The sequence below is a fragment of the Flavobacterium aquidurense genome (assembly GCF_001404985.1).
GTDB classification, from domain to species: domain Bacteria; phylum Bacteroidota; class Bacteroidia; order Flavobacteriales; family Flavobacteriaceae; genus Flavobacterium; species Flavobacterium aquidurense_B.
In genome coordinates this window covers 1-57671 of record NZ_JRLF01000012.1, presented here as the reverse complement: position 1 = coordinate 57671, position 57671 = coordinate 1, and the positions used below count along the sequence as shown (strand labels likewise).

Genomic DNA, 57671 nt, shown 5'->3' with positions numbered 1-57671 from the left:
TCTTTTTTCTTTTCTTTATTGTATTCAGGAAAAATCAATTCTTCAATAACCTGAAATCCTTCTGGAGGAACGGTTACTTTATCATTTTCTTCAAACTCTGGTATAGCGGGTCCATTGATAGATTTAGAAACCTCAGGCAAATAATACTCACTTATCATTTCGACTTTTTTATAGCTTTGATGTGCTTCAAGAAATTGTCGCTGAATTTGTGCTTCGGTAGAATCAGCTTTTACAGAGTATTTAAGCTTGGCGACTTTTTCAATCAATAAAGTAATATCAGATTGAAACAACTCATTAATTTCCTGATGTTTGCTTTTTTTCTGACAAGCAACAAATGCTATCAAGAATAACAAACAATATATTTTTTTCATGATCTAATAACAATTAAAAGAGGAATATTTAGAAAAACAGAAACCACTACCTCAAAAGAAATAGTGGATAACTGTTTGTAATAACTTAAAAATTTATCGCGCTAGACCTTTAATAACTACAATTTGACTTGCTTGACTTTCAACAGGACGTTTTGTTCCTCCATCAGCAGCTTTATATTTTTCGCCTGTCCAGGAATGAGGTTGTATACTTAGCATAAAAGTATCCGGAATACCCAATTGATCAGAAACATCAATTAGAGCTCCATATTCCCAAACTCCTTTTTTGTTTGGATCAAGATCCTTTGTAGCTACATTATATTTTGCTGCATCAGCTTGAGTACGACGGTGATCTAATTCTACCACAACTTTCAAATCTTTTGTAGCAATATTATATTGATAGATGTAAGCATCATGAGTTTCATCTCCGTATCCGTTTGCATCTTCCTGAACATAAACATAGTTTTTAGTTACACAAATATTATCCGGATTCTGGAATTTACCAGCGATTCCTGAACGGTTATCACCATCAAGAATAACTTCAAGAGTTCCTTTTAATGGGTCAGTTGCATCAAGATTTAATCTGTAAACTCTACCATATTTAGTTCTTGAAGCATCTGCATTTGTTCCGGTTACATCTTGTCCGGTTACATTAAAATACAATTCACGATCAGCTTTATCCCCACCTTTACGGTAATCTAAATCTTCTACACGACCAAATTAATTGCTTTCAACGTATTTACAGCTGCATTAATCTGAGCTCCTGTAAGCGTTGTGTGATTTTCAATTTTTACAAAAGAAACAGGATATGTTTTACTCACTTCCATATCTTTTTCTCTTTGATTGTCATCGTTTCTTTTAAGCATGTATAAAGAACCTCCGGTTAAATCACCTACAGTATTTGATACATACATAAAAACCTGACCTCCGTAAGTTCCGGAATCATCATCACCAATTACAACAACTGTTTTTCCTTTGTATGCTGAGGTACGAAGAGGTAAAGCATTCTCTGCGCTTAAACGACCAAACCCTGCCAATTCTTTAGATACAGATGCAGAACCTGCGCTTGCATAAGGATCTAATGCATGTGTACGAGATTCTTCTCCAGATTCTCCACAAGTTAAATAAAGCGGGCCAAAACCATGTTCTTCTTGTGTAGCCATAGTTGCACCACACAATCTCCAGGTTCCTCCATTAGAATTTAATAGATATTCTCCTTTAGTTGGTTTAAATGTTTTGTCGAGCGTAATTCTCGAAACCGCAAAATTATCTTCGTTATTAACTAAAAAAGTAAAAGTTCCGTCAGTGTTTTTTAATAAACCTGAACCGTCAGCAGAGCCTCCAAAAATAAATTTAGGACTGTCTGCAAAAACGTCATCTGAACTAAAAAGAGAATAAATTTTTAAACTTTCAAAACCTGATTGTGCCTTCAATAAACTTGGCGTTACAGATTGATCTTTCAGCACAACACTTGTTGGTTGAGTTTCGTCTTTAGAATCGTTATTAAGATGTAAGTAACGAACCTAAAATAAGTAGAGGTAAAATAATTCGTTTCATTTAGCTAAAAATTGGTTTCTATTTTTTTTACAAAGTAAATCCCTACTCTTTAAATTAAAATGACTTTGATATTATTAAAAAAACAAGACTTTTACCACAATTGAATTTATTAGCTTATAAAAATTAACATTAAATTAGTAATACAAAATACTCGTAAACTTGTAGTAACATAAAAGCAAAAAAAAGAGCCTTATTTCTAAGACTCTTTACAAAACCGCCAGGGTTTAATTATTTAATTCTTTTCTAATGTTTTCTTATAATCTTCAAAATTGGCTTTTATTTTATCATCCAGTTCCGGTTCTTTAATATCTGTGTATTGTTTCATCTCTTCCCAAATAATTTTGGCGACAATATAACGCGCCATTTCTTTATCATCAGCAGGGACAATGTACCATGGCGCATGTTCTGTAGAGGTTTTATTGATTGCCTCTTCATAATATTCCTGATATTCATCCCAATATTCACGTTCTTTTAAATCTCCGGGCGAAAATTTCCAATTGTGTTTGCCCTCTTCTAAACGACGCAATAAACGCTGGCGTTGTTCTTCTTTACTTAAATGCAAATAAAACTTCATCACGATTGTTCCATTCTCTGCAATATGACTTTCAAAATTATTAATTTGCTCTATTCTCTTTTTCCAGAATTTTGGTTTAATATCTTCAACCGAATTAATTCCAGGTAAATTCTCTGCCAGAATAAATTCAGGATGAACGCGCGTCACCAAAACATTCTCGTAATGGGTACGGTTAAAAATCGCAAACTTTCCTTTTTCCGGTAATGCTATATAATGTCTCCATAAATAATCATGCTCCAGTTCAGCAGAATTTGGGGTTTTAAAACTATGCACCACTACTCCACGTGGATTAAATTCTTTAAAAACCTCCCTAATCAAACTATCTTTCCCAGATGTATCCATTCCCTGAAGGCAAATTAAAACCGAATATTTATTATGTGCATACATCACATCCTGCAAATCGCTGAGTTTTGCCTGTACTTTATCCAGTTTTTCTTCTTTCTCATCGTCATCAGCTTTTACTTTTAGCAAAGTTGGAATCTTTGATAACTTTATTTTATCTGTAACTTTAAAATCCTTCGGGTCTATCGATTTCATATCTGTTGATTTTATTTAAGGTCCTATCTGTTATCGCCTTTCGAATGCTTTTGTTTCCACAAACATTTTATCATTGGCGATTTCATATATTCTTCATTTTTATAATTATAAATATACTAATTTTACGAATTCCGATAACTATCGGAACTGCTATTCATTGCAATACTTTTTCGATAAATTGTATTTTTTCTCAAAATATTTTCATTGCTATCAGGGCTAAGTAATTGTTTTCAAAAGAACTTTTCCAATATTTCAAAATCAATAATGACCAAAACAATTCTATTTTTATTTGTTTTTTATTTATCCAGTATTGGAAATGCACAAACCAATAAAGAAATTGACATTGATAAATTAACTTCTGATTTTATTAAAAATCTCCAATCCAGAAAAATCGATACAATTTGTGTTTATGAGAATTATTGTGTTGGAAGCGTTAAAATTTATGATGCAAGTCAATTCGAAAACAATATTTTTTGCGCAGAAGATTTTCCAAATGATCCGGTTTATATTTTTTGGATTGAAAAAGGACGAAAGTATTTTACAAAAATAAGTATATGTGCTGAATACGTTGAGAGTTTAAATGATGACAACATTTTTTGGCATATGTATTTTCCAAACAATGACATAATTGAAAAAGAAGAAATTAAGCCTTTTCAGTACAAGACCTCTTCAAAAGAAATCTACACGATAATAATAGATCACTCATGTCATCAAAATTTAAAATTTTTAATAGGTAATCAAATCATTGAAAAACGTTTCGATTTTTTCAATTTAAAGAAAGAAGAAAATGTAAAAGTAAATATTAACTACAATCACAATATTCATTTAATAAGTAAAGAATTGATAGACATTCTTAAAAAAACAACTTCAGAAGCAGAAAAAAATAATATATTTAAAAAGATAAAGTCGAGATAAAAAAGCTTTCAAAATAAAACATTCATGGAAAAATTCACATTAGAAATATTATTTCAAATCATAGGCATCGGTTCTGCATCAGGATTATTCTTCAATAACGATTCATTATATATTATTGGCGATAACAGCGGATATTTATACGAATACAATATGCAAAATCAACAATTGAACCAACATCCTTTAATTGATAACCCGTCGCAAAACATTCCAAAAAATATAAAACCCGATTTCGAATCCATCACGCATCACAATGATACCTTATATGTCTTTGGTTCCGGTTCAACCGAAAACCGAAACAAAATGATTGAATTTGACCTTAAAAACAAAACCGTTTTACAAAAAAACAATTTGGTCGATTTATACGGCTTAATGCAGAGTTTTGGCGAAATAAAACCGGAGGATTTTAATCTCGAAGGCGCAATCTTCGATGGGGAAAACTGGTATTTATTCAATCGCGGAAACGGAATTTCTAACAAAAACACCATTTTCACCATTCATGCTAAAAGTCTTGGCGAAGAATTTGCTTTGGTTGCAACCAATTATAAATTGCCAAAAATAAAAGGCGTTCGTTCCAGTTTTACCGATGCTATTTTGGTTGAAGACAAAATCTATTTCCTGTCAACAGCCGAAGATACCAAATCAACCTACGACGATGGGGAAATCTTAGGAAGTTTCATTGGCCGAATCGATCTTAAAACCATGAAAATAGATTTTACGCAAAAAATCACTTCAAGTAATAAGTTTGAAGGTTTGACTTTCTATAAAAAAGAAAATAACAAAATTGAGTTTTTACTTTGCGAAGATAATGATACGGAATTGTTAGAGACTAAGATTTTTAAGTTGACTTTGCCGGTTAAATAAATTTCATGAGAAAAACAACTCTTTTGTTACTACTGCTTGTCATTCTTTTGGGAGGAGGTTATCTATTTTATACTTTTAAAATAAACAAAACGAAAAAAGAATATTATAAAACTTTATCTCCAAAAGATTTAGATCCAAAATCGTTCATTAAGCTTTTCAAAGAAAGATATAATAAAACACCAATAAATAGTATGTCGATGATGGGCGATTTTCCTGAAAATTGGGTAAAATCAAATAATGTGGAATATTTAATGTCGATTATGAATTCTCGTGAAAAATGTTGTGGGTATATGAATGTATTTTCCTCTTTTATTTCGAATGAAAATGCTGAGGTTGGAGGTTTTGCAATAATTTTTCTAAACTCTTATATATCAAAAACAAAAATTAATTTGGGTTTGAATTGTAATCCCAAAACAGATGAAGAATCTGTTAAAAAAATAGAAAATTGGTATAGAAACATGAAAGATAAAAATTAATCTCAGTTTTTCTCATTGCGAGGAACGAAGCAACCACACTAACAAAAGCAAATTTGCTAGTCAAAAAAGTACTGGATGAGATTGCTTCATCCCTCGCAATGATTCCCACAATAACGTAGAGACGCACAGCAGTGCGTCTCCCGTAAAGAATATCCGCCATAAATACACACTAGACGAAGACGCACTGCAGTGCGTCTCTACAGAGAAAATTGTATCTTTAAAACATCTATTAAAAGAATAAACGCCTTTTTTAAACTTTTTTTCATCATCGTCCCAACCTTTTTGATTTTTCATCTCTCTTTAGTATAAAGACAACAATTGTGATAAACGAAACGCTAATTTCTAACTGCAAAAAAATGAACCGAGATGCTCAGCGTCAGGTTTATGAGCATATGGCTCCAAAATTGTATCGCCTTTGCAAACGATACCTCAAAAAGGAAGAAGAAATAGAAGAAGCTATGGCTGACGCTTTCTATACCATATTTACAAAACTGGAACAACTAAAAGAAGTTCTGGCTTTTGAGGCGTGGGCACGAAGAATAACAGTTAACCATTGTTTGGCAACCATCAGGAAAAATACCAATTTCAATATGTATCTTGATGATGTCAAATTGCTTTCGCAACCTTTTACAGAAGAAATTAATTCGCTAGAAGAAGAAGATTTACTCAATTTACTAAACCATATTCCAGACGGCTGTAAAACTGTTTTTAACCTTTTTGTTATTGAAGGTTTTGCACACAAAGAAATAGCCGTGATGCTTAACATTTCTGAAGGCACATCAAAATCACAATTGAATGCCGCTAAAACAAAGCTAAAGGAATTAGTAAATAAATTGTATTACCAAAAAGCAAAATAGTGATGGACAATCAAGATAAAATATTCGATAAATTTAAAGATGCTGCACATAATGCGGAGTCTAAGAACTTTCCGGGAATGGAGAAAGTCTGGACCCGAGTTGAAGATAAACTGGACAAGAAAGAAGATAAAAAAACAATCTCGTTATGGAAGAAAATTGCCATTGCAGCTTCTCTTTTATTATTAATATCTATAGGTTCTCAGTTTATAAAATCAGATAAAACAGCTATTCAGGATACTAAAGTTGTAATTAAAGAAAATATAGAACAAAACATTTTAGAGAAAAATAAAACTGTTGTTTCTTCAGAATCACCACTACTTCCAAAACCCGAAGCGCTTAAAATTTTAGATAAGCAAATCACCAGAGAAAACAATGTAGCAGAAACAAATATCTATATTACTGAGCCTGTGGGAGCAGGAACTGCAGATGCAATAATTGTCGAAGAACCAGCCGCTGCACCCATACAGGCTGATTATGCCATAGAAGAGGATAATAATAATTTGAAAGATAAAGCAGCTCAAAATTTAGATTATTCCAGAACTGTAGAAAGAGAATCGGCTAAAGTTGCTTTTGCTGATAAGCAACCACAAATGGCTAAAAAAAGTGCTCCGCTAATTGTTCTTAACGGAAATGCAATATCGCACAGCGATGACAAAAAAAGAGATAAAATGATGCAGGCAGAACTTCCGAATTTACAACCTGAAAATGTAGATTCTCTGGTAGTTTTAGATGCTCCTTTATATATTATTGACGGAATATACTATTCTGAAAATGATTTATTTGGCACAAATCCCACAAGTCCGTATGCACCTTTGAATAAACAGGAAATTAAAACCATTACAGTTCTTCAGGACTTAGAAGCCACATCAAAATATGGTGAAAAAGGTAAAAAGGGAGTTGTAATAATTACCACTAAAACCGGGAAACCAGCAGCTAAAAACTAGCTAAAAAACAAAATTTTAATTTAAAAATTACTATCATGAAAAACGTAAAACTTATTTCATTAGCCCTTTCTATGCTTATATGTTTCGTATCAATGGCACAGGAAAAAACAATTACCGGAACTGTTACAGACAAGTCAAATCAGGCTTTGCCGGGTGTGAGTATTGTTATTAAGAAATCAAAAAAAGCAACACAAACAGATTTTGACGGAAAGTATTCTATTCAGGCTGAAACCGGAGATGTTTTGATTTTTAGCTACATTGGTATGAATACTCAAAATGTTACAGTCAAACAATCCAATATAATCAATGTAATATTACAGGAAAACAGCAATCAATTGCAAGAAGTTGTCGTGGTAGGCTACGGAACATCAGAACAGGAAGACAATAGCTATTATAGACCTGTAGAAAAAAGAAGAACATCTAAACCAGCCAGGGAACCTAAAGGTAAAATGGTAAGTTTACCAGTTTCTTCAAACTATGTGCAGGCTGCTCCAAGTCAAAATATGATAATTAGAGGCACTCAATCTATTTCTTCTAAAGATGAACCTTTATATATCGTTGACGGAGTTCCGGTAAAGGCAAAACAATTCGCTAAAATTAATCCAAATGATGTTCAGGATGTAAAAGTCCTAAAGGATATTGATGCAACTTCAATTTATGGAAGCAGAGCCTCAAACGGAGTGGTAATTATTGATACAAAAAACGGGATTTATAAAAACCTTACAGAGAAAGAACTTAATGAAAAACTGAAAATTGCCAATAATGTTCAGCCTGTAGAACCAAGTCAGGAAGATTATAATACTTTTGTAGAAAATGCTTTCGAAAGCCCTAAAACAGCACCTCTTTCTACATTTTCTATAGATGTCGATAATGCTTCTTATACAAATGTGAGACGTTTTATAAATAACGGACAAGCGGTTCCTAAAGATGCTGTTCGTGTAGAAGAAATGGTAAACTTTTTTAAATATAATTATCCGCAGCCTAAAAATTCAGATCCGTTTTCTATCAATACAGAACTAAGTGATTCACCGTGGAATTCTAAAAACAAAGTCCTTAAAATTGGTTTACAAGGAAAAAATATCCCAACAGAAAATTTGCCTGCATCCAATCTTGTATTCTTGATTGATGTTTCAGGTTCAATGAGTGACATTAATAAATTGCCATTACTGAAACAATCTTTGAAAATCCTGGTAAATGAATTACGACAAAAAGACAAAGTAGCGATTGTAGTGTATGCCGGTGCTGCTGGTTTGGTTCTTTCTCCAACGTCTGGAGATGAGAAAAAAACAATTACTGATGCTCTTGAAAAATTAAATGCCGGAGGAAGCACAGCCGGAGGAGCAGGAATTGAACTGGCTTATAAAATTGCTACTGAAAATTTTATCAAAAATGGAAACAACAGAGTAATTCTGGCTACTGACGGAGATTTTAATGTAGGAAGCACTTCAAACTCTGATATGGAAAAACTAATTGAAGAGAAAAGAAAAACAGGAGTTTTCCTGACTTGTTTAGGATATGGAATGGGAAATTACAAAGACAGTAAAATGGAAACATTGGCTGATAAAGGAAACGGAAATTATGCCTATATCGATAATATTCAGGAAGCAAACCGTTTTTTAGGAAAAGAATTTAAAGGTTCCATGTTTGCGATTGCCAAAGATGTAAAAATTCAGATCGAATTTAATCCTAAACAAATTCAGGCCTATCGATTAATTGGATATGAAAACAGAAAATTACGTCCGGAAGATTTTAAAAATGACGCTATAGACGCCGGCGAGCTGGGAAGCAATCATACCGTTACAGCTTTGTATGAAATTATTCCTGCAGGAGTTAAGAGCAATTATCTAAATGAACAACCGGATGATTTAAAATATACAAAAGTAAAAGAAAGCAGTAATAATTATAATGATGAACTTGCCACTATAAAATTCCGTTACAAAAAACCGGATGGAGACAAAAGTATCGAAATGGTACAAGTAATCGAAAACAAAACTGTTGCTATAGAAAAAGCTTCTGATGATTTTAAGTTCAGTACCGCTGTCGCTTGGTTTGGACTGAAATTAAGAGATTCAAAACTAATTTCGAACAAATCTTCTGAGGATATTTTAAAATTTGGCCAGACAAGGACTTTCAAATGATGTTGAAGGCTATAAAGCTGAATTTATTCGCCTGATTGAAGCCGCGAAATTCGATTATTAACGAAGATTTTTTTACATTTGATTTCCTTTTGAAAAATCCTTCAAAAAAATATCAGATAAAAATATTTACAAATTAATCGCAAACTAAATTTAATGAACCCAATACTAAATCAGAATCTGTTTCTTGTAAAAGAACATATCGGAATGTTTAAAGCAGCCAATAACTACGATATTTATAATCCGGAAAGCAATGAAATCATCATGAATTGCAGAGAAAACAATCTGGGCTTTTTTACTAAAATGTTCCGTTTTACAGATTATAAAAGAATGACTCCTTTTGATATTGAAATTACAACTGCTTCCGGCGAAAAAATTATCTCTGTAAAACGAGGAATTGCCTGGTTTCGTTCGACTGTTGAAGTTTTTGATGAGAAAGATCGTTTAGTGGGAACATTTAAACAAAAAATATTCTCTATTGGAGGAAAGTTCGAAATCCTGGATAAAAATGAAAAAACTGCAGCAACACTGCAGGGAAAATGGACGGGTTGGGATTTTAAATTCAGCCATGAAAACAAACAATTGGCACAGGTAAGTAAGAAATGGGCAGGAATAGGGAAAGAGTTTTTCACCAGCGCTGATAATTATGTGCTTCAAATAGAAGAAACCGTTCCGGGTGATAGTCCGCTTAGACAATTAATTCTTGCAGCAGTAATGTGTATTGATATGGTTTTGAAAGAATAAATAAGTTGTTAAACTTAGATTAAGAAAATAACTGAAAGCATCGTTTTAGGAAGCAAAAACTGTATTTTTGTGTAACTAAAATGATGCTTTTTGCATTTCTAAAAAATAAATCATGACAGACTTAAAAAATAAAAATGCCCTAATCACGGGAGCAGGAAAAGGAATTGGAAAAGCGATTGCAATTGCCTTAGCAAAAGAGGGAGTAAACCTAATTTTAGTTTCAAGAACTCAGGCTGATGTCGATCAATTAGCTGCAGAAACTACTGCTTTGGGCGTAAAATCTTTAGCTTTATCTGCTGATGTTTCAGACATTAACTCTATCAATAGCGCTGCAGAAAAAGCTTTGGCTGAATTTAAAACTATAGATATTTTAATTAATAGTGCCGGAATCGCTTCTTTTGGAAAATTCTTAGAGTTAGAACCGGAAGCGTGGGAAAGAATCATTCAGGTAAATTTAATGGGAACTTATTACACAACGCGTGCCATTATCCCAAATATGATCGAAAGACAAACAGGTGATATTATCAATATTTCGTCAACGGCAGGATTAAACGGAAATGCCTTAACAAGTGCTTACAGCGCATCAAAATTTGCTGTTCTTGGGCTTACAGATTCTTTAATGCAGGAAATGAGAAAACACAATATTCGCGTTACTGCTTTAACACCAAGTACGGTAGCAACAGATATGGCAAAAGATTTAAACCTTACAGACGGTAATCCTGATAAAGTAATGCAATCTGAAGATATTGCCGAATTAATAATTGCACAACTAAAATTAAGCCGTCGCGTCTTTATAAAAAACAGCAGTATCTGGTCGACAAATCCATAGTACTTTACAAACTTGACAAAGATCTTACCAGCCTAAAAAAAACATATGATGGAACAATATTTAAGACAATTAATTGCAATAGAATTTACAGATAAAAAAGAACTGTTTACAGGTTTCCTTATTGATTATTCTGACGATTGGATTTTGCTGCGAAATAATCCCGAAGATTTTATACTAGATGGTTTTGTAATTCTGAAAAATAAAAATATCGAAGCTGTACACAGAGATCAGGATCTTGAATTTACCGAAAAAGTAATTCGGTTGAAAGGCTTAAAAACAAATGCAGAGGATATTATTCCAATTAGAGATTTAAGCTCAATCCTAACGTATGTAAATAACAAATACGGAATTTTTCAGATTTCTAAAAAATCAGCAAAGTCAGCTTATTTAGGAAAACTAATCGAATTAAATGACGAAGAACTAACCATTGATTTCTTAGATATAAAAGGTCAGTTTGGGGGAGAATTGAGTTTTAATCCACAAAAAATAAGAGTTATCGAGTTTGATACGGATTATATTAATTCATTGAAATTAGTGATTCCTGAAGATCAAAAATAATATTATAAAACAAGAAAGCCCTTTGTGAAAAAAGGGCTTTTCATTTTCTTGCCATCCTGACGAAGGAAGGATATCCGCAAGTAACTCCATATAGAAAATCGTCAATCTTTGCGGAGTTACTTGTGGAGATTCCTCGTTCCTCGGAATGACAAATTAGACAATAATATCATTATGAAAATGATTGCCATAGCCCCGATAGAAGTGGAAATCCTTTTGTGGCGGTCCCGAGGCTTCGGGAGCCACGAAAGATTGAAACGGATAGCGGGATTAGCTCCTGAAAAAAATTAGTTTGATGTAGAAATCGAAATGACAAATTAGATTTAAGCCTCTGTCAATTTATTTAAAAACTCTAAACGAACACTTCCGTCTTCGTCGATTTTTGTTAAGTTAATTTCTTGTAATGTATTTACTAATTCAGGATTCCATGGTGTTTTTACTTTTACATAGTTTTCTGTAAAACCATGAATATATCCTTCTTTATTTTCACTTTCGAATAGAACAGTTCTGTTTGATCCTATTTGGCTTTCATAAAAAGCACGACGTTTTTTAACGGATAATCCGCGTAACATTTTACTTCGTTTAGCCCTGACATTTGCAGGAACAATTCCGGACATATTAGCGGCTTCGGTATTATCTCTTTCAGAATACGTGAACACGTGTAAATAAGAAATATCCATTTCATTCAAAAAATGATATGTTTCTAAAAAATGCTCATCAGTTTCACCTGGAAAACCTACAATAACATCAACACCAATACAAGCATGCGGCATTACTTCACGAATTTTATTGACACGTTCTGTATATACTTCACGTAAGTAACGGCGTTTCATTAATTTTAAAATATCATTACTGCCTGATTGTAACGGAATATGAAAATGAGGAACAAAAGTTCGGCTTTTAGAAACAAACTCGATTGTTTCATTTTTCAATAAATTAGGTTCTATTGATGAAATTCTCAAACGCTCAATTCCGTCTACTTTATCCAATGCCTGAACCAAATCAAGAAAAGTATGTTCGTGTTTTTTATTCCCGAATTCCCCTTTTCCGTAATCCCCAATATTTACTCCCGTTAAAACAATCTCCTTAATGTTTTGAGATGAAATTTCTTTAGCATTTTGCAAAACGTTTTCTAACGCATCACTTCTTGAAATTCCTCTGGCTAACGGAATAGTACAATATGTACATTTATAATCACAACCATCCTGAACTTTCAGGAAAGCACGGGTACGGTCTCCAATAGAATAACTACCCACATAGAAATCAGCTTCTGAAATTTCACATGAATGAACTTCACCCATATCATTTTTACTCAAATCATGAATATAATCCGTGATTTTAAACTTTTCGGTTGCTCCTAAAACCAAATCAACACCGTCAACAGCTGCTAATTCCTCAGGTTTTAATTGCGCATAACATCCTACTGCAGCGACAAAAGCCTTGTCATTAAGTTTCATTGCTTTTTTTACAACCTGCTTAAATTGCTTATCGGCATTATCAGTAACTGAACAGGTATTAATGACATAAATGTCTGCTATTTCTTCAAAATCAACACGATCAAAACCTTCATCATTAAAGTTTCTGGCGATTGTAGAAGTTTCTGAAAAATTCAATTTGCAACCAAGCGTATAAAAAGCAACTTTTTTTCTATTTTCCATGGGAATAAACTACGTTTTAAGTAGTAAGATATTATATTTACATCTCTTTTGAAGAGTTTGCAAATTTACATACAATATTCTTTAAAATAAAATCAATAATATACTATATATCAATATTTTGCGACAAAGTTATATTTCAATAGAGCATAAAAATAATAAAACAAACAAAATAAGCGATGAATAAAAGTCATGCGTGAAAAATAAATTTATGTTTTCGATAAGAATAAAATGACAAAATCATCGATTAAGTGCAAATAACATCGATTAAATACATTTTTTAAAGCGTTAAATTCAAATTTTCTTACATTTAACTTTGTTTACATCATTTTTTAGAAGTAATTTCACTTCATCAAAAAGCAGTTAAATAAAATTATATTATTTAAACAATAATTAAGTCATAACAATTTTGATTTTCCATCGTTATGTTGTTGTTTTGTTATTATAAAAAATGGGAATGCCGAAAACCAGAAAGAGTAGGCAACAATTAAAAATTAAAACTCCATATGAAAGCATTTTTACCCACAATCTGCTTGATGTTCTTAACCATTTTTAGCTCGCAAGCGCAAACAAATGCTCCAGCTACGAATCCATTTCCATCTATTAGTACATTGACAACATGGGCGAGCTTAAACTCTCAATCACAATTTGATATTGCAATTCGTGCGGTTGGATTTAAATTTGAAGTAAAAGAACCGGGTGAAGGCTCAACTGCTTACACTTATATTCGTAAAGTAACCGTAAATGAAGTAAACTATACTGACAGGATTGTTTACAGAATTACTAATAATAATTCAGCAAGTATTATTTCTTTAGTAACAGCTTCTACTGATTTGGTAAGCTTATATACGCCTCAATTGTCTACTTTTAAAAACAACAATTGCAAAACCGAAATGTCTAAAGATAAAAACACTACTTGTACTTGTTACGAAAGTGCCAATTTTGCAATCGATCTTTGCGACGAACGTGTTAAGTTGACAATGGGTGATGGAAATAAATATTTTGTTTCTGTAGCTAAAAAATAATATTCAATACTTTTTCTTTAAAGTATTAAAAACTACGAGCTGTTTTCCAAATCTTTGTAGATCTTAAATAAGAAGGCCACAAAGATTTGGAACGCATTTCTTAGGATTTTATATGTTCGGATTTTTTAATTCGTACCAAACTTCCAATTCTTCTTCGTATTCAAAAGAGTTTACATAACGTAAACCCAGCTTTTCCAGAATTCTTCTTGAGTTTTCGTTTCCTGCATCTGCATAAGCATACAATGCATCAACTTTCATTACATTAAAAGCATAATCTACAAAAGCTTTTCCGGCTTCTGTAGCATATCCTTTTCCCCAATGTTTTTCGATAAAACGATATCCAATTTCATAAAAATCTTTATGATTATTGATTTCATTGGTTATAAACTTAATTCCGGACCAACCTAAAAACGCATTGGTTTCTTTAAGAATAACAGCCCAACGACCTGTTCCGAAATCTTTGTATTGCTGTTGTACATTTTTGACATAACCAATACTTTCCTCGATACTTTTCACGGGTTTATTTCCAACAAAAAGATGTACGTTTGGATTAGAATCCAATTCAAACATTCCATCAACATCAGACATCTGTAATTCCCTCAAAAGTAATCGCTCTGTTTCTATTGGCTCTTTCATCCCAAATAATCTTAATTTAAAATATAGCGTTGCACAACCTCAGCAACTCCATCGTTATTATTTGAAGCTACTATTATATTTGCTTTGTCACGCAGTTCAGGCGTCACATTATCGACCCAAACTCCAAGTCCCGCATATTCGATCATTGTCAGGTCATTTCCTGCATTCCCTACAGCAATAATTTCACTTTGATGAATGTTAAGCTTTTCAGCCAATAGTTTAATACTTGCTGCCTTATCAATTCCGTTTTGAGCCGCTTCTAAGAAAAAAGGCTTAGACATCGCAATACTTAAATGAGGCATTGTAGCTTTTAAATCCTTCTCTACTTCTTTTAAATATGAAGGCTCTGCCAATAAAATACATTTTACGGCAGGTTTAGTAACTGCTGCTTTAAAATCAGGCACTTTATTGTGTGGTAATCCAGTAATTTCTTTTTCGATTTCTATATACTCAGAATCTGTTTCGCTTATAATTTCACCATCAAGGTAAGTAATAATATGAGTTTTCATTTTTATACTATAATCGTATAAATCATGAATTTGTTCCGGTGTTAAACATTGTTCAAACAAAACAAGATCATCTTTTACTGTACTGATTACTGCACCATTAAACGAAATAATATAAGAATCATTTAAATCTAATTGTAAGTCTTTTGCATAAGCCGTCATTGCAGATGTTGGTCTTCCTGAAGCCAGGACCACATAAACTCCTTTTGCCTGAGCCTCAAGAAGAACTTTTTTGTTAAGCGCTGAAATTTTATGATCGTCTGTCAACAAGGTATCATCCATGTCGAGCACTAGCATTTTATATTGCATATTTTTTTAGTTTTCAGTTTTTAGTCGCAGTATACAGTCTTAGTTTTCAGTGCTTACTGAGACTGAAAACTGAGACTATTTCCTTATCTAAAGACTCATTCTGAATTCTTCAATAACCGGATTTGCCTTTGCAAAATCTGTTTCCTGAATAAATACTTCAACGGCTAAATCAGATTGTCCAAAACCTCCCAAACGAGCTGATTGAATATTATCTTTTTTTACTGTTTCTACTCCCGCTTGTTCTAATCTTTCCTGCAAAGCAAGTGCTAAAACTTCACTTCCTGAATACACTTTCATTAATCCCATTATATTCTGTTTTTGTAATTATTTTAATTCTTTATTGTAATATTATTTTGAGTTGATTTTGAAAATCACTGTTTTCATTCATTCCAGTATGTTCCTGATCTTTTAACGGGTAAAAATGTCCATTACTTTTTAAAAGATGACTTAAACGAACTGAATTTTCATAAGGTATCAATTGATCCTGCATTCCATGAAAAATATAAATTGGCACTTTGATCTTTGGCAAATATTCGTATGTTTCCAGACTAAACTTCTTCAGAAAATCAGGAAAAAACCGAACTTTACTGCTCGACAATTCTGTAAAACTATAATAAGGTGATTGCAAAATTAAAGCCTTCGGATTATTCTGTGACGCTAAAATAGCTGCGAATCCGGAACCAATTGAATAACCTGTGATAATAATTCTATTCTCAGCATATCGTTTGGTTAAGGTTTTATAAGCAATAGAAATATCTTTATTTAATTGATCTTCATTCTCTATTTCTCCTTCGCTTTTACCAAAACTTCTATAATCCAGAATAAAAATATCATATCCTAGATTGGTATAAATTTTAGCAATTTTTCCCCAGGTTTCTAATGTTCCTGCATTGCCATGAAGATAGAAAACCAAACCTTTAGAATTTTCAGCCTTAAATAATAAACCATTTAATTTTACACCATCAAAAGATTCAATATCTAATTCTTCAAATTTATGCTGATAATCAAACTGGAAATCTTTTGGTAATCTGGCACTCTGAAAAACCATTCCAACCTGATTGAAATACACATAGAAAATAATGACTGCATAAATAAAAACAAAAAACGCAAGAAGCACAATTGTCAAAAATTTAAGTGTTTTCAACATCTCCATAGATTACTTTTTTTAGTTTTCAGTCGTAGTCACAGTTTTCAGACTGAGACTGAAAACTACCACTTTATTCCTCTTCCTGAATATCGTCTTCTTCTTCATCAAGCTCCTCTTCGCCTTCTTCATCCATATCAAACAAAAATGGTTCTAACATCATCTTATCTGCTAAAATTTCGATACGTTCTGTCAATGTTTCAGCAAAAATAATACGTTGCGTTTTTGTGATACTGTTAGAAATACGCATGATTTTAGTTTCATGACGTAACTTCAACATAGGATCTGCATCGTCGATAATAAACATCTTCAAACGGTTTACATTATATCCCGCAGTGGTAAACATATCACTGAGTTTATTTGGAGTTCCAATTAAAACATCTATTCCAGTAGAAATATAATTTTTATCATAATCTGTATCTCCTTTATCATGTACGCCGTAAACTTCAAGATTGGTATATTTTCCGTATTTTTCAAAAAGCGCTTCCATTTCCAATACTTTTGCCTTATCCTCTACAAAAATCAAAGCACGTGGCGATTCTTCTGTATGACCTGCCAATTGCTGGATTACATTTATTACAATTGTAGTCGATTTTCCGCTTCCTGCCGGAGAAAGAATAATGCAATCTGCACCACTTTTTATCGTCGAAAAAGTTTCCTGCTGCAAAACATTTGCCTCAGTTAAACCATTTTCGATTAAAGCGTCTTGTAATTTTTCGTTTATTTTCTTTAGTTTCATATTCTAATTTTAGATTTATGATTTTAGAATTTAGATTCTAAAATCACTATTTGCTTGCAAACATTTTTACATCTGTTTCAGAAATTTCGTTACCTCCTAAAATGATCAATCTTTCGACTACATTTCGAAGTTCACGGATATTTCCTGTCCAATCGTATTCCTGCAATAATTTTATGGCTTGCGCCGAAAATACTTTAACCACATTTCCTTGTTCTGAAGCAATTTTTGCTGCAAAATGTCTTATCAAAGCCGGAATATCATCACGTCTTTCATTCAATGGCGGAACTTTTATCAAAATTACAGCCAGACGATGGTATAAATCTTCTCGGAAACGTCCTTCGGCAATTTCCGTTTTTAAATCTTTATTTGTTGCAGCCACAACTCTCACATCGACTTTTATATCTTTTTCGGCACCAACTCTGGTAATCATACTTTCTTGTAAAGCGCGTAATACTTTGGCTTGCGCCGAAAGACTCATATCTCCAATTTCATCTAAGAAAATAGTTCCTTTATCGGCTGCTTCAAACTTTCCTGCACGGTCTTTTACTGCTGATGTAAAGGCACCTTTTACGTGGCCAAACAATTCGCTTTCGATCAGTTCACTTGGTATAGCAGCACAGTTTACTTCAATTAAAGGAAAATTAGCACGCTCGCTTTTTTCATGTAATTGATGCGCTACTAATTCTTTTCCGGTTCCGTTTGGTCCGGTAATCAAAACTCTGGCTTCAGTTTGAGCTACTTTATCAATCATAACTTTAATATGATTAATAGCTTCACTCTCACCTACCATTTCGTAGTTCTTGCTTACTTTTTTCTTTAGGATTTTATTTTCAACTACAAGTTGTTTTTTATCTAAAGCATTACGGACTGTATTTAGTAAACGATTTAAATCCGGTGGTTTTGAGATATAATCAAACGCTCCCAAACGCATGGTATGAATCGCAGTTTCCATATCGCCATGTCCTGAAATCATAACCATAGGAATTTCAGGTTTTATTTTTTTAGCTTCTTCCAGAACCTCAACACCGTCCATTTTTGGCATTTTGATATCACACAAAACCAAATCATAGTCGTTGTTTTTTATTTTTTCAAGTCCCGCAACACCATCTTCTGCTTCCTCTACCTGATAAGTGTCGTTCTCTTCTGATAAGATTTTTACCAAAACTCGCCTAATCGAGGCTTCGTCTTCTATAATTAGTATTTTACTCATTCTTTTTAAAGATGCTAAGATACTAAGACGCTAAGTTTCTGAGTTTTTTAGCTAAAATCTTAGCATCTCAGAAACTTAGAATCTTAGAATCTCAAGTTAATATTTAAGCCATCTGTACAATTCTTTCCAGGTTGGTTTTTTGCCGTACATTAAAATACCTATACGGTAAATTTTTGCTGCGAACCAAACCACAAGAAAAAAAGTAGCAAACAATAATGATACCGAAATTGCGATTTGCCACCACGGTACTCCAAACGGAAGTCGCATTAACATTACAATTGGTGAGGTTAACGGAATCATCGAAAATATAACTGCAATTGTTCCGTGAGGATCATTGACAACAGTAAAAAATCCGATGTAAACACTTAAGATAAGCGGCATTAATATAGGCAAAAGAAACTGTTGCGAATCCGTTTGATTGTCAACAGCAGCTCCAATTGCTGCATAAAATGAACTATATAAAAAGTAACCTCCCACGAAATAAATTACAAATCCAATTAAGATACTTACGATTGGCAAATTCCATAATTCGCTAATGTACATTTGGGCACTTCCGGACATTTCGTTTTGTGCTGACTGCATTAATTCTGGCGAAATTCTGGCTGTTGGACCAACATTTACACCAAAAAATGCCGAAGCGGCAAACATTAATCCTAAACCAATAATAGCCCAAATCATAAATTGTAACAATCCTGCAAGTGATGTTCCGATGATTTTACCAATCATTAACTGAAATGGTTTTACAGATGAAATAATGATTTCGATAATTCGGTTTGTTTTTTCTTCTATCACGCTTCGCATGACCATATTTCCGTAAATGATAATAAACATCATGATCAAATAGCCAAATGCGCCTCCAATACCAATTTTTATTTCATTCAATCCTTTTAGACTTTCTTCGCCGGAAGCTTTTATCAAATGCATATTAACAGCCGATTGTGCTTTTTGAATGGCCAAGGTATCCAGTTTTGCTTTTTCCAGATTTATCTTTGTGATTTTCTCCGCGATAACATCCTGTGTTTTTTCTATAAAAGAAATACTTGGGCTATTGTTCGAAATAAACTCAATTTTACTTTCCAGCTCTTTTAAATTATTTGCTTTTGGAATAATAATTAATCCATCAAAATTTTCATTTGTAATACTGTCCTTTAATGCTTTTACATTAAGTTCAGACAAGTTCAAATATTTAAAAGCTGCTTCTTTTTTATTCTGCTTTACAAAATCATTAGCAAATAAACCTGTTTCATCATGAATGGCAATTCGTTTTGTTTCTGCTTTCATCGAACTCAAATAACCAATAAATCCAGCTATTGCAACAAACAGTAACGGACTTAAAAAAGTCATGACAACAAAAGACTTATTGCGAACTTTTGCAATAAACTCTCTTTTTATAATTAATGAAATAATACTCATTTTTTAGATTAATTAGATTTTTAGACTTCTTAGATTATTAGATTTTTTTTTTAGATTTCCAGATTCTGTCTAAGAATCTAAGAAGTCTAACGATCTAAAAATCTATCCGGTTACTGTTTGAATGAAAATATCGTTTACACTTGGTATTTTCTCTACAAAATGTGTCACTTGCCCACGTTGTGTTAGAATATTCAGTAATTCATTCGGGGTCGAATTTCCAATTTGAATATCTAATTTCAAATCATCATTTAAGGATTTAAAATTTGCAGGCGAAACAGTAAATTTTTGTGTGATATCATACATCAAACCTTCAACATTACTTGTCAGAATTCCAACTTCAAAACTATTGGTTCTAAACTGACGTTTTACATCGCTTAGTTTTCCTTCTATTAATTTATTTGATTTATGAATTAAGGCAATATGATCACAAAGTTCTTCGACACTTTCCATACGATGTGTCGAAAAAATGATTGTTGCTCCCTGTTCTCTCAGTGCCAGAATTTCATCTTTGATAACATTGGCATTTACAGGATCAAATCCCGAAAAAGGTTCATCGAAAATCAATAATTTTGGTTTGTGCAATACACAAACTACAAACTGAATTTTTTGTGCCATTCCTTTAGAAAGTTCCTGGATTTTTTTGTTCCACCAACCCTGAATTCCCAAACGGTCAAACCAATATTCTAACTGAATTTTGGCTTCGGCTTTAGAAAGTCCTTTCATTTGTGCCAGATACAAACATTGCTCTCCTACTTTCATAGAAGTATATAATCCTCTCTCTTCAGGAAGATATCCAATAGTCTGCACATGTTTGGGCTGCAATTTTTCACCATCCAGAATTATTTCGCCACTATCCGGCAAAGTAATTTGATTTATGATTCGTATAAGAGAAGTTTTTCCAGCTCCATTGGGGCCTAATAACCCGTAAATACTACCTTTTGGTACATTTAATGAAACTTCGTTAAGCGCTACATAATCACCGTATTGTTTTACGACTTTATGTACTTCGAGTAAGTTGCTCATGCTATATTTTAGATTTTCTGCTTCAGTTTGATCATTATGATCATGAGCCTGTAAAAGTAAATAATTCGAAGCGAATCTTTGTATAATTACGCAAAAAACCCATTCTAAATTTATATTAGAATGGGTTTTAAAATTTATTTGATTCTTTTAGAAAAAGTTTAGCTTATGAAAACATATCTTTTACTTTCTCAAAAAATGATTTTTCTGATTTTTCAGGGCTTGGTACGAAGTGTTCATCATTCAGAGCATTTTCAAAAAACTGTTTTTGCTCTTTATTAAGTGTCTTTGGTGTCCAAACATTTACGTGAACCAATAAATCACCACTTCCGTAACCGTTTATACTTGGAATACCTTTTCCTTTTAATCTTAATATTTTTCCGGATTGAATTCCTTCTTCTAATTTAATACGAACTTTTCCGTTTATTGCTTCGATATCTTTAGAAACTCCTAAGACAGCTTCAGGGAAACTAATATATAAATCGTAATGAATGTTTTCACCTTCGCGTTTCAGGAATTCGTGCTCTAATTCTTCGATAGCTACAATCAAATCACCAGGAATACTATTTCCCGGAGCATCGTTTCCTTTATTAGAAACTTTTAATTGCATGCCATCAACAACTCCAGCAGGAATTTTGATTGATACTGTTTCATCTTCCTGAATCATACCTTGTGAATCTGCTTCAGAAGGTCTTTTATCTAAAATTTGACCGGAACCACCACAAGTAGGACAAGTAGATGCAGATTGCATTCTTCCTAAAATAGTATTGGTTACACGCATTACTTGTCCCTGACCATTACAAGTCGAACATGTTTTGTATGTAACGCCTTTAGCCTGAACTTTACGTTTTACTTTTACTTTTTTCTCAACACCGTTTGCAATTTCTTCTAAAGTTAATTTTACTTTAATTCGAAGATTGCTTCCTTTAGCACGACGAGGACCTCCGCCACCGCCTCCGCCGAAACCACCAAAACCGCCACCAAAAATATCTCCAAACTGGCTGAAAATGTCATCCATATTCATACCACCGTGGCCACCGCCGCCAAAACCTCCTGAACCATCAAAAGCTTGATGTCCGTATTGGTCGTATTTAGCTTTTTTGTTAGGATCGCTTAGAACTTCATAAGCTTCTGCCGCTAATTTAAAGTTTTCTTCTGCCTCTTTGTCGCCTGGATTTTTATCCGGGTGATATTTCAATGCACTTTTTCGATACGCTTTTTTAATTTCGGCAGCATCGGCATTTTTTGAAATGCCTAGTATTTCGTAAAAATCTTTTTTCATAATTTAGGTTAAATTCCATCCCGATAATAATCAGGATAAATTCCAAAATCCAATTCTTAAAAAATTGATATTCAGAATCTAATTTACATTTTTAGTTTCCGATAACCACTTTAGGGAAACGAATAATTTTGTCTCCTAATTTGTATCCTTTTTCAATAACATCGACAATTTTCCCTTTTAATTTATCAGACGGAGCCGGAATTTGGGTAATTGCCTCAGCAAAATCAGCATTAAAAGCATCACCTGCTCTTACTTCAACTTGTTCTAAACCTTTAGATACCAAAGTGCTTTTTAGTTTTTCATAGATCAACTCTACTCCTTTTTTCAGATTTTCATCTTCAGATTTGTTGATTTCTACAGTCGCTCTGTCAAAATCATCCAAAACAGGAAGCATTGCTAACAAAACTTCTTGGTTTGCTGTTTTAAACAAATCGATACGCTCTTTTGAAGTTCTTTTTTTGTAATTTTCAAATTCAGCAAATAATCTCAAAAACTTATCTTTTTCTTTTGCCAAGTCTTGAGCCAATTGCTCTTCAACACTTAATTCTTCAACAATTAATTGTTCACCGTTGGCGTTGTTCTCTAACGTTACATCATCTAATTCCTGATCGAACTCTGTATTTTCCGTAGTCATATTACTTTTATTTTTAAAAATATTTTTAAACTTCATTTTTTATTCTTTCTGTTGGATTGCAAAATTACTGCCAAATGTTTTAAAATGTCAAATTGTCACTTTATTACAAATGAGGCTTTTAAAAAGCGAATGAAATCCCACAAAATTTAATACAATTTTAAGACTATTACGTTTTAGTTGTAGTATATTTGAGATCCAAATTGGAAATTATAGTATTATCTATCAAAATTGAATTTAAGGGTTGGCCTCGGCTTCATAAATAATTATTAATTCAAGTTTACCTTATATTAAAAAAAGCTTCGCCTATTACAGACGAAGCTTTTTTTTATGCTTTTACCTTAACTCCTCAAAAGCCTCTGATAAATAATTAATAACTATTGTTATTTGATATATTTTATTGCACGGGCGGAGGGATTCGAACCCCCATCAACGGTTTTGGAGACCGCTATTCTACCCTTGAACTACGCCCGTAACTTAAGGCCGCAAATTAAATGCTTTTTTTTCTTTTCTACCAACTATTTGACGCAAATTTTAAAAGATTTAAGCTTATAAACGCTAACAATTCAGTAACATAATCACCATCAAACCTTTGAGAAATTCGCGTCTTTTTAATCAAATTACAATTTTGTGAACTTTGTAATTAATTCCGCCACGAATTCACGAATAAAAATCATTTTAATATGTGAATCTGTGGCAAAAAAACTTATCCCTATTCCCGGTTAAGCCAGTAAAGCAGCTTTTAATCCTTCAAAATCAACAGAGATTTGCTCTCCTGAAACCAGATTTTTAAGCGAATATGAATTGGAGGCAATTTCCTGATCGCCGGCAATTACTGCAAACGGAATCAAACGTTTATCTGCATATTGAAATTGCTTGCCTACTTTTACATTATCAGGATACAATTCAACTTTTATGTTTTCTTTTCTCAATTTCTGAATCGCTTGTGAAGCGTACAAAGCCTCAACATCTCCGTAATTAATAAATAATGCTTTTGATGTTGCCGCAACAGTTTCCGGAAACAATTGTAATTCTTCGAGAACTAAATAAATACGATCAAGACCAAAAGAAATTCCAACTCCACTCATGTTTTTCAATCCAAAAATACCTGTTAAGTCATCGTATCTTCCGCCTCCGCCAATAGAGCCCATTGAAACTGTTTTTGGCGCTGCTACTTCAAAAATAGCACCCGTATAATAATTCAATCCACGCGCAAGGGTTACATCAAGATCCAGAGTTGCCGTTGCCAAACCTAAAATTGCCACATTGTCACAAATAAATTTAAGTTCCTCCACACCTTTCATTCCTTCTTCAGATTCTGCTAATAAATCTGAAAGCTGATTTATTTTATCTGAAAATGTTCCTGAAAAACTAAAAAGCGGCTGAACTTTAGACAACGCTTCTTCAGCAATACCTTTTTCGATCATTTCTTTTTTCACACCATCTTCACCAATTTTATCCAGTTTATCAAGAGCCACTGTAAAATCGATCAATTTATCCGATGCTCCAATTACTTCGGCAATTCCGGATAATATTTTTCTGTTGTTTATTTTAATAGTCACTCCTTCTAAACCTAAAGAAGTAAAAACAGTATCATATAACTGAACCAATTCTACTTCCTGCCACAATGATTTTGAGCCTACAACATCAGCATCACATTGATAAAATTCTCTATAACGTCCTCTTTGCGGTCTGTCGGCTCTCCAAACAGGCTGAATCTGATATCTTTTAAAAGGAAACTCAATTTCGTTCTGGTGCTGCACCACATATCTCGCAAAAGGAACCGTTAAATCATAACGCAATGCTTTTTCTGAAATTTTTCCGGTAAATTTATTCAGCTCAATTCTTTGATCCAGGTTTATTGTTTCAGCAGAATTTGCTTGCAGTGCTTCTATAGATTCCGGTAATTCAATTTTATTTTTATTAAAGAAAAAATTACCTGAATTCAATATTTTAAAAATCAAACGATCGCCTTCTTCTCCATATTTACCCATCAATGTATCTGAATTTTCAAATGAAGGGGTTTCGATGGGCTGAAAACCAAATTTCTCGAAATTATTTTTTATAGTCTGAATTATATATTGACGTTTTGACACCTCTGCAGGTGAAAAATCTCTTGTTCCTTGTGGTATGCTTGGTTTTGAAGCCATTTTTCTTTTTATTTTAAATTGCTGATTTTAGCTTCTAGATTTGGCTTAAAGCCGAAAATCCAAAACTTTCTTAGATTATTTAGATTTCATTATCTCGAATCGACTGCAAATATCTTATTTTTTAAAATAAATAATGCCAGTTCGAAAACAAACTTGTAACAAAAAACGTATTTTCGTGACAAATTGGTCATGATGCTAAAATTATTTAAAGAAAATATCCGAATTGCTTTTGGTTCTATCAAAACACAATTATTGCGTACTATTCTTACCGTTTTAATTATCGCTATCGGGATTACCGCTTTGGTAGGAATCTTAACGGTGGTAACAGCTCTTGAAAATACCATTTCGACTAATTTTGCTTCTATGGGAGCAAATACGTTCAACATTAACCAATACGAAAACAATTTAAAAAACCGCGGAAGTAATGAGCGTGAAATCATTAACCCAATTATTTCTTACCCTGAAGCGGTTGCTTTTAAAAACAAATACAAATATCCTTTTACAGAAACTTCTTTATCTTTTACAGCAACAAAAACGGCTGAAGTAAAATATATGGACAAAAAAACCGATCCTGAAATAAGCATTCTGGGTGTTGATGAACATTTTATCACCAATTCAGGTTTAGAGATAAGTTCCGGCCGTAGTTTTAATCAATTTGATATTGAAAACAATACTTATTCCTGCGTCGTAGGATCAGATTTTGAAAAAGGTTTATTAAAAGACGTGAATCCAATTGATAAAATAATTTCGATTCGCGGTGCTCGTTTTAAAGTTATTGGAGTTCTAAAAGAGAAAGGATCAACATTTGGGAACAGTCAGGATTTACGTGTTTTGATTCCAATACAGGTTGCAAGATCATTATTTACTGCTCCAAATATCAATTATACTTTAAGTGCAATGGTTGCTAAAAAAGAACTTCTTGATGAAGCGATTGATAATGCTACAAGTACAATGCGAAGAGTGCGAAAATTGAGCCCTGTTCGCGACAATAATTTCGGAATTGGCCGCAGCGATGATTTGATAAACCGCATTCTTGGAATCACAAAATACTTAGGCTGGGCATCCTGGATCATCAGTGTTATTACCATTTTAGGATCTTCGATTGCCTTAATGAACATTATGATCGTTTCAGTTACAGAACGTACACGCGAAATAGGAGTTAGAAAAGCTTTAGGAGCAAAAAAAATAACAATAGCTGTTCAATTTTTTATCGAAACTTTATTGATTGGACAAATTGGAGGTTTGATTGGTATTATAATCGGAATTCTTTTGGGTTTTGCTATCGCAACTGCAATGAGTTTTGTATTTGTAATTCCGTGGGTAGCCATTTTTGCTGCTTTTGCAACTAGTTTTACCGTAGCCATTGTTTCAGGTTTATATCCTGCAATCAAAGCTTCTCAATTAGATCCAATTGAAGCTTTACGTTATGAATAATCATGATATTTAATCTCAAAACTAGTATTAAGCCATAGAAACCTTGCAGGAAATCATTCTGTCATTATCATAAATATCTTTTCTTAATTCGATATTTGTAAAATTCATATTTTCGAGCAATTCCCTCATTTCATCACCCAAATACTGATTGATTTCAAAATATAATTGTCCATTTTTTAAAAGATTATTTTGAGCCAGTTTTGCTATTTTTCGATAAAAAACCAAGGCGTCATTATCTTCTACAAAAAGCGCGAGATGCGGTTCATAATCCAGGACATTCTTTTTAATTTCCTGCTTTTCTAAATTACGAACATAGGGCGGATTTGAGACAATAATATCAAAATCATATTTTAGGACTTCAAGTTCCAAAATATTTTTAAACATAAATGTCACTTCTACGTTATTATTTATTGCATTCTTCTTAGCTGTTTCTAATGCTTTTTTCGAAACATCAATTGCATACACTTCGGCATTCTGAATATTTTTTGCCAGAGAAATAGCAATACATCCACTTCCGGTACCAATATCCAGAATTTTAATTTTTTTAGAATTATCAATCTTAGAATTTTCATTGATAATCCATTCTACTAATTCTTCAGTTTCCGGTCTTGGAATCAAAACATTTTCGTTGACTTCAAAATCCAAACCAAAAAAATTAGTTTTCCCTAATAAATACTGGATTGGAACTTCCTTTTTTAATTGGGCCAAAAATGAATCCCATACAACAAAATCACTTTCTGAAAAAGTTAACTCATGATTTAATGCTAAATCAATTTGTCGTAATTTATGTTTGTCTTCTAAAATCAAATAGAAAAAACTTTCCGCTTCGTACGCATCGTAAAAAGGCGATAATTCTTTAATAAATTGAGTACGATATTGTTTGATTTTCATTTTCTTATATCTGTTATTATAAAAAGATTTTTTTAGCAATCAAATTGCACTGCTATTTCTGAAACTTTTTTTACAGTGTCTTCGTTTTTAGCTTTAGAGGAAAGAAACAAAATCACACGTTCTTCTTCATAATTTCTATTTGCACCAAAAACAAAATCCAATTTTCCGTCTGCATCAATGTCCCCGGCAAAAAGCAACTCTACAAATGTATCCTGAAATGAATCTTCTGCAAGAAGCAATTTTTCGGTCCCATTTCCTATGGTTAGATAAAGTTTATAATTTGCTACGTTTTTAAAAATTTGTTCTTCATTTTCATCTGGATCTGTTTTAAACTGAGAAAGAACTTTTCCTTCGGCCCTAAAAACATAATCAACGCTGTTAAATGCATAAGACACTTTTTCTTTAGGCCAGACTTTTCGTTTTTTAATTTTTAAGGATTTAACACTCCCTGTTTTCAGTTCCGGAAGATCCATAAAAACAATAACTTTATTTTTAGGAGAAATTGACACCAAAGAATCTCCGGTACATTCATCAAAATCTTTTTCTGTTTTAAAATCAGCTTTTCCTAAATAATACGTTCCGTTTTCTTCATATAATTCAATCCATTTTTCACTTAAGGAAGTTGCAGGATTTTTAGCATCATAAGTTCGATAACTTCTTGGCAATAGAATATCAAATTCTTTTTTAAACTCTTCATCTGATACCGTTTCATCCTCTTTCAAAGAATCTTTAACAGTAGTTTTATTGATAATACTGCTGGTTTTTTTTACCTTTTTTTCCTGAGAACCATTACAAGAGAATAAAACCGAAACTAAAATAATTACAAAAACATTTTTTTTCATAAGCTTATAAATCTTTCAACATCCACACAGGGCAAGAACTATGCCCGGTGGATCCCATTGGGGCATCTAAATATTCAAATCCTGATTTTTCATATAATTTTTGTGCAGCGTGCATAAACGGCATTGTTTCGATATAACATTTTTCAAAACCAAAATTACGCGCTTGTTCCAAACATTTTTCCATCATTTTTGTACCAATACCCAGACCACGAGTTTTAGGCAAAAAGTACATTTTTTGTAATTCACATATATTAGAATCTCCATTTTCTAATGGTGCGATTCCTGCACAGCCTACAATTTCGCCTTCATTTTCGACTACATAATAAACGGATTGTGGCTTATTATACTCTTCAAACATTAAATCTAAATAAGGATCTTCATAAGCTGTACCCACTTTAGGTATTTCGATTTCATCAAAAACCGATCTTATTAATTGAGCAACTGCCTGATTGTCTTCTTTTTTGATAGATCTGATAATCCAATTTTTCATATTTCTTTATTCCTATTATCTATATACAAAAGTAAAAATAGTTTTTTGATAGTTTCTTAACTATTGTGTTAACTATTGAACTAAACAAAAATAACTACTTTTGCACTGTGAATATACATGAAAAATACATAAAACGTTGCATTAAATTAGCACAAAATGGGTTTGGAACTACATATCCTAATCCAATGGTTGGAAGCGTAGTTGTTTATGAAGATCAAATCATTGGCGAGGGCTGGCACAGAAAAGCCGGTGAACCGCATGCTGAAGTTAATGCAATACAATCTGTAAAAGATAAATCGTTATTAAAGAAGGCTACAATTTACGTGAGCTTAGAACCTTGCAGTCATTTTGGAAAAACACCTCCGTGCTGTGACTTAATTATAGAACATAAAATTCCTAATGTAGTCGTAGGAACTGTAGATCCAAATGAAAAAGTGGCAGGAAACGGTATTAGAAAATTAATTACTTCCGGAGCTAATGTTATTGTTGGTGTTCTTGAAAATGAATGCAACGAACTAAACAAACGCTTTTTTACATTTCATCAAAAAAAGAGACCCTATATAATATTGAAATGGGCCGAAAGTGAGGATGGTTTTTTATCTCCTGAAAAAGAAACTAATCAAGACCGAAAACCTTTCTGGATTACAAATCAATATTCAAGGCAACTGGTTCATAAATGGCGTAGTGAAGAACAAGCCATTCTAGCAGGAACCCAAACTGTTATTGACGACAATCCAAAATTAAATACCAGAGACTGGTCAGGGAATAATCCGGTAAGAGTTGTTTTAGATCAAAACAATCGCATTTCGAAAGACAGCTTTATTTTTGACGACAGTATAAAAACTATTGTATTTACTAAATCTGAAACAAACGGCTCAACAGAAAACACTAACTTTGAAATAATTGATTTTAATCAGGACATAATACCGCAGATTTTAGCTGTTTTATATCAACACCAAATTCAATCTGTTATTATTGAAGGCGGATTACAGACTTTGCAATCTTTTATAGATGAGAACATCTGGGATGAAGCCCGTATTTTTATCGGGAAAAGCATTTTCAGAAAAGGCACAAAAGCTCCCATTATCCAAAAGAAAAACCTAACGAAAATTTACTTAGAGGGTGACGAATTATTAAACATTAGAAATCATGATTGATACTATAATTTTTGACTTTGGAGATATTTTTATCAATTTAGACAAACAGGCTACCATTTCAGGATTGCAGAAATTAGGCATGACGGAATGGAATGCTGAATTGGATCGTTTGAATCTTTTGTTTGAAACGGGTGACATATCTTATGATGATTTTCTGGCAGGTTTTCAAAAAGAACTTCCAAATGCCTCAATAGAACAAATCCTTGAAGCATGGAATGCTGTTTTAGCAGATTTCCCCTTATATCGTTTAGAGTTTTTGCAAATGCTTTCTAAAAAATACCGATTGTTCTTATTAAGCAATACAGATGCTATACATATTGCAACTTTCGAAAACAAAAGTGGAATCTCTTTTTACAGCGATTTCTATCAATGTTTTGAGAAAGTTTATTTTTCGTTTGAAATTGGAATGAGAAAACCAAATGCTGAAGTTTTTCAGTACTTAATCAAAAAACACGAATTATCTCCAAAACGCACTTTATTTATAGATGACAAAAAAGAAAACACAGATTCTGCTGCTACTTTAGGTTTCCATGTTTGGAATTTGCAAGTTGGAGAGGAAGATGTCGTGGATTTATTTGATAAAAAAATAATTTAGCTTATCATTTTATCTTTCTCGCAGATTTTGCAGATATCTTAAATACCTTAAAAACAAATCTGCTTTATCTGCAAAATCTACGAGAGAAAAAGTTTAGCACAAAAATTAATCTTGAAATTTACCTTTTGGAATACAACGATACTTATAAAACAATTGCTTTTGAATCTGAAGAAATACTTTTAAAAGAAAAAGGAAGCAAATTCTTTGGCTATGCTTTTCCTATCGAAAATGAAGATGAAGTAAAACCTATTATCGAAAACTTAAAAAAACAACATCCGCATGCAGTACATTTTTGTTACGCTTATCAATTAGGTACAGCTCCCAAAATCTCCTATCGCGCTAATGATGATGGCGAGCCAAGCAATACTGCCGGAGCACCAATTTACGGACAAATACAATCTTTTGGGCTCACCAACGTTCTTGTAGTTGTTGTTCGGATTTTTGGAGGAGTAAAATTAGGTGTCGGTGGATTAATTGCTGCTTATAAAACTACAGCGCAAATGACTCTTGACGTTTGTGAGGTGATTGAAAAAACAATCGATGTTCATTTCTTAATCTGTTTTGATTATAAAAACATGAACAAAGTAATGCGGGTAATTAAAGAAAAAAAGCTGGAAATCACATCTCAGGAAATGGAAATTGATGAAGATTCCGGTTTGCCAATTGGTAAAATTAAAACAAAAACGCGCAAAAAAAATGCCGAATCTGTATTCGACATTTTTGATTTAATGTTCGAAATCGACATTAAAATTATATAATTAGTTACAAAAACCTATCTCCTTTTAACAATTAGACAAGCGTTTTAAACAATTCTAAAATATAATCCGGAGGGGCAGTTGGACGACCTGTTTTTAACGAAATAAATACTAAAATAAATACGGCAGTTGTTAATAACTCATTCGCTTCGTTATAAATCTCGCAGTCAAATTCAATCTTGACAGATGACTGACTTTTGAAAGCAGTATGAATCGTAAGGAGCTCATCGTAGCGTGCCGATTTTTTGTAATTTATTTGCATGGAGACGATCGGCAATCCAATTCCGCTTTCTTCCATACTTTTATACGAAATCCCTTTATTTCTAAGCCATTCCACACGTCCTATCTCAAAATAAGGGATATAATTTCCGTGATAAACAACTCCCATTTGGTCTGTTTCTGAGTAACGAACACGCACTTGCGTTTGATGATTTTTCATTATTTATATATTAAAAAAAATTAGCTTCCAAAAGTTCACTTACAACATTTTTTTATAAAATTAGAGTCCAAAATATTTTTTTTTACAGAAATTTGTTCACATATTTGTTATCCCGAAATACGGAATAAAATTGCTCCTTTTTTATTAGGAGAATCTTTATCAATAATAAAAAATTTATCTGAATCTATGACTAAAACTGCTCAATCGGTATGGGAAAACTGTTTGTCCTTTATAAAAGACAATATTCAAGATCAAGCCTACAAAACTTGGTTTGAACCAATCAAATCAGTTGAGCTAACCGACAACGCGTTATATATTCAAGTACCAAGTAAATTCTTCTACGAATGGCTGGAAGAACATTACGTTAAATTATTAAAAGTTGCACTTACCAAAGAACTAGGAAAAAACGCAAAGTTACTCTATAAAATTAAAATGGAGAACACTTATGGCAATAAACAACCTTTTACCGAACAGTTGCCAAGTGCCAACAGAGTGCCAATGAAACCGCAAGAGGTTGATGCTCCGTTTAAAAACTTAAATCCTGAACTTAAAAATCCATTTGTAATTCCCGGAATTAGAAATCTTAAAATTGAATCGCAATTAAATGCCAATTACAGTTTTGACAATTTCTTAGAAGGAGATTCAAATCGTCTTGCCCGTTCTGCAGGTATGGCTGTTGCTAACAAACCCGGAGGAACATCCTTTAACCCTTTATTGATTTTTGGTGGAGTTGGTTTAGGGAAAACACACCTTGCTCACGCTATAGGAGTCGAAGTAAAAGATAAATATCCTGAAAAAACGGTTTTATATATTTCTGCCGAAATTTTCACACAACAATATATTGATTCGGTTAAAAAGAATAATCGTAATGATTTTATTCACTTTTACCAATTAATCGACGTTTTGATTATTGATGATGTTCAGTTTTTATCTGGAAAATCAGGAACTCAAGATGTATTTTTTCACATTTTTAACTACTTGCACCAAAACGGGAAACAAGTAATTTTAACCTCTGACAAAGCTCCTGTTGACATGCAGGATATTGAACAGCGTTTATTATCACGTTTTAAATGGGGATTATCGGCTGAGTTACACCAGCCGGATTACGAAACCAGAATTTCGATCCTTAAAAACATCTTATATCGTGATGGTGTTGAAATGCCGGAAGACATTATTGAATATGTTGCCCGTAATATCAAAAGCAATGTTAGAGAACTTGAAGGCGCAATTATTTCACTGATCGCACAATCTTCTTTCAACAAAAAAGAAGTTACGATCGAATTGGCTAAAAGCGTTGTAGAGAAATTTGTTAAAAATGTAAAGAGAGAAATCTCTATTGATTATATTCAAAAAATTGTGTCAGATTATTTCCAGTTGGACATTGAAACTCTTCAATCTAAAACTAGAAAAAGACACGTGGTTCAGGCGAGGCAATTGGCCATGTTTTTTGCTAAGAAATTCACAAAAGCTTCTTTGGCAAACATTGGCTCACAAATTGGGGATCGCGATCACGCTACCGTTTTACATGCTTGTAAAACTGTTGATAATTTAGTTTCTACAGACAAACAATTCAAAAAATTTGTCGAAGACATCAACAAAAAATTAACGCTATAAACGCATCATGCCAGTAAAAATCTTAATGGTTTGCTTGGGAAATATTTGTAGATCACCTTTAGCCGAAGGTATTTTAACATCAAAATTACCTAATACCTTTATGGTTGATTCTGCAGGAACCGGATCTTGGCACTTAGGTCACTCACCAGATAAAAGATCTATCGCTATTGCCAAAAAAAACGGACTCTGTATAGATACTCAAAGAAGCAGACAATTTAAAGCTGCTGACTTAGACGAATTTGATTACATCTATGTAATGGATAATTCAAATTACAGGGATGTAATTAATCTTGCAAAAACTCCTGAACATAAAAACAAAGTTCAACTTATTCTGAATGAACTTTTTCCGGACGAAAATGTAGATGTTCCGGATCCTTACTTTGGTGTTCCTAATGGTTTTGATACTGTATATCAAATGCTGGACGAAGTAACGGATATAATCGCAAAAAAGCTCATAGAAAAACATCCATAGCTTTTTATTTTTTTTTTAAAACAATATAAAAAACCGCACATGAAACTTCCAGGAAAACTATATTTAATTCCAACTACAATGGGCGAAAGCGATCCTATGGACGTTTTACCACAAACAGTAAAAAGAAGTATCGATTTTATAGATCATTATATTGTTGAAAACGAAAAAACAGCCAGAAAATCTATAAAAGCAGTTTCTCCGGAAAAGAAGCAATCAGAACTTATACTTTTCACGCTTAACAAACGTACAGAACCAAGTGAACATTTAGACTTTATAAAACCTTTATTAGAAGGCAAAAATGTAGGTTTAATGAGTGAAGCCGGATGTCCCGGAGTTGCTGATCCAGGAGCTGTAATTGTAAAATTAGCACATGAAAAAGGAATTCAGGTTGTACCTTTAGTCGGACCATCTTCTATATTACTAGCCATGATGGCTTCCGGAATGAATGGACAAAGCTTTACTTTCAACGGTTACTTACCTATTGACAAAGACGAAAAAAAATCAGCTTTAAAACATTTTGAGAAATTATCCCAGGATAAAAATCAATCTCAGATTTTTATAGAAACTCCCTATAGAAACAACAAACTGGTTGAAGATATTTTACAAATTGTAAATCCTTCTACTCATCTTTGTATTGCTACAGATATTACTTTACCAACAGAATTCATTAAAACAATGCGTATCGCTGATTGGAAGAAACTAAAAGTTGATTTACATAATCGACCTACAATTTTTATTATTCATAAAATGTAATCGTAAAAATTATCTTATATTGTACTCACAAGTTTTTTAATCAAACTTTCTAATGAGTAAACTTCCAAATATAACCACAAGCATCTTTACGGTAATGTCTAAAATGGCAACAGAATATAATGCCATTAATCTATCACAGGGATTTCCTAATTTTCCCGTAGATGAAAGACTAACCGATATTATTGCAAGATTAGCGAAAGAAAATGTGCATCAATATACACCAATGGCAGGTTATCCGCCGTTGATGAATCAGATTGCAAAATTAATTCACAGCTCATACAATAGAACAATTAATCCTGAATTAGAACTTTTAGTTACGGCAGGAGCAACTCAGGGAATTTTTACTTCTATTTTAGCTTTAATAAAAACAGGAGACGAAGTTGTTATTCTGGATCCAAGTTATGATTCGTATGAATCCCCTGTTCTACTTTGTAATGCAAAACCAGTTCGTGTACCATTAAACAATGATTATACACCCAATTGGGAAATTATAGACAAAGCATGTTCATCAAAAACAAAGATGATCATCATCAACAATCCGCATAATCCAACGGGGAAAATTTTGACAGGAGATGATTTTTTAGAATTAGAAAAATTACTTTTAAAATATCCTGAAATTATTGTTTTGTCAGATGAAGTCTATGAATATATTACTTTCGAAGAAAAACATATTTCGGCTCATACCAAAGATTTTCTTTTGCACCGTTGTATAATGGTTTCTTCTTTTGGAAAATCATTTCACATTACAGGTTGGAAAATTGGTTATACAGTAGCTCCTGAACATTTAATGAAGGAAATCAAAAAAGTACATCAGTTTTTAGTATTTAGTGTCAACAGCATTTCACAAGCTGCTATAAGTGAATATTTAGATGTTGTCGATGTAAATCTCTTAGGGAAATTCTATCAGGAAAAACGAGATTATTTCCAGAAACTTCTTCAAAACAGCCGCTTTGAACTAAAGGCCTGTGAAGGAACTTATTTTCAAGTAGCATCATATGCCAACATTTCAAACGATGACGATGTTACTTTTTGCAAAAAACTAATCACAGATCATGGCGTGGCAGCTATTCCTATTTCTACTTTTTATTCTGATCATAAAGATCAAAAATTAATACGTTTTTGTTTTGCCAAAGATGGCTTTACATTAGAATCAGCTGCAAAAAAATTGTGTGATATATAAAGTTTATTAAAATTTTATAACATTATTATGCGTGCATCCTATTTATTTAATTAATATTGTAATAAAAAGATAAAAAATATGAGCTATACAGATAAAATGTTAAGAGATGACGCTTTAAAAGGTAAAGTCATAGTAGTAACAGGCGGCGGAAGCGGTTTAGGAAAAGCAATGACAAAATATTTCTTAGAATTAGGAGCTCAAGTGGCGATTACTTCAAGAGATTTAGAAAAGCTAAAAAATACTGCCACTGAACTCGAAACTGAAACCGGTGGAAAATGTTTACCGCTTCAGTGTGACGTTCGTCATTATGAAGAAGTAGAAAATATGCTCCAGGAAGTTTTGAAAACTTTTGGAAAAGTAGATGTTCTTTTGAACAATGCTGCCGGAAATTTTATTTCTCCAACAGAACGTTTATCTGCAAATGCATTTGATACTGTTATAGATATCGTATTAAAAGGTTCTAAAAACTGTACGCTTGCTTTTGGGAAGCACTGGATCGATACCAAACAAACATCAGCTACAATTTTAAATATCGTAACTACTTATGCCTGGACAGGATCAGCTTATGTTGTACCTAGTGCTACAGCAAAAGCCGGAGTTCTTGCCATGACACGCAGTTTAGCTGTAGAATGGGCAAAATACGGAATCCGTTCTAACGCGATCGCTCCGGGACCATTCCCAACAAAAGGCGCCTGGGACAGATTATTACCGGGAGATCTTGCAGAAAAATTTGATATGGCAAAAAAAGTGCCTTTAAAACGTGTAGGAGATCATCAGGAATTGGCCAATTTAGCGGCTTATTTAGTATCTGATTTTTCAGCTTATGTAAATGGAGACGTGATTACAATAGATGGCGGCGAATGGCTAAAAGGCGCAGGACAATTTAATTTATTAGAAGCAATTCCTGAAGAACTTTGGGACCAGCTGGAAATGATGATAAAAGCAAAAAAGAATAAATAATTTTACGTGCTTACTAAATTCAGAATATTTTATTAAAACTATACTGATTGCACAAATCCCGAAGGTTTACTTTCGGGATTTTTTTTTATGCTTTTCACCACATAAGTCATAATCTTTTAACCATATAAGTAATATTAGTTCAGTTAAGTACCATTTTGTTTAAATATCTCACTGCTTACATTTACTTATATTACTTATATGGTTTAAATAAATAATATGTTCAGAGAATTGACTTAAATTATTATTTTTGCCAAACAAATATCAAACAAAAAATATATGCTCATTATTGGAATTGCAGGAGGAACAGGAAGTGGAAAAACAACAGTAGTACACCAAATTATGAACGAATTACCAGACACTGAAGTTGGTGTAATTTCTCAGGATTCATATTATAAAGAAACCCATAATTTGTCGTTCGACGAAAGAGCATTAATCAATTTTGATCATCCACGCGCAATTGATTTTGAATTATTGGTTAAACACTTAAAAGCGTTAAAAGAAGGTGAAACCATAGATCAACCCGTATATTCATTCATACAACATAACAGAACTGATGATACGGTATCAACTCATCCTAGAAAAGTGATGATTGTAGAAGGTATTTTAATTTTGACAAATCCTGAACTACGAGATCTTTTTGATGTAAAAGTTTACGTTCATGCAGATTCTGACGAAAGATTAATTCGTCGTTTAAAGCGTGATATTTCAGAACGCGGACGTGATATCGACGAGGTTTTAACACGTTACCAAAACACCTTAAAACCTATGCACGAGCAATTTATCGAACCATCAAAAGCTTTTGCAGACATCATTATCCCTAACGATAAATACAACACCGTAGCTATCGATGTAGTTCGCGCTGTAATTAATCAACGAATTTCATAATTTTTATCGTAAATTTATTCCATAAAAATTAGGAGCTATTTCCCGCTTTCGCCTTTATCTTTTTATGGTAGAAAAAACCATAAAAAGGATATCGGCTCTATCGGGGCTAGAACACCAATCAAATTTATAAGAAGTAATCAGTTAAAGAGAAAATGAAACTAAAAAATCCATATAAAGACAAGCGCTGGTTCAAATTAATGAGCAACAAATATGTCTGGGTTTTACTATTTTTCGTGGTCTGGATGTTATTTTTAGACAATTACTCTTATTTTGACCATCGTTTTCTTGACGGGCAGATTAACGAATTACAAGACAATAAAAAATACTATCAGGACGAAATAAAAAAAGATCAGGAACAGATCAAACAACTTAAAAATCCTGAACAAATAGAAAAATATGCCCGCGAAAAGTATTTCATGAAAAAAGACAGCGAAGATATTTATATCATTCAATTTGAAGGAGATACTATTCAAGACACTAAAGAATAATCAGAAAAAAGTACACAAACCCAATGGCTACTACCCTATTCGACGATTTTAATCCGATTTCATCCAAACAATGGAAACAAAAAATTCAGTTTGAATTAGACGGAGCTGATTATAACCAAACCGTAATCTGGAATTCTCCGGAAGACATTCAGGTAAAACCCTTTTATCATATCGACGAATTTTCTAAAGCTGCTTCGGTTAAAACCCAGGCCTCTAATTTTAAAATTTGTCAGAACATCTTTGTATACGATATCGAAAAATCGATTCAAAGAGCCTTGAACACTATCGAAAGAGGTGCTGAAAGTTTGCGTTTTACCATCGAAAACGAAAAAATAGATATTCAGAAATTATTAGAAACTCTTCCTTTAGAAAACAGAATCGTTTACTTTAATTTGAATTTTATTTCAATCGATTTCGTAAAAATATTAGACACTATTTCAATTCAGAAAAAAGCTGTTTTTTATTGCAATATAGACCCAATTGGTCATTTTGCAAGAGAAGGAAACTGGTTTACAACATCTGATAAAAATAATTTCGAAACGATCGAAAAAATAGCAAAAGCAACCACCAATCTTTCCTTAATAAGTATCGATTCAGGTTTGTATCAAAATGCAGGCGCTAACCTTACCCAACAAATTGCGTATAGTTTAGCACACGCAAACGAATATTTAAATCGTTTACCGAGTATTACACAACCATTTGTTTTTCAAATATCAGTAGGAACTAATTATTTTTTTGAAATTGCAAAACTTCGCGCTTTACGAATGCTGTTCAAATTAATTGCTTCAGAATACAATCCTGATTTAGAATGTCATTTTCTGGTTACACCAACCAAACGAAATAAAACAATTTACGATTACAATGTAAATATGTTACGCACCACAACCGAATGTATGTCTGCAATACTTGGTGGCGCTGATGCCGTCGCCAATTTACCTTATGATTCTTTGTATCATAAGGATAATGAATTTGGTGACCGAATTGCCCGCAACCAATTATTAGTTTTAAAACATGAAAGTTACTTTGATAAAGTCAATAATCCAGCAGATGGAAGTTATTATATCGAAAGTTTAACCATACAATTAGCTGAAAAAAGTTTGACTTTATTCAAAGATATTGAGGCGAATGGTGGTTTTTTAAAGCTTTTGAATGACGGAACTATCAAAAAGAAGATTCAGGAAAGTGCCGCGAAAGAACAAGAATTATTCGATTCTAAAAAAGAAGTTTTATTAGGAACGAATAAATATCCCAACAAAGACGACAAAATGAAACACGATCTCGAATTGTTTCCTTTTGTAAAAACAAAACCAAGAAAAACATTAATTACGCCTATAATCGAAAAAAGATTAGCCGAAAAACTGGAACAAGAACGTTTAGAACTTGAATAATCATTTTTAAAAGTAATTAATAAACTACTCAAAAGAGTATTTCTATGATAAGAAAAGACCTTAAACATATAAAGTTAGATGCTAAAAGTGAGAAGTTAAATGCTGATTCTAAAGATCAACATTTAAAATCTGAGAACTTTTTTACTGCAGAAGGAATCGAGCTCAAAGAAACTTATTCTGAAAAAGACATAGAGAACTTAGAGTTTCTTGATTTTGGAGCAGGTTTTGCGCCGAATTTACGCGGACCTTATGCTACTATGTACGTAAGACGCCCATGGACGATTCGTCAATATGCAGGATTTTCTACCGCAGAAGAAAGCAATGCCTTTTATAGAAGAAATTTAGCCGCAGGACAAAAAGGGCTTTCTATTGCTTTTGACTTACCAACACATCGAGGTTATGACTCCGATCACGAACGAGTGGTTGGTGATGTTGGTAAAGCAGGTGTTGCAATAGATTCTGTCGAAGACATGAAAGTGTTGTTCGATCAGATTCCGTTAGATGAAATGTCGGTTTCGATGACAATGAACGGAGCAGTTCTACCTATTATGGCTTTTTATATCGTTGCGGCGGAAGAACAAGGTGTAGCAATCGAGAAATTATCAGGAACTATCCAGAATGATATTCTGAAAGAGTTTATGGTGCGTAACACTTATATCTATCCTCCAACGCCTTCTATGAAGATTATAGCAGATATATTTGAATTTACGAGCAAAAAAATGCCCAAATTCAATTCTATCTCAATTTCCGGATATCATATGCAGGAAGCCGGTGCAACAGCTGATATTGAATTGGCTTATACTTTGGCAGACGGTTTAGAATATATTCGAACCGGTCTTTCTACGGGAATGACAATCGATGAGTTCGCTCCTCGACTTTCTTTCTTTTGGGCCATTGGCATGAATCACTTTATGGAGATTGCCAAAATGCGAGCCGGACGAATGATCTGGGCAAAATTAGTACAGCAATTTAATCCTAAAAGTGATAAATCTTTAGCTTTAAGAACTCATTGCCAAACCAGCGGATGGAGCTTAACCGAACAAGATCCTTTTAATAATGTGGCAAGAACTTGTATAGAAGCTACTGCAGCAGCTTTTGGAGGAACTCAATCTTTACATACTAATGCGTTAGACGAAGCTATTGCTTTGCCAACAGACTTTTCGGCCAGGATTGCCCGCAATACACAGATTTTTTTACAGGAAGAAACTAAAATTACCAAAACAGTCGATCCTTGGGGAGGAAGTTATTATATTGAAAGTCTGACAAATGAAATCCTGAAAAGTACCTGGAAACTCATCGAAGAAGTAGAAGAATTGGGCGGAATGACGAAAGCCATTGAAGCCGGAATTCCGAAATTAAGAATCGAAGAAGCAGCGGCCAGAAAACAAGCAAGGATAGACAGCGGACAAGACATCATTGTTGGTGTAAACCAATATCGTTTAGAGAAAGAAGATCCTTTACATATTTTGGATGTTGACAATCAAATGGTTCGTAAACAGCAAGTAGAAAGACTTGATGAAATAAAAGCAACAAGAGATACTGAAAAAGTAAATCAATCACTGGAAAAATTAATACTTTGTGCTAAATCCGGACAAGGAAACTTATTAGAAATTGCAATTGAAGCTGCTCGAAACAGAGCAACATTAGGTGAAATAAGTGATGCTCTCGAAAGTGTTTTTGGCAGATATAAAGCGCAAATTAAATCCTTTAGCGGTGTGTATAGTGCAGCAATAAAAAACGACGAGAATTTTGAAAAGGCAAAGCAATTAGCTAATGCCTTTGCTAAACAAGAGGGAAGACGTCCCAGAATTATGATTGCTAAAATGGGACAAGACGGACATGACAGGGGCGCAAAAGTTGTAGCTACAGGTTATGCCGATGTGGGTTTTGATGTGGATATTGGTCCGCTTTTTCAAACTCCGGCCGAAGCTGCCAAACAAGCAGTAGAAAATGATGTGCATATTTTGGGTGTTTCATCATTGGCTGCCGGTCATAAAACATTAGTTCCGCAAGTTATCGAAGAACTTAAAAAACACGGGCGCGAAGATATAATGGTAATTGTTGGCGGAGTAATTCCTGCACAAGACTATCAATTTTTATTTGATGCCGGTGCAGTTGCTGTTTTTGGACCAGGAACTAAAATAAGCGAAGCGGCTATAAAAATTTTAGAAATTCTAATTGATTAAAAAAAAATCCCGAAATAATTCGGGATTTTTTTTATGCTTATTCTAAATTTGATCGTGTATTGTCGCATCGCTATCAGCTTCAATACGAGAAAGATCATAACCTGCAAAAGCTTTCATATAACTTTTTAATGAAGTTCCATAAGCATCTCTAAAATGCCTGTTTCCCCTATTTTTAAAAAAGTTTTTTACAGAACCTGCTCCTCCAAGATGTGCGGCAGCTAAAATTCCCGATTCGGTAATTTCTACACCATTAATAATCTTTCCTTCATACTTTTCGATTTCATTACGTAAAATCCATTTGTTCTTGGACAGTAATGCAAGGAATGCTTTTTCTTGTAATGCAGGGTCTTTTAAAAAGGCTTTGTCATTTTGAACACCAACAGCTCTTAAAGCTTTAGAACCAAATTGGTATTTTCCCATGTAACCCAGCGAATTTACCAAACGATATTTTCCTTGAGATTCTTTAAAAGCAACTGCTTCTTTAAAACTTATCAGGCGTTTTTCTGTAAATACGACATTTACCTTTTTTTCAAGAGGATAATCATCCTCTTCTTTCGATGGAAATAAGTATTCAGATCCATCTGTTTTTTCTATTAAAAACCAAGGTTTGGTTTCTAGATTAAAGGGTTTAAAACCCAAACTTAAAAATGTAATAATAACGATCAAACTCGCATAAAAATACCACTTCTTTATCATAAATTGTTTTTCTTCAAAACGCTGTCACCCTCTTGAAATTTCTACGGTGCAAAGATAAGAAATACAAAATAATACTATAAATCAAGTAGTTACGTATTTTTAAAAATATAGATATCGGTGCTAATCCCTTTATTGATGCAGTTTTCGAGCATAAAGACGGGTGTTTTAATTTGCTTAAAAACAGCCAAAATAAAATCTTAAAAAATGTCATTTTTATCAAATTTTTATCAAATTTGTTAAAATAGCAAGATTAAGATTACATATTTTTTGTATTTTTTACACATATTTGATAACACTAAATTTACATTTTTATAAACTTTTAAAAAAAAAGAATTATGAATTAGAGAAAACTTCAACATTTAAGAATAAATAAAAAACAAATACTATTATGATATGTTCTTTGATTATCATTTTAAAATTATCCTTAAAATTGATAGATTAATAATTTATTCAAATTATAAACCTTCATATTAATTTATATAAAAAAACCGAAACTAAATGCTTCGGTTTTTTTATTGATAATTAAACAGAAATTATCTTGTTACTCCCTGACTAGCAATCCAGTCAGAATATTTTTTTGCATTTATCGTATGTTGCTCATAAGTAGAAGCAAACTCATGATATCCAAAACGATCTATACTGGCACAGAAATAAATATAATCATGTTTTTCAGGATTTAAAACTGCATCAACAGCTGTAATATCAGGCATAGCTATTGGCCCAGGAGGAAGTCCAATATTTACATAAGTATTGTATGGAGATTTCATAACTAAATCATTATAAAAAACCCTCTTAATTACCTGATCAAAATTATTGTCTCTTAATTTTAAGGCGTAGATAACGGTTGGATCAGCCTGTAAAGGCATTTCTAAGCGCAAACGGTTTAAATAAACGCCTGCAATACGAGGTCTTTCATCTTTTTTAACGGACTCTTTATGAACAATAGAAGCTAAAATTGTAGCTTGTACAGGAGTTAAGCCTTGTTTCTTTGCTTTTTCGATTCTATCAGGTGTCCAGAAGTTATGATATTCTTTGATCATTTTATCACGGAATTTCTCTGCAGAAGTATTCCAGTAAATCTCATATGTATTTGGGATAAACATCGCAAATACATTTTCTTCGTTAAATCCATTTTCTTTTAGAAATGCAGGATCTTTTATAGCTTTCATTAATGATAAACTATCGGCTTCTATTTCAGAACCTATTCTTCCGGCAAAATTCTCTAAACGTTCCTGATTATTAAAAGCTAATTTTACAGGAATATTTGCTCGCATAGCACGAACCAAGTCGATATTATTCATGTCTTTTTTAAGTAAAAAACGACCTGATTTTACATTTTCAGGATAGCTTCTTTTATTCGCTACCATTTCAAAATTATCGAAATTCTTAATATAAGGGGATAGTATTTTCTTTACGTCTGCATAATTTGCATCTGTTGGAACGTAGACATAGAGTTCTTTTTCCTCGAATTTAGTATTGGCACTGAATATTTTACTAATTAAAATAAATCCGTAAATCATTAATACTGAAATTACGGCTACAGCAGTTATTGTGATGATTTTTTTTAAGCTCAAAGTATAAAGTTTAAATTTGTTTGTTAATTAATTGAAAAATTGCTTCGTCTTGATAGTGGTTATTTAGCAAAATCCAATCTTTTTTAATTCCTATCTTCTCAAAGCCAAATTTAGTAAAAAGTGCTATACTTGCTACATTTCCTACAGCAATATTTGCATATAATTGATGTAAATTTAAATTATGAAAAGAATAGTTGATTAAAAGTTCTAATGCCTCAGAACCAATTTTTTGATTTCTATGTTCCCCTTTCTGAATAACAATTCCAACACCTGCCCGATTATTTTTAGGGTCAAATTCGAATAAATCAATCAAACCAATTGCAGGAAAATCCTGGTCCTGACAAATCGCCAAACGCAATTGCTTAGCTTCGTAAATATCCTGTTGTGCATTTTCAAGATACTGACGAACCAAAAATCTACTGTAAGGTGTTTGTGTATTACTGACTTCCCAAATGTTTTCATCATTTTCCATCGCATACACAAACTCTAAATCATTAGGTTCTAATGCACGCAGATAAATATTTTCTCCTTTGAGTGTTATCATTTATAAATTATAGATTGCAGATTTTAGATTTTCAAAAACTATACTTTTTAAATTTCTATTGTTCCTTTAAAGACAAATTTTGCAGGTCCTGTTAGGAAAACATTGGTGAAATGATCCCCAAGTTTATCAAAAGAAACAACCAGTTTTCCTCCTTCGACGTTAAGATTAATAGAGGTTTTATCTGTTTCGCCAATTGCATTCATAGCAATTGCAACTGCTGTTGCACCTGTACCACAAGCAAGAGTTTCATCTTCGACACCTCTTTCATAAGTACGAAGTGAAAAAGTATCATCATCAACTTTTTTTACAAAATTAATATTACTCCCTTTTTCTCCATATAATTCACCATAACGAATTGCAGCCCCGTTATCTTTTACATTATAATGTTCTAAATCTTCAACAATCTGAACATGATGTGGAGAACCTGTATTTAAAAAGGTATAAGAATCTTTTTTTTGTACTTCGTCAACATCAATCATTTGTAATGAAATAATAGCATCATCTCCAACCGAAGCATGATGTAAACCGTCTGTAGCGATAAATGTAGTTTTGTTTTCAATAACACCTAATTGATTAGCAAATGCTACTAAACATCGACCTCCGTTTCCGCACATTGAACTCTGATTTCCATCTGAATTATAATACACCATTTTGAAATCAGTTTCAGCATCATTTTCAAGTAAAATAAGTCCGTCTGCTCCTATTCCGAAACGTCTGTCACACAGTCTTTCAATCAATTTAATGTCTTCTTTTGGAAAGAAATCTGAACGGTTGTCAATCATTACAAAATCGTTTCCGGTACCTTGATATTTATAAAATTCTATTTGCATTTTTTCCTGATTAATAATACAAAAGTACAAACAAATAATTAATGAAATGTTAATCAATGTTAAAGAGAGTTAAACCATTTTATTCGTTAATTTTTTGAATTATTTTTACCTAAAATAACTTAAACATAAATTATAATCATGAAAAGACTTTCAACCTTATTTTTGGTTTCACTACTTAGTGGTGCTACTACTCTTGGTGCTTACAAGTTATTATTTGAAAGCAACAATTCTTTTTTTGGAAGACAAAATTCTGTTGTTACTCTTGCCCCAAATTCATTCGGAAAGAATGTAGCATTATCTGCTGAAACAGTCGATTTTACAGCTGCTGCAGATAAAACAATCCATACTGTTGTTCACGTAAAAAATGTGTCACGAAGAACAGTTAGTAATCCTATGATGGAATTTTTCTATGGTTACGGTGGTCAGCAGCAGCAAGAACAAGTTGGGACTGGATCTGGTGTAATTATTTCGGAAGACGGATACATAGTTACAAACAATCACGTAATTAAAGATGCTACAGAAATCGAAATTACATTAAACAATAAAAAATCATATAAAGCAAAATTAATTGGTACCGATTCTAAAATGGATATCGCGTTATTAAAAATTGATGCTAATGAAAAATTACCATATACTGCTTTTGCCAATTCAGATTCTGTAAAAATTGGTGAGTGGGTTTTGGCCGTTGGAAATCCATACAATTTAACTTCGACTGTTACTGCGGGAATTGTTTCGGCAAAAGCAAGAAATTTAGATACAAATGGAATTCAATCTTTTATTCAGACTGATGCCGCAGTAAACCCTGGTAATAGTGGTGGTGCATTGGTAAATACAAGAGGTGAATTGATTGGTATAAATACTATGATATCATCCATGACAGGTTCTTATGTGGGATATTCATTTGCAGTTCCTTCAAATATCGCTAGAAAAATCATTGAAGATATTATGGAATTTGGAAATGTTCAAAGAGGAATTCTTGGTGTTGAAGGTGGTGAATTGAATAGTACAGCTTCAAAAGAATTAGGCGTTACTGAAACGCAAGGTTTTTACATTAGTAAAGTCTCTAAAAATTCAGGAGCAGAAAAAGCTGGTCTTGGTAAAGGTGATATTATCATAAAACTTGATGACCAAAATATTGCAACTTATGCTGATCTTTCCGGTTATATCAATACAAAACGACCAAATGATGTTGTTAAAGTAACATATGTAAAAGACGGTAAAACGAAAACGGTTCCCGTAACTTTAAGTAAAAATGAATTTTATAGTACCGAATTTAAAGGAATTGAGTTAGAAAATATAGATGCTGCTGACAAAAAGAAATTCAGAATTGATTATGGTGTAAAAATCAGAAACATTAATAATGAAAATTTAATGCAATATCAAAATGAGTTGCAGGGCAATATTATTTTAAGCATTGATAATGTAAAAGCAACAAACATCGAGACGGTTTCTAAACTTTTAAATAAAAAAGATGAGGGTCAAAGCGTGCGTCTTGAAATGATTAATAAAAACGGAGAAATTCTTAGAATTATTATTTAAAAATTGCCACAATATTGAGGTCCCAGTTTACAGTCACAGTATTCAGTTTTCGAAACTGTAAACTGGGACTGCGACTGAAAAACTTCAAAAAAAAGCCATCTTAACGAAATAAGGTGGCTTTTTTATTTTCAAAAATAAATCACAAAATAGTTTACGAAATCGATTGAAATGGATACTTTTGCGCAAAATTTAAAAATATTAGTGTATTTATTTTTTCAATTTAATCAATTATGAGTAAAAAATCTTTATACCAAAAAGAGGTATCATTACAAGTCGACCGAAGAAGAGCTGGGGTCGAATTAATTAAAATCATAAGCGATTTATGGTATGACAAATCCATAGAAATGGTTTTATTCAAGAATCAGTTATTGGATAAAAATGTCAGCGATATTATCAATTTGCATCAATACGCAGGTGAATTTGTAGGCAAGCCTATTACTATCTTTGATTCAGTTGAAATCGCAAAAGTTGTGTTATCATTAGATCTTCCTCCGGCAAAATTAGATCTTGGAAAATTGACTTACGAATATGGTTTGGAGGATGAAAAATATCCAGATGCCAGATATTTTGTAATCGATAAATTGAAAAAGGCAAAATCATCAGAAGAAATTCAGCCAAAAGATGTCGTTTTGTATGGTTTTGGAAGAATTGGTAGATTATTGGCCAGAGAACTAATGTCAAAAACCGGAAAAGGAAACCAATTGCGCCTGAGAGCAATTGTAACACGCGACAAAAATGATGCGACCACATTAGAGAAACGAGCATCTCTTTTGCGATATGATTCTATTCATGGAGATTTTCAAGGATCTGTAATCGCAGATCCCAAAAATAATGCATTAATTATAAATGGTACTACTGTACATATCATAACTGCAAATTCACCAGAAGAAATTGATTACACACTATACGGAATCAATGATGCACTAGTAATTGATAATACTGGGGCTTTTACTACTGAAGCAGCTTTAAAAAGACATTTGACATCTCAAGGAGTTAGTAAGGTTTTATTAACAGCACCAGGTAAAGGAATACCTAATATTGTTCACGGTGTAAATCATAATGAATACAATCCTGATCAAATTGATATTTTTTCGGCAGCGTCTTGTACTACAAATGCAATAACACCTGTTTTAAAAGTTATTGAAGACACTTTGGGAGTAATAAAAGGTCACTTAGAAACTATTCATGCTTATACAAATGACCAAAATTTGGTTGATAACATGCATAAAAAGTACCGTCGTGGAAGAGCCGCAGCGTTAAATATGGTTATTACAGAAACAGGTGCCGGAAATGCCGTAGAAAAAGCGCTGCCATCATTAGAAGGAAAATTAACTTCTAATGCGATTAGAGTACCAGTACCAAATGGTTCATTAGTAGTTTTAAATTTAGAAGTTAAAAAAGCTACTTCTATTTCTGCCATTAACAAAATCATGAAAAAATATGCTCTGGAAGGAGAATTAGTAGAGCAGATTAAATATTCTTTAAATAACGAATTAGTTTCATCTGATATTGTTGGAACATCTGCTCCATCAATTTATGATAGTAACGCTACAATAGTATCTAAGGACGGTAAAAATATTGTACTTTACATTTGGTATGACAATGAATATGGTTATAGCCACCAAGTAATTCGATTAGCAAAATATATTGCTAAAGTTAGACGTTTCACTTACTATTAATATAAAACCAAAACCGCTATTTTTAAAACCATCAAGTTTAACTTGGTGGTTTTTTATTTAAAAATTAATATCAATTGTTTAAAACTATATAGGCAAAACAGTTGTGCTTTTTACTTCTGAAATAACAAAAACAGTATTTATAAGTGATACTTCCGGTAATACAGATAGTTTTTTTTGATGAAACTGATGGTAGCTTTCCATATCCGGAATGATAATTTTTAACATATAATCAAAGTTCCCCGATACATAATTACATTCAACGACTTCAGGTAAATTTAAAATTGATTGATTAAATCCTTCTGATGTATCATATGTTTGTTTTGTTAAAGTAACCTGACAATAAACAGTAAGATTATTACCTAGCTTTTTCTTGTTCAAAATCGATACATATTTTTCAATAACACCTTCTTTTTCAAGACGTTTCACACGATCATGAACAGGCGTTAAAGACAAATTTATTTTGTTTGCAATATCTTTTAAAGTATAATGCGCATTTTCCTGCAAAAGTCGTAAGATTTTTTTGTCAATTTCATCTAAAGCCATAGCGAAAACGTTTTCTGTAGTTAATGAAATTTAGTCATTTTTTCTTTTTGAGTAAGCTAACTTACTTTAAAAAAGAATATTTTTCTGTAAAAGTATCAAATAAAATAATATTTTCTTATTTATCATCACTTAATCCATAATATATTCTCTATCTGTAGTTTTGTAAAAACAATTTCAATAAAAACAAAAAAATATAACAAATGATAATAGGTGTTCCAAAAGAAATAAAAAATAATGAAAACCGCGTAGCTTTAACTCCTGCAGGTGTTTCGGAAATGAAAAAACATGGACATACAGTTTATGTTCAGGCAACTGCCGGATTAGGAAGTGGTTTTATAGATCAAGAGTATACAGATGCCGGTGCAGTAGTTTTAGCAACTATTGAAGAAGTATATGCTATAGCTGAAATGATCATTAAAGTAAAAGAACCAATTGCATCTGAATATCCATTAATTAAAAAAGATCAATTATTATTTACTTACTTCCACTTTGCTTCATCAGAGCCATTAACTCACGCTATGCTTGAAAAAGGCGCTGTATGTTTAGCTTATGAAACAGTAGAGAAAACGGATCGTAGTTTACCTTTATTAGTTCCAATGTCTGAAGTTGCAGGTCGTATGGCTATTCAACAAGGAGCAAAATACCTTGAAAAACCATTAAAAGGAAGAGGTATCCTTTTAGGCGGAGTTCCTGGTGTACCTCCTGCTAAAGTTTTAGTTTTAGGTGGAGGAATCGTTGGAACTCAAGCAGCAAAAATGGCTGCTGGTCTAGGAGCTCAGGTAACTATTATGGATTTAAGTTTGCCACGTTTACGTCAATTGGATGACATCATGCCAGCAAATGTAAATACAGAAATGTCTAACCATTATAATATCACTAGAGCAATTAAAGATGCTGACTTAATTGTAGGAGCTGTTTTAATTCCAGGAGCAAAAGCACCTCACTTAATTACTCGTGATATGCTTAAATTAATGCGTCCGGGAACTGTAGTTGTTGACGTTGCAGTTGACCAGGGAGGATGTATTGAAACTTGTACTCCTACAACACACGAAAATCCTACTTTTATTATTGATGATATTGTTCATTATTGTGTAGCAAATATGCCAGGAGCTGTTCCTTACACTTCTACATTAGCTTTAACTAATGCTACTTTACCTTATGCTGTACAATTAGCAAACAAAGGATGGGAAAAAGCTTGTAATGAAAACGAAGAATTGAAAAAAGGATTAAACATTGCAAATGGAAAAATCCTTTACAAAGGAGTTGCAGAAGCTTGGAATCTTCCTTTCAATGAAGAATTAGTGTTAGCAAACGCATAGTGTTAACATTAAAATAAGTGCTTACTAAAACACTGTAAAAAGGCTTTTCTTAATTGAAAAGCCTTTTTTTTTTGTATAATAAAACTATTTTTCATCTAAAACTTCTTGCAATACTTTTGCTTCCGTTCCATTAGGAAAAGATACCTTAATTTTTTGAGCAATTGTTGGAGCAATTTCAGTAATAGCCTTTTTATCATAAGACTCTCCTTTTTTAATATGCCATCCGTAAAAAATTGCCGGCACATGAGTATCATAACTATAAGGTGTTCCATGAGAAGTTCCTGTAGTTGAATATTCGATATCTCCAGGCTTATCAATGATAACCAAATCACCATTTTGAGTTACATCATACCCTTTTGCAACAAAATTTAAATAATAATCATTTCCTGAATTAGCTAAAATTTCTTCTTCAGTATATACCTTTTTAACTTGTGGTTGTGAAATCAAAAATTCTTTAAAAGCTTGTTTGACTTTAACCAACTCTAATCCTTTGTCTTTGATAATTTGCTTATTGAAGAAAATATTAAAATTTGAGTAATTTAAAATTAAGTCTACACCAAAAGTTTTTGTGGAGAAATCCTGCAAGCTTTTTTTAACATCTTTTGAAGGATAATTATCTACATTATATTTTCTGTCTTTTAAATAAATAACATTTTCAGCACCGGCATGATCTGCAGTCAGAAAAAGTAAATAATTATCCTTGCCCACTGTTTTGTCCAAATAATTCAAAAAATCAGCAATAATCTGATCTAATCTTAAATAAGTATCTTGAAGTTCCATCGAACGAGGCCCAAGAAGATGTCCAACATAATCCGTTGAAGAGAAACTTACAGTTAAAAAATCCGTAATATTATCTTTTCCTAATTCTTCTTTTTCAATAGCTTTCATAGCAAATTCAGCTAAAAGATCATTCCCATAAGGAGTTGCTCTTAGAACTCCTGCATCATTCTTCTCATACATTTTTTTTAAATCATAAGGAAAAACAGGGGCAGCACTACCATATAATTTACCTTCATATGGATTATTATCCGGCAAACTTTCATTATAAGTCGAAACAGGTTTATACAAATCCCAACCTTTATTAATATAAGGCATATAATGTTTCTCATTATTGAATTGAGTTACCCATTCAGGTAATTTTTCACCATAAAAAGTACTCGAAATAAAAGAACCAGTTTTACTATACCAGAATGCCCAATTTGCAAAATGACCTGCTGGTAAAATTGCACCACGATCTTTAAGACTCATTCCAATAACTTTCCCTTCGAAATTGGTTGCCATTCTAACTTCATCTGTAATTGTAGTGCTTTGAAGGTTTTTTGGAGACATCGCACCTTCTTCTACTGTACCATCTCCCACTGTTTTTACTCCAGCATCATCTGTACAATACATTTCTTTACCAAGAGTTCTACTGAACCACTCATTTCCTACAATTCCATGTGTTGCAGGCGTTGTACCTGTATAAATAGAAGCATGCCCCGGGGCTGTGTAAGTTGGCATATAATTATAATGCATATTCTGAAAAGTATACCCATTATTCATCAATCTCTTAAATCCATTTGGTGAAAAATCATCTGAAAACCGATATAAATATTCCATTTTCATTTGATCTACTACAATACCTACTACCAACTTAGGACGCTGTTGAGCACTTAAATTTGAGACAACAAACAATGTCAACAATACAATACTTTTTTTCATACTTAAAATTATAATATTTAATACAAAAATACAGATTCACATTTAGATAGGCTAATACACCATAATCTAAAACCTAAAAATGATTATAATTTAACAGAAAGTTTTGCGGAAAACAATTTAACAATTGATTTTGGCGTTTCCCTCCGGGTCGGGCTGTCCGCTAAATCTTTTGCGGAAGGTTTTCGGTAAGGCTTCGCCAGGTGTTTATAGACCGCAAAAGGATATCGCTTCCATCCCTAACGCAATTCCAGGGTAAACAAGGGGTTTATTTTGGTTGCATTTCTTTTTATCTAACAATTGAAAAGTCGGAACTATTATAACCTAAAAAATCCCCATCATTTAGGTAATGGGGATTTTTTAAAAGAAATTCGTTTTCGATAGTTACCGCATTGCGGTATAATTGCGGTTTTTTATAAAAACAAAAAACCCTGATTCTTTCGAAACAGGGTTTTAAAAAGAAAGGCGACGACATACTCTCCCACATAACTGCAGTACCATCTGCGCAGGCGGGCTTAACTACTCTGTTCGGGATGGGAAGAGGTGAGCCCCGCCGCAATAACCACCTTAAGGTCGTTTTTGCAATGGGTAACCAGATTAACTGATCAACATTACATAATATCTTAACATACTGAGATAAAGAAAAGTATTTTTATTTATTATTTTTAGAAAGTTTCTTCTCCCCGATTTGCATCGGGGAGAAAAGGGTGTACATAAGCTTACGGATTATTAGTACTACTCGACTATGACATTACTGCCTTTACATCTATAGCCTATCAACGTGGTCATCTTCCACGATCCTTAAAAGAAATCTCATCTTGTGGTGGGTTTCGCGCTTATATGCTTTCAGCGCTTATCCCTTCCAAACGTAGCTACTCTGCGGTGCCCCTGGCGGGACAACAGATACACTAGAGGTTTGTCCAATTCGGTCCTCTCGTACTAGAATCAGATCCACTCAAATTTCTAACGCCCACAGTAGATAGAGACCGAACTGTCTCACGACGTTCTGAACCCAGCTCGCGTGCCACTTTAATGGGCGAACAGCCCAACCCTTGGGACCTTCTCCAGCCCCAGGATGTGACGAGCCGACATCGAGGTGCCAAACCCCCCCGTCGATATGAGCTCTTGGGGGAGATCAGCCTGTTATCCCCGGCGTACCTTTTATCCTTTGAGCGATGGCCCTTCCATGCGGAACCACCGGATCACTATGCTCTACTTTCGTACCTGATCGACCTGTATGTCTCTCAGTCAAGCTCCCTTATGCCATTGCACTCTACGCACGGTTACCAAGCGTACTGAGGGAACCTTTAGAAGCCTCCGTTACTCTTTTGGAGGCGACCACCCCAGTCAAACTACCCACCAAGCAATGTCCCCCGATACTCGGGGTTAGGCCTCAGATAAACAAAGGGTTGTATTTCAACAATGACTCCACAACGCCTGGCGACGCCACTTCACAGTCTCCAACCTATCCTACACATCATTTATCCAAGGTCAATACTAAGCTATAGTAAAGGTGCACAGGGTCTTTTCGTCCCACTGCGGGTAAACGGCATCTTCACCGTTACTACAATTTCACCGAGCTCATGGCTGAGACAGTGTCCAGATCGTTACACCATTCGTGCAGGTCGGAACTTACCCGACAAGGAATTTCGCTACCTTAGGACCGTTATAGTTACGGCCGCCGTTTACTGGGGCTTCAATTCAATGCTTCTCCGAAGATAACATCTCCTCTTAACCTTCCAGCACCGGGCAGGTGTCAGGCCCTATACTTCATCTTACGATTTTGCAGAGCCCTGTGTTTTTGATAAACAGTCGCCTGGACCTCTTCACTGCGGCCCCCATTGCTGGGGGCGACCTTTCTCCCGAAGTTACAGGTCTATTTTGCCTAATTCCTTAGCCATGAATCTCTCGAGCACCTTAGGATTCTCTCCTCAACTACCTGTGTCGGTTTACGGTACTGGTACTAATTACCTGAAGTTTAGAGGTTTTTCTTGGAAGCCCTTAGGCGCACTATCTCTTTGTCCGAAGACTCCGAGTACTATCGTATTTCCCCAAGACGCGTGGATTTGCCTGCGCATCTTATAGGTAGGTACTTCAACGAACTATTCCGTCAGTTCGCGGCGCTTTCATCACTCCGTCACCCCATCACAGTAATTAGTAGTACGGGAATATTAACCCGTTAGCCATCGACTGTCCCTTTCGGGTTCGCCTTAGGACCAGACTAACCCACAGCTGATTAGCATAGCTGTGGAAACCTTAGTTTTTCGGTGTGCGGGTTTCTCGCCCGCATTATCGTTACTTATGCCTACATTTTCTTTTCTAACCAGTCCAGCATACCTTACGATACACCTTCAACCCTGTTAGAATGCTCCCCTACCACTTAGAGTAAACTCTAAATCCATAGCTTCGGTAATATACTTATGCCCGATTATTATCCATGCTCGTCCGCTCGACTAGTGAGCTGTTACGCACTCTTTAAATGAATGGCTGCTTCCAAGCCAACATCCTAGCTGTCTGGGCAGACAAACCTCGTTCTTTCAACTTAGTATATATTTGGGGACCTTAGCTGATGGTCTGGGTTCTTTCCCTCTCGGACTTGGACCTTAGCACCCAAGCCCTCACTGCTGTGAAACATTATATAGCATTCGGAGTTTGTCAGGAATTGGTAGGCGGTGAAGCCCCCGCATCCAATCAGTAGCTCTACCTCTATATAACTTTATGCACAGCGCTGCACCTAAATGCATTTCGGGGAGTACGAGCTATTTCCGAGTTTGATTGGCCTTTCACCCCTACCCACAGGTCATCCGAAGACTTTTCAACGTCAACCGGTTCGGTCCTCCACTGTGTGTTACCACAGCTTCAACCTGCCCATGGGTAGATCACACGGTTTCGCGTCTAACACTACTGACTAAAGCGCCCTATTCAGACTCGCTTTCGCTACGGATCCGTGGCTTAACCACTTAACCTTGCCAGCAACGTTAACTCGTAGGCTCATTATGCAAAAGGCACGCCGTCACCCCACGAAAGGGCTCCGACCGCTTGTAAGCGTATGGTTTCAGGATCTATTTCACTCCGTTATTCACGGTTCTTTTCACCTTTCCCTCACGGTACTGGTTCACTATCGGTCTCTCAGGAGTATTTAGCCTTAGCGGATGGTCCCGCCAAATTCAGACAGGGTTTCACGTGCCCCGCCCTACTCAGGATACCACTATCTATTATACTCGTTACCCATACGGGACTATCACCCTCTATGGTGTCACTTTCCAGTAACTTCCGGTTCCTTGTACATAAAATGTCGTGGTCCTACAACCCCAACATTGCCGTAACAACATTGGTTTGGGCTAATCCGCGTTCGCTCGCCACTACTTACGGAATCACTTTTGTTTTCTTCTCCTCCGCCTACTTAGATGTTTCAGTTCAGCGGGTTTGCCCACCTATCGGTGTACTATGTCTTCAACATAGTGGGTTGCCCCATTCAGGTATCTGCGGATCAATCGGTGTGTGCCCGTCCCCGCAGCTTTTCGCAGCTTATCACGCCTTTCATCGCCTCTGAGAGCCAAGGCATCCCCCATACGCCCTTATTTTGCTTATTGTACCAATCATAAAATCAATTATGACCGTTTTTTTTTGTCTTTTATTATTTGTATTACTACTATAACAAAAAACGCTTTCTACTTTTTATTATTTTCTTATCTCAATATGTCAATGAACTTTTATTTACTATATTTATAGTAAATCAGTGGAGAATAACGGAGTCGAACCGTTGACCTCCTGCGTGCAAGGCAGGCGCTCTAGCCAGCTGAGCTAATCCCCCATTTCTTAAATCTTAGATTATAGAATTCAGATTTTAGATTTCTAATTCTTCTCTAATTTCTTTGGTGAATTCCAACTTCCAGAATTTCCTTTTTTTAAGTTAAATAGTAGTCCCGGGCAGACTCGAACTGCCGACCCCTACATTATCAGTGTAGTACTCTAACCAGCTGAGCTACGAGACTCTGTTTTACTTAAAATTTATTATTTGAACTAACAGCAAGAGTAAAATAGCCTTAAAATTATAATCCCATAAAGCTTCTTCTTTTTTCCCCAGCGTGTGTTTCCACTAACACTCAGGGCTCTAGAAAGGAGGTGTTCCAGCCGCACCTTCCGGTACGGCTACCTTGTTACGACTTAGCCCTAGTTACCAGTTTTACCCTAGGCAGCTCCTTGCGGTCACCGACTTCAGGCACCCCCAGCTTCCATGGCTTGACGGGCGGTGTGTACAAGGCCCGGGAACGTATTCACCGGATCATGGCTGATATCCGATTACTAGCGATTCCAGCTTCACGGAGTCGAGTTGCAGACTCCGATCCGAACTGTGACCGGTTTTATAGATTCGCTCCTGGTCGCCCAGTGGCTGCTCTCTGTACCGGCCATTGTAGCACGTGTGTAGCCCAAGGCGTAAGGGCCGTGATGATTTGACGTCATCCCCACCTTCCTCACAGTTTGCACTGGCAGTCTTGTTAGAGTTCCCGACATGACTCGCTGGCAACTAACAACAGGGGTTGCGCTCGTTATAGGACTTAACCTGACACCTCACGGCACGAGCTGACGACAACCATGCAGCACCTTGTAAATTGTCTTGCGAAAGTTCTGTTTCCAAAACGGTCAATCTACATTTAAGCCTTGGTAAGGTTCCTCGCGTATCATCGAATTAAACCACATGCTCCACCGCTTGTGCGGGCCCCCGTCAATTCCTTTGAGTTTCATTCTTGCGAACGTACTCCCCAGGTGGGATACTTATCACTTTCGCTTAGCCACTGAGATTGCTCCCAACAGCTAGTATCCATCGTTTACGGCGTGGACTACCAGGGTATCTAATCCTGTTCGCTACCCACGCTTTCGTCCATCAGCGTCAATCCATTAGTAGTAACCTGCCTTCGCAATTGGTATTCCATGTAATCTCTAAGCATTTCACCGCTACACTACATATTCTAGTTACTTCCTAATAATTCAAGTTTAACAGTATCAATGGCCGTTCCACCGTTGAGCGATGGGCTTTCACCACTGACTTATTAAACCGCCTACGGACCCTTTAAACCCAATGATTCCGGATAACGCTTGGATCCTCCGTATTACCGCGGCTGCTGGCACGGAGTTAGCCGATCCTTATTCTTACGATACCGTCAAGCTGCTACACGTAGCAGTGTTTCTTCTCGTATAAAAGCAGTTTACAATCCATAGGACCGTCATCCTGCACGCGGCATGGCTGGATCAGGCTTGCGCCCATTGTCCAATATTCCTCACTGCTGCCTCCCGTAGGAGTCTGGTCCGTGTCTCAGTACCAGTGTGGGGGATCTCCCTCTCAGGACCCCTACCCATCGTAGCCTTGGTAAGCCGTTACCTTACCAACTAGCTAATGGGACGCATGCTCATCTTTTACCGTTGTGACTTTAATTATAAAATGATGCCATTTCATAATACTATGAGGTATTAATCCAAATTTCTCTGGGCTATCCCTCTGTAAAAGGTAGATTGCATACGCGTTACGCACCCGTGCGCCGGTCTCTACTTCCGAAGAAGCATACCCCTCGACTTGCATGTGTTAAGCCTGCCGCTAGCGTTCATCCTGAGCCAGGATCAAACTCTTCATCGTATATTGTTGATCTTAA

At 34.0% G+C, this 57671-nt stretch carries 51 protein-coding genes, 3 tRNA genes, 3 rRNA genes and 1 pseudogene (1 of these 58 running past the window's edge); 26 read left to right on the top strand and 32 right to left on the bottom strand.

The window, feature by feature from the left end; genetic code table 11:
* From RC62_RS12055 to RC62_RS12045, 4 genes are all read right to left on the bottom strand, one after another.
* On the bottom strand, positions 1-371 hold the 5' portion of the coding sequence (locus RC62_RS12055) for a cytochrome-c peroxidase (protein WP_055095477.1). The gene continues 1441 nt to the left of window position 1, outside the view; 371 of the gene's 1812 nt are visible here — the first part of the coding sequence; the start codon lies at positions 369-371; its stop codon lies beyond the left edge, outside the window.
* A gap of 93 nt (positions 372-464) precedes the next feature.
* Entirely contained in the window at positions 465-1031 is a 567-nt protein-coding gene (locus tag RC62_RS23135) for a hypothetical protein (RefSeq protein ID WP_245176820.1), read from the bottom strand.
* A 44-nt stretch (positions 1032-1075) separates the two neighbouring features.
* A complete protein-coding gene (locus RC62_RS23130) occupies positions 1076-1834 on the bottom strand; it encodes a hypothetical protein (protein ID WP_245176819.1) in 759 nt (252 codons plus the stop codon).
* A gap of 323 nt (positions 1835-2157) precedes the next feature.
* Positions 2158-3036: a PPK2 family polyphosphate kinase gene (locus tag RC62_RS12045; RefSeq protein ID WP_055095476.1), complete on the bottom strand. Its 879-nt coding sequence runs from the start codon at positions 3034-3036 to the stop codon at positions 2158-2160.
* A 264-nt stretch (positions 3037-3300) separates the two neighbouring features.
* On the opposite strand from RC62_RS12045, the gene RC62_RS12040 reads away from it, so the two are divergent.
* From RC62_RS12040 to RC62_RS11995, 9 genes and pseudogenes are all read left to right on the top strand, one after another.
* The gene (locus RC62_RS12040) at positions 3301-3951 is read left to right on the top strand and encodes a hypothetical protein (protein WP_055095475.1); all 651 of its coding nucleotides are present in this window, start codon (positions 3301-3303) and stop codon (positions 3949-3951) included.
* A gap of 24 nt (positions 3952-3975) precedes the next feature.
* Positions 3976-4812: a DUF6929 family protein gene (locus tag RC62_RS12035; RefSeq protein WP_055095474.1), complete on the top strand. Its 837-nt coding sequence runs from the start codon at positions 3976-3978 to the stop codon at positions 4810-4812.
* Positions 4813-4817: 5 nt separating this feature from the next.
* Positions 4818-5288: a hypothetical protein gene (locus tag RC62_RS12030; RefSeq protein WP_055095473.1), complete on the top strand. Its 471-nt coding sequence runs from the start codon at positions 4818-4820 to the stop codon at positions 5286-5288.
* 356 nt (positions 5289-5644) lie between these two features.
* A complete protein-coding gene (locus RC62_RS12020) occupies positions 5645-6145 on the top strand; it encodes an RNA polymerase sigma factor (protein WP_055095471.1) in 501 nt (166 codons plus the stop codon).
* Between the two features lie 2 nt (positions 6146-6147).
* Positions 6148-7089: a hypothetical protein gene (locus tag RC62_RS12015; protein ID WP_055095470.1), complete on the top strand. Its 942-nt coding sequence runs from the start codon at positions 6148-6150 to the stop codon at positions 7087-7089.
* A 35-nt stretch (positions 7090-7124) separates the two neighbouring features.
* Positions 7125-9288: pseudogene (locus tag RC62_RS12010) on the top strand (YfbK domain-containing protein).
* Positions 9289-9380: 92 nt separating this feature from the next.
* Positions 9381-9968 carry an LURP-one-related/scramblase family protein gene (locus tag RC62_RS12005; protein WP_055095469.1) on the top strand — a complete coding sequence of 196 codons (588 nt, stop codon included), beginning with the start codon at positions 9381-9383 and terminating at the stop codon, positions 9966-9968.
* A 112-nt stretch (positions 9969-10080) separates the two neighbouring features.
* Positions 10081-10797, top strand: coding sequence for a 3-ketoacyl-ACP reductase (locus RC62_RS12000; protein WP_055095468.1), 717 nt, complete (start codon positions 10081-10083; stop codon positions 10795-10797).
* Between the two features lie 48 nt (positions 10798-10845).
* Positions 10846-11355, top strand: coding sequence for a hypothetical protein (locus RC62_RS11995; RefSeq protein ID WP_055095467.1), 510 nt, complete (start codon positions 10846-10848; stop codon positions 11353-11355).
* A gap of 320 nt (positions 11356-11675) precedes the next feature.
* Here the strand turns inward: RC62_RS11995 and mtaB are convergent, their stop codons facing one another.
* A complete protein-coding gene (gene mtaB / locus RC62_RS11990; protein WP_055095466.1) occupies positions 11676-13010 on the bottom strand; it encodes a tRNA (N(6)-L-threonylcarbamoyladenosine(37)-C(2))-methylthiotransferase MtaB in 1335 nt (444 codons plus the stop codon).
* Positions 13011-13513: 503 nt separating this feature from the next.
* Here mtaB and RC62_RS11985 point away from each other — a divergent pair.
* The gene (locus RC62_RS11985; RefSeq protein ID WP_055095465.1) at positions 13514-14032 is read left to right on the top strand and encodes a hypothetical protein; all 519 of its coding nucleotides are present in this window, start codon (positions 13514-13516) and stop codon (positions 14030-14032) included.
* Between the two features lie 108 nt (positions 14033-14140).
* Here the strand turns inward: RC62_RS11985 and RC62_RS11980 are convergent, their stop codons facing one another.
* The 12 genes from RC62_RS11980 to hisS form a co-directional block, all read right to left on the bottom strand.
* Positions 14141-14668: a GNAT family N-acetyltransferase gene (locus RC62_RS11980; protein WP_055095464.1), complete on the bottom strand. Its 528-nt coding sequence runs from the start codon at positions 14666-14668 to the stop codon at positions 14141-14143.
* A gap of 11 nt (positions 14669-14679) precedes the next feature.
* Entirely contained in the window at positions 14680-15483 is an 804-nt protein-coding gene (locus RC62_RS11975; protein ID WP_055095463.1) for a Cof-type HAD-IIB family hydrolase, read from the bottom strand.
* A gap of 87 nt (positions 15484-15570) precedes the next feature.
* A complete protein-coding gene (locus RC62_RS11970; protein ID WP_055095462.1) occupies positions 15571-15789 on the bottom strand; it encodes a putative signal transducing protein in 219 nt (72 codons plus the stop codon).
* 31 nt (positions 15790-15820) lie between these two features.
* Complete coding sequence (locus RC62_RS11965) at positions 15821-16636, bottom strand: alpha/beta hydrolase (RefSeq protein ID WP_055095461.1); 816 nt, start codon at positions 16634-16636, stop codon at positions 15821-15823.
* A gap of 64 nt (positions 16637-16700) precedes the next feature.
* A complete protein-coding gene (locus tag RC62_RS11960; protein ID WP_055095460.1) occupies positions 16701-17366 on the bottom strand; it encodes a DEAD/DEAH box helicase in 666 nt (221 codons plus the stop codon).
* Positions 17367-17412: 46 nt separating this feature from the next.
* Positions 17413-18576, bottom strand: coding sequence for a sigma-54-dependent transcriptional regulator (locus RC62_RS11955; protein ID WP_055095459.1), 1164 nt, complete (start codon positions 18574-18576; stop codon positions 17413-17415).
* A 96-nt stretch (positions 18577-18672) separates the two neighbouring features.
* On the bottom strand, positions 18673-19989 hold the full coding sequence (locus RC62_RS11950; RefSeq protein ID WP_055095458.1) for an ABC transporter permease: 1317 nt from the start codon (positions 19987-19989) through the stop codon (positions 18673-18675).
* Between the two features lie 102 nt (positions 19990-20091).
* On the bottom strand, positions 20092-21012 hold the full coding sequence (locus RC62_RS11945; RefSeq protein WP_055095457.1) for an ABC transporter ATP-binding protein: 921 nt from the start codon (positions 21010-21012) through the stop codon (positions 20092-20094).
* Between the two features lie 163 nt (positions 21013-21175).
* Entirely contained in the window at positions 21176-22291 is a 1116-nt protein-coding gene (gene dnaJ / locus RC62_RS11940) for a molecular chaperone DnaJ (protein ID WP_055095456.1), read from the bottom strand.
* Between the two features lie 91 nt (positions 22292-22382).
* Entirely contained in the window at positions 22383-22961 is a 579-nt protein-coding gene (locus tag RC62_RS11935; RefSeq protein ID WP_055095455.1) for a nucleotide exchange factor GrpE, read from the bottom strand.
* Between the two features lie 364 nt (positions 22962-23325).
* Positions 23326-23396 (bottom strand) — tRNA-Trp (locus RC62_RS11930).
* 248 nt (positions 23397-23644) lie between these two features.
* On the bottom strand, positions 23645-25072 hold the full coding sequence (gene hisS, locus RC62_RS11925) for a histidine--tRNA ligase (protein ID WP_055095454.1): 1428 nt from the start codon (positions 25070-25072) through the stop codon (positions 23645-23647).
* 189 nt (positions 25073-25261) lie between these two features.
* Here hisS and RC62_RS11920 point away from each other — a divergent pair, with 189 nt between their 5' ends.
* Positions 25262-26506 carry an ABC transporter permease gene (locus RC62_RS11920; RefSeq protein ID WP_055095453.1) on the top strand — a complete coding sequence of 415 codons (1245 nt, stop codon included), beginning with the start codon at positions 25262-25264 and terminating at the stop codon, positions 26504-26506.
* A gap of 27 nt (positions 26507-26533) precedes the next feature.
* Here RC62_RS11920 and prmC read toward each other — a convergent pair whose 3' ends face one another.
* Genes prmC through RC62_RS11905 form a run of 3 tightly spaced genes read right to left on the bottom strand, consistent with a single transcriptional unit; the run spans position 26534 to position 28729 of the window.
* Complete coding sequence (prmC, locus tag RC62_RS11915; protein WP_055095452.1) at positions 26534-27397, bottom strand: peptide chain release factor N(5)-glutamine methyltransferase; 864 nt, start codon at positions 27395-27397, stop codon at positions 26534-26536.
* A 32-nt stretch (positions 27398-27429) separates the two neighbouring features.
* A complete protein-coding gene (locus RC62_RS11910; RefSeq protein WP_055095451.1) occupies positions 27430-28239 on the bottom strand; it encodes a hypothetical protein in 810 nt (269 codons plus the stop codon).
* 4 nt (positions 28240-28243) lie between these two features.
* The gene (locus RC62_RS11905; RefSeq protein WP_055095450.1) at positions 28244-28729 is read right to left on the bottom strand and encodes a GNAT family N-acetyltransferase; all 486 of its coding nucleotides are present in this window, start codon (positions 28727-28729) and stop codon (positions 28244-28246) included.
* A 107-nt stretch (positions 28730-28836) separates the two neighbouring features.
* Here RC62_RS11905 and ribD point away from each other — a divergent pair, with 107 nt between their 5' ends.
* The 3 genes from ribD to RC62_RS11890 all read left to right on the top strand — a co-directional run bounded on the left by ribD (position 28837) and on the right by RC62_RS11890 (position 31239).
* Entirely contained in the window at positions 28837-29886 is a 1050-nt protein-coding gene (gene ribD, locus RC62_RS11900) for a bifunctional diaminohydroxyphosphoribosylaminopyrimidine deaminase/5-amino-6-(5-phosphoribosylamino)uracil reductase RibD (protein ID WP_055095449.1), read from the top strand.
* Complete coding sequence (locus RC62_RS11895) at positions 29879-30481, top strand: HAD family hydrolase (RefSeq protein WP_055095448.1); 603 nt, start codon at positions 29879-29881, stop codon at positions 30479-30481. The genes ribD and RC62_RS11895 overlap by 8 nt, the downstream gene beginning before the upstream one ends.
* Positions 30482-30606: 125 nt before the next feature.
* A complete protein-coding gene (locus RC62_RS11890) occupies positions 30607-31239 on the top strand; it encodes an IMPACT family protein (protein ID WP_055095447.1) in 633 nt (210 codons plus the stop codon).
* Between the two features lie 31 nt (positions 31240-31270).
* Here RC62_RS11890 and RC62_RS11885 read toward each other — a convergent pair whose 3' ends face one another.
* Positions 31271-31675, bottom strand: a complete 405-nt coding sequence (locus tag RC62_RS11885) for an acyl-CoA thioesterase (RefSeq protein ID WP_055095446.1) — start codon at positions 31673-31675, stop codon at positions 31271-31273.
* Between the two features lie 186 nt (positions 31676-31861).
* On the opposite strand from RC62_RS11885, the gene dnaA reads away from it, so the two are divergent.
* The 9 genes from dnaA to scpA all read left to right on the top strand — a co-directional run bounded on the left by dnaA (position 31862) and on the right by scpA (position 41601).
* On the top strand, positions 31862-33289 hold the full coding sequence (gene dnaA, locus RC62_RS11880) for a chromosomal replication initiator protein DnaA (protein ID WP_041517015.1): 1428 nt from the start codon (positions 31862-31864) through the stop codon (positions 33287-33289).
* A gap of 7 nt (positions 33290-33296) precedes the next feature.
* Entirely contained in the window at positions 33297-33761 is a 465-nt protein-coding gene (locus RC62_RS11875) for a low molecular weight protein-tyrosine-phosphatase (protein ID WP_055095445.1), read from the top strand.
* A 39-nt stretch (positions 33762-33800) separates the two neighbouring features.
* Positions 33801-34514, top strand: coding sequence for an SAM-dependent methyltransferase (locus tag RC62_RS11870; protein ID WP_055095444.1), 714 nt, complete (start codon positions 33801-33803; stop codon positions 34512-34514).
* 52 nt (positions 34515-34566) lie between these two features.
* Positions 34567-35694 carry a methionine aminotransferase gene (locus RC62_RS11865; protein WP_055095443.1) on the top strand — a complete coding sequence of 376 codons (1128 nt, stop codon included), beginning with the start codon at positions 34567-34569 and terminating at the stop codon, positions 35692-35694.
* A 78-nt stretch (positions 35695-35772) separates the two neighbouring features.
* Entirely contained in the window at positions 35773-36654 is an 882-nt protein-coding gene (locus tag RC62_RS11860) for an SDR family oxidoreductase (RefSeq protein ID WP_055095442.1), read from the top strand.
* A 276-nt stretch (positions 36655-36930) separates the two neighbouring features.
* Positions 36931-37539: a uridine kinase gene (gene udk, locus RC62_RS11855; protein WP_055095441.1), complete on the top strand. Its 609-nt coding sequence runs from the start codon at positions 36931-36933 to the stop codon at positions 37537-37539.
* 152 nt (positions 37540-37691) lie between these two features.
* Entirely contained in the window at positions 37692-38027 is a 336-nt protein-coding gene (locus RC62_RS11850; RefSeq protein WP_055095440.1) for an FtsB family cell division protein, read from the top strand.
* Between the two features lie 23 nt (positions 38028-38050).
* Positions 38051-39415 (top strand): methylmalonyl-CoA mutase subunit beta, encoded by a 1365-nt coding sequence (locus RC62_RS11845; RefSeq protein ID WP_055095439.1) that lies wholly within the window; start codon positions 38051-38053, stop codon positions 39413-39415.
* Positions 39416-39459: 44 nt separating this feature from the next.
* Complete coding sequence (gene scpA, locus RC62_RS11840) at positions 39460-41601, top strand: methylmalonyl-CoA mutase (protein WP_055095438.1); 2142 nt, start codon at positions 39460-39462, stop codon at positions 41599-41601.
* 42 nt (positions 41602-41643) lie between these two features.
* Here scpA and RC62_RS11835 read toward each other — a convergent pair whose 3' ends face one another.
* The 4 genes from RC62_RS11835 to dapF all read right to left on the bottom strand — a co-directional run bounded on the left by RC62_RS11835 (position 41644) and on the right by dapF (position 45245).
* Positions 41644-42297 carry a hypothetical protein gene (locus RC62_RS11835; protein WP_055095437.1) on the bottom strand — a complete coding sequence of 218 codons (654 nt, stop codon included), beginning with the start codon at positions 42295-42297 and terminating at the stop codon, positions 41644-41646.
* 533 nt (positions 42298-42830) lie between these two features.
* Positions 42831-43871 (bottom strand): endolytic transglycosylase MltG, encoded by a 1041-nt coding sequence (mltG, locus tag RC62_RS11830; protein WP_055095436.1) that lies wholly within the window; start codon positions 43869-43871, stop codon positions 42831-42833.
* Positions 43872-43881: 10 nt separating this feature from the next.
* Complete coding sequence (locus RC62_RS11825; protein WP_055095435.1) at positions 43882-44415, bottom strand: GNAT family N-acetyltransferase; 534 nt, start codon at positions 44413-44415, stop codon at positions 43882-43884.
* A 47-nt stretch (positions 44416-44462) separates the two neighbouring features.
* Positions 44463-45245 carry a diaminopimelate epimerase gene (dapF, locus tag RC62_RS11820; protein ID WP_055095434.1) on the bottom strand — a complete coding sequence of 261 codons (783 nt, stop codon included), beginning with the start codon at positions 45243-45245 and terminating at the stop codon, positions 44463-44465.
* A 138-nt stretch (positions 45246-45383) separates the two neighbouring features.
* On the opposite strand from dapF, the gene RC62_RS11815 reads away from it, so the two are divergent.
* Together RC62_RS11815 and RC62_RS11810 are read left to right on the top strand one after the other, a co-directional pair.
* Complete coding sequence (locus RC62_RS11815) at positions 45384-46784, top strand: trypsin-like peptidase domain-containing protein (protein ID WP_055095433.1); 1401 nt, start codon at positions 45384-45386, stop codon at positions 46782-46784.
* A 230-nt stretch (positions 46785-47014) separates the two neighbouring features.
* Positions 47015-48463 carry a glyceraldehyde-3-phosphate dehydrogenase gene (locus tag RC62_RS11810; RefSeq protein ID WP_055095432.1) on the top strand — a complete coding sequence of 483 codons (1449 nt, stop codon included), beginning with the start codon at positions 47015-47017 and terminating at the stop codon, positions 48461-48463.
* A gap of 84 nt (positions 48464-48547) precedes the next feature.
* Here RC62_RS11810 and RC62_RS11805 read toward each other — a convergent pair whose 3' ends face one another.
* A complete protein-coding gene (locus tag RC62_RS11805) occupies positions 48548-49006 on the bottom strand; it encodes an Lrp/AsnC family transcriptional regulator (protein WP_055095431.1) in 459 nt (152 codons plus the stop codon).
* A gap of 200 nt (positions 49007-49206) precedes the next feature.
* On the opposite strand from RC62_RS11805, the gene ald reads away from it, so the two are divergent.
* Positions 49207-50325 carry an alanine dehydrogenase gene (gene ald, locus RC62_RS11800; protein WP_055095430.1) on the top strand — a complete coding sequence of 373 codons (1119 nt, stop codon included), beginning with the start codon at positions 49207-49209 and terminating at the stop codon, positions 50323-50325.
* Between the two features lie 84 nt (positions 50326-50409).
* Here the strand turns inward: ald and pafA are convergent, their stop codons facing one another.
* The 6 genes from pafA to RC62_RS11770 form a co-directional block, all read right to left on the bottom strand.
* On the bottom strand, positions 50410-52026 hold the full coding sequence (pafA, locus tag RC62_RS11795; protein ID WP_055095429.1) for an alkaline phosphatase PafA: 1617 nt from the start codon (positions 52024-52026) through the stop codon (positions 50410-50412).
* Between the two features lie 457 nt (positions 52027-52483).
* Positions 52484-52593: ribosomal RNA gene (gene rrf / locus RC62_RS11790) — 5S ribosomal RNA — on the bottom strand.
* Positions 52594-52732: 139 nt separating this feature from the next.
* Positions 52733-55616, bottom strand: a 23S ribosomal RNA gene (locus RC62_RS11785).
* 147 nt (positions 55617-55763) lie between these two features.
* Positions 55764-55837, bottom strand: a tRNA-Ala gene (locus tag RC62_RS11780).
* 107 nt (positions 55838-55944) lie between these two features.
* Positions 55945-56018 (bottom strand) — tRNA-Ile (locus RC62_RS11775).
* Positions 56019-56141: 123 nt separating this feature from the next.
* Positions 56142-57655: ribosomal RNA gene (locus RC62_RS11770) — 16S ribosomal RNA — on the bottom strand.
* Together the 16S, 23S and 5S rRNA genes with 2 tRNA genes alongside form the textbook arrangement of a ribosomal RNA operon.
* Positions 57656-57671: the final 16 nt, after the last annotated feature.

Bases quoted from the DNA above. Each gene is read 5' to 3' on its own strand.
- RC62_RS12045 (WP_055095476.1), bottom strand. From the start codon at position 3,036: ATGAAATCGATAGACCCGAAGGATTTTAAAGTTACAGATAAAATAAAG.
- RC62_RS12040 (WP_055095475.1), top strand. From the start codon at position 3,301: ATGACCAAAACAATTCTATTTTTATTTGTTTTTTATTTATCCAGTATT.
- RC62_RS12035 (WP_055095474.1), top strand. From the start codon at position 3,976: ATGGAAAAATTCACATTAGAAATATTATTTCAAATCATAGGCATCGGT.
- RC62_RS12030 (WP_055095473.1), top strand. From the start codon at position 4,818: ATGAGAAAAACAACTCTTTTGTTACTACTGCTTGTCATTCTTTTGGGA.
- RC62_RS12020 (WP_055095471.1), top strand. From the start codon at position 5,645: ATGAACCGAGATGCTCAGCGTCAGGTTTATGAGCATATGGCTCCAAAA.
- RC62_RS12015 (WP_055095470.1), top strand. From the start codon at position 6,148: ATGGACAATCAAGATAAAATATTCGATAAATTTAAAGATGCTGCACAT.
- RC62_RS12005 (WP_055095469.1), top strand. From the start codon at position 9,381: ATGAACCCAATACTAAATCAGAATCTGTTTCTTGTAAAAGAACATATC.
- RC62_RS12000 (WP_055095468.1), top strand. From the start codon at position 10,081: ATGACAGACTTAAAAAATAAAAATGCCCTAATCACGGGAGCAGGAAAA.
- RC62_RS11995 (WP_055095467.1), top strand. From the start codon at position 10,846: ATGGAACAATATTTAAGACAATTAATTGCAATAGAATTTACAGATAAA.
- mtaB (WP_055095466.1), bottom strand. From the start codon at position 13,010: ATGGAAAATAGAAAAAAAGTTGCTTTTTATACGCTTGGTTGCAAATTG.
- RC62_RS11985 (WP_055095465.1), top strand. From the start codon at position 13,514: ATGAAAGCATTTTTACCCACAATCTGCTTGATGTTCTTAACCATTTTT.
- RC62_RS11980 (WP_055095464.1), bottom strand. From the start codon at position 14,668: ATGAAAGAGCCAATAGAAACAGAGCGATTACTTTTGAGGGAATTACAG.
- RC62_RS11975 (WP_055095463.1), bottom strand. From the start codon at position 15,483: ATGCAATATAAAATGCTAGTGCTCGACATGGATGATACCTTGTTGACA.
- RC62_RS11970 (WP_055095462.1), bottom strand. From the start codon at position 15,789: ATGGGATTAATGAAAGTGTATTCAGGAAGTGAAGTTTTAGCACTTGCT.
- RC62_RS11965 (WP_055095461.1), bottom strand. From the start codon at position 16,636: ATGGAGATGTTGAAAACACTTAAATTTTTGACAATTGTGCTTCTTGCG.
- RC62_RS11960 (WP_055095460.1), bottom strand. From the start codon at position 17,366: ATGAAACTAAAGAAAATAAACGAAAAATTACAAGACGCTTTAATCGAA.
- RC62_RS11955 (WP_055095459.1), bottom strand. From the start codon at position 18,576: ATGAGTAAAATACTAATTATAGAAGACGAAGCCTCGATTAGGCGAGTT.
- RC62_RS11950 (WP_055095458.1), bottom strand. From the start codon at position 19,989: ATGAGTATTATTTCATTAATTATAAAAAGAGAGTTTATTGCAAAAGTT.
- RC62_RS11945 (WP_055095457.1), bottom strand. From the start codon at position 21,012: ATGAGCAACTTACTCGAAGTACATAAAGTCGTAAAACAATACGGTGAT.
- dnaJ (WP_055095456.1), bottom strand. From the start codon at position 22,291: ATGAAAAAAGATTTTTACGAAATACTAGGCATTTCAAAAAATGCCGAT.
- RC62_RS11935 (WP_055095455.1), bottom strand. From the start codon at position 22,961: ATGAAGTTTAAAAATATTTTTAAAAATAAAAGTAATATGACTACGGAA.
- hisS (WP_055095454.1), bottom strand. From the start codon at position 25,072: ATGGCTTCAAAACCAAGCATACCACAAGGAACAAGAGATTTTTCACCT.
- RC62_RS11920 (WP_055095453.1), top strand. From the start codon at position 25,262: ATGATGCTAAAATTATTTAAAGAAAATATCCGAATTGCTTTTGGTTCT.
- prmC (WP_055095452.1), bottom strand. From the start codon at position 27,397: ATGAAAATCAAACAATATCGTACTCAATTTATTAAAGAATTATCGCCT.
- RC62_RS11910 (WP_055095451.1), bottom strand. From the start codon at position 28,239: ATGAAAAAAAATGTTTTTGTAATTATTTTAGTTTCGGTTTTATTCTCT.
- RC62_RS11905 (WP_055095450.1), bottom strand. From the start codon at position 28,729: ATGAAAAATTGGATTATCAGATCTATCAAAAAAGAAGACAATCAGGCA.
- RC62_RS11895 (WP_055095448.1), top strand. From the start codon at position 29,879: ATGATTGATACTATAATTTTTGACTTTGGAGATATTTTTATCAATTTA.
- RC62_RS11885 (WP_055095446.1), bottom strand. From the start codon at position 31,675: ATGAAAAATCATCAAACGCAAGTGCGTGTTCGTTACTCAGAAACAGAC.
- dnaA (WP_041517015.1), top strand. From the start codon at position 31,862: ATGACTAAAACTGCTCAATCGGTATGGGAAAACTGTTTGTCCTTTATA.
- RC62_RS11875 (WP_055095445.1), top strand. From the start codon at position 33,297: ATGCCAGTAAAAATCTTAATGGTTTGCTTGGGAAATATTTGTAGATCA.
- RC62_RS11870 (WP_055095444.1), top strand. From the start codon at position 33,801: ATGAAACTTCCAGGAAAACTATATTTAATTCCAACTACAATGGGCGAA.
- RC62_RS11865 (WP_055095443.1), top strand. From the start codon at position 34,567: ATGAGTAAACTTCCAAATATAACCACAAGCATCTTTACGGTAATGTCT.
- RC62_RS11860 (WP_055095442.1), top strand. From the start codon at position 35,773: ATGAGCTATACAGATAAAATGTTAAGAGATGACGCTTTAAAAGGTAAA.
- udk (WP_055095441.1), top strand. From the start codon at position 36,931: ATGCTCATTATTGGAATTGCAGGAGGAACAGGAAGTGGAAAAACAACA.
- RC62_RS11850 (WP_055095440.1), top strand. From the start codon at position 37,692: ATGAAACTAAAAAATCCATATAAAGACAAGCGCTGGTTCAAATTAATG.
- RC62_RS11845 (WP_055095439.1), top strand. From the start codon at position 38,051: ATGGCTACTACCCTATTCGACGATTTTAATCCGATTTCATCCAAACAA.
- scpA (WP_055095438.1), top strand. From the start codon at position 39,460: ATGATAAGAAAAGACCTTAAACATATAAAGTTAGATGCTAAAAGTGAG.
- RC62_RS11835 (WP_055095437.1), bottom strand. From the start codon at position 42,297: ATGATAAAGAAGTGGTATTTTTATGCGAGTTTGATCGTTATTATTACA.
- RC62_RS11825 (WP_055095435.1), bottom strand. From the start codon at position 44,415: ATGATAACACTCAAAGGAGAAAATATTTATCTGCGTGCATTAGAACCT.
- dapF (WP_055095434.1), bottom strand. From the start codon at position 45,245: ATGCAAATAGAATTTTATAAATATCAAGGTACCGGAAACGATTTTGTA.
- RC62_RS11815 (WP_055095433.1), top strand. From the start codon at position 45,384: ATGAAAAGACTTTCAACCTTATTTTTGGTTTCACTACTTAGTGGTGCT.
- RC62_RS11810 (WP_055095432.1), top strand. From the start codon at position 47,015: ATGAGTAAAAAATCTTTATACCAAAAAGAGGTATCATTACAAGTCGAC.
- RC62_RS11805 (WP_055095431.1), bottom strand. From the start codon at position 49,006: ATGGCTTTAGATGAAATTGACAAAAAAATCTTACGACTTTTGCAGGAA.
- ald (WP_055095430.1), top strand. From the start codon at position 49,207: ATGATAATAGGTGTTCCAAAAGAAATAAAAAATAATGAAAACCGCGTA.
- pafA (WP_055095429.1), bottom strand. From the start codon at position 52,026: ATGAAAAAAAGTATTGTATTGTTGACATTGTTTGTTGTCTCAAATTTA.